Annotated in this window: 53 protein-coding genes and 2 pseudogenes (2 of these 55 only partly in view); 30 read left to right on the top strand and 25 right to left on the bottom strand. The window is 57.6% G+C overall.

Translation table 11 applies throughout. The features are described 5' to 3' along the window. Positions 1-606, top strand: partial view of a haloalkane dehalogenase gene (locus CFB02_RS01730; RefSeq protein WP_088559131.1) — the 3' portion only. It extends 285 nt beyond the left edge of the window; only the last 606 of its 891 coding nucleotides appear in the window; the start codon falls outside the window, past its left edge; its stop codon occupies positions 604-606. A 26-nt stretch (positions 607-632) separates the two neighbouring features. Here CFB02_RS01730 and rarD read toward each other — a convergent pair whose 3' ends face one another. The 5 genes from rarD to CFB02_RS01705 all read right to left on the bottom strand — a co-directional run bounded on the left by rarD (position 633) and on the right by CFB02_RS01705 (position 5,766). After that, entirely contained in the window at positions 633-1,523 is an 891-nt protein-coding gene (gene rarD, locus CFB02_RS01725; protein WP_088556614.1) for an EamA family transporter RarD, read from the bottom strand. A 26-nt stretch (positions 1,524-1,549) separates the two neighbouring features. After that, positions 1,550-2,437, bottom strand: coding sequence for a DMT family transporter (locus tag CFB02_RS01720; protein ID WP_014577944.1), 888 nt, complete (start codon positions 2,435-2,437; stop codon positions 1,550-1,552). Positions 2,438-2,540: 103 nt separating this feature from the next. After that, on the bottom strand, positions 2,541-4,736 hold the full coding sequence (locus CFB02_RS01715; protein ID WP_088556613.1) for a hypothetical protein: 2,196 nt from the start codon (positions 4,734-4,736) through the stop codon (positions 2,541-2,543). Beyond that, positions 4,733-5,467: a TVP38/TMEM64 family protein gene (locus CFB02_RS01710; RefSeq protein ID WP_088556612.1), complete on the bottom strand. Its 735-nt coding sequence runs from the start codon at positions 5,465-5,467 to the stop codon at positions 4,733-4,735. The genes CFB02_RS01715 and CFB02_RS01710 overlap by 4 nt, the downstream gene beginning before the upstream one ends. A gap of 59 nt (positions 5,468-5,526) precedes the next feature. Continuing rightward, a complete protein-coding gene (locus CFB02_RS01705; protein ID WP_008173849.1) occupies positions 5,527-5,766 on the bottom strand; it encodes a TIGR02647 family protein in 240 nt (79 codons plus the stop codon). A gap of 55 nt (positions 5,767-5,821) precedes the next feature. Here CFB02_RS01705 and CFB02_RS01700 point away from each other — a divergent pair, with 55 nt between their 5' ends. Both CFB02_RS01700 and CFB02_RS01695 read left to right on the top strand, forming a co-directional pair. Next, positions 5,822-6,520 (top strand): pseudouridine synthase, encoded by a 699-nt coding sequence (locus CFB02_RS01700; protein WP_088556611.1) that lies wholly within the window; start codon positions 5,822-5,824, stop codon positions 6,518-6,520. Between the two features lie 77 nt (positions 6,521-6,597). Then, the gene (locus CFB02_RS01695; protein ID WP_062781568.1) at positions 6,598-7,947 is read left to right on the top strand and encodes a dicarboxylate/amino acid:cation symporter; all 1,350 of its coding nucleotides are present in this window, start codon (positions 6,598-6,600) and stop codon (positions 7,945-7,947) included. A 35-nt stretch (positions 7,948-7,982) separates the two neighbouring features. Here CFB02_RS01695 and CFB02_RS01690 read toward each other — a convergent pair whose 3' ends face one another. Beyond that, positions 7,983-8,459, bottom strand: coding sequence for a hypothetical protein (locus tag CFB02_RS01690; RefSeq protein ID WP_088556610.1), 477 nt, complete (start codon positions 8,457-8,459; stop codon positions 7,983-7,985). Positions 8,460-8,537: 78 nt separating this feature from the next. Beyond that, a complete protein-coding gene (locus tag CFB02_RS01685) occupies positions 8,538-9,062 on the bottom strand; it encodes a shikimate kinase (protein WP_088556609.1) in 525 nt (174 codons plus the stop codon). 179 nt (positions 9,063-9,241) lie between these two features. On the opposite strand from CFB02_RS01685, the gene CFB02_RS01680 reads away from it, so the two are divergent. The 9 genes from CFB02_RS01680 to CFB02_RS01640 all read left to right on the top strand — a co-directional run bounded on the left by CFB02_RS01680 (position 9,242) and on the right by CFB02_RS01640 (position 17,067). Beyond that, positions 9,242-9,943 carry a lytic transglycosylase domain-containing protein gene (locus CFB02_RS01680; protein ID WP_062781562.1) on the top strand — a complete coding sequence of 234 codons (702 nt, stop codon included), beginning with the start codon at positions 9,242-9,244 and terminating at the stop codon, positions 9,941-9,943. Positions 9,944-9,966: 23 nt separating this feature from the next. Continuing rightward, on the top strand, positions 9,967-10,899 hold the full coding sequence (locus CFB02_RS01675; RefSeq protein ID WP_062781561.1) for a LysR family transcriptional regulator: 933 nt from the start codon (positions 9,967-9,969) through the stop codon (positions 10,897-10,899). A 68-nt stretch (positions 10,900-10,967) separates the two neighbouring features. Continuing rightward, complete coding sequence (locus tag CFB02_RS01670; protein WP_053112788.1) at positions 10,968-11,783, top strand: putative hydro-lyase; 816 nt, start codon at positions 10,968-10,970, stop codon at positions 11,781-11,783. A 51-nt stretch (positions 11,784-11,834) separates the two neighbouring features. Next, the gene (locus tag CFB02_RS01665) at positions 11,835-12,800 is read left to right on the top strand and encodes a TRAP transporter substrate-binding protein (protein ID WP_014577954.1); all 966 of its coding nucleotides are present in this window, start codon (positions 11,835-11,837) and stop codon (positions 12,798-12,800) included. Positions 12,801-12,858: 58 nt separating this feature from the next. Further along, the gene (locus tag CFB02_RS01660; RefSeq protein WP_014577955.1) at positions 12,859-13,377 is read left to right on the top strand and encodes a TRAP transporter small permease; all 519 of its coding nucleotides are present in this window, start codon (positions 12,859-12,861) and stop codon (positions 13,375-13,377) included. Next, entirely contained in the window at positions 13,377-14,684 is a 1,308-nt protein-coding gene (locus tag CFB02_RS01655; RefSeq protein ID WP_014577956.1) for a TRAP transporter large permease, read from the top strand. The genes CFB02_RS01660 and CFB02_RS01655 overlap by 1 nt, the downstream gene beginning before the upstream one ends. A gap of 31 nt (positions 14,685-14,715) precedes the next feature. After that, on the top strand, positions 14,716-15,450 hold the full coding sequence (locus tag CFB02_RS01650; RefSeq protein ID WP_008173825.1) for a 5-oxoprolinase subunit PxpA: 735 nt from the start codon (positions 14,716-14,718) through the stop codon (positions 15,448-15,450). Further along, complete coding sequence (pxpB, locus tag CFB02_RS01645; RefSeq protein ID WP_088556608.1) at positions 15,447-16,139, top strand: 5-oxoprolinase subunit PxpB; 693 nt, start codon at positions 15,447-15,449, stop codon at positions 16,137-16,139. The genes CFB02_RS01650 and pxpB overlap by 4 nt, the downstream gene beginning before the upstream one ends. Further along, complete coding sequence (locus tag CFB02_RS01640) at positions 16,129-17,067, top strand: biotin-dependent carboxyltransferase family protein (protein ID WP_088556607.1); 939 nt, start codon at positions 16,129-16,131, stop codon at positions 17,065-17,067. The genes pxpB and CFB02_RS01640 overlap by 11 nt, the downstream gene beginning before the upstream one ends. Before the next feature lie 38 nt (positions 17,068-17,105). Here the strand turns inward: CFB02_RS01640 and putA are convergent, their stop codons facing one another. Continuing rightward, positions 17,106-20,735, bottom strand: coding sequence for a bifunctional proline dehydrogenase/L-glutamate gamma-semialdehyde dehydrogenase PutA (putA, locus tag CFB02_RS01635; RefSeq protein WP_088556606.1), 3,630 nt, complete (start codon positions 20,733-20,735; stop codon positions 17,106-17,108). Between the two features lie 170 nt (positions 20,736-20,905). After that, positions 20,906-24,400, bottom strand: a complete 3,495-nt coding sequence (locus tag CFB02_RS01630) for an NAD-glutamate dehydrogenase (protein WP_088556605.1) — start codon at positions 24,398-24,400, stop codon at positions 20,906-20,908. 159 nt (positions 24,401-24,559) lie between these two features. On the opposite strand from CFB02_RS01630, the gene CFB02_RS01625 reads away from it, so the two are divergent. After that, positions 24,560-25,012 (top strand): Lrp/AsnC ligand binding domain-containing protein, encoded by a 453-nt coding sequence (locus CFB02_RS01625; protein ID WP_008173814.1) that lies wholly within the window; start codon positions 24,560-24,562, stop codon positions 25,010-25,012. Between the two features lie 32 nt (positions 25,013-25,044). On the opposite strand, the gene paaY is transcribed toward CFB02_RS01625, so the two are convergent. After that, entirely contained in the window at positions 25,045-25,644 is a 600-nt protein-coding gene (gene paaY, locus CFB02_RS01620; protein ID WP_088559130.1) for a phenylacetic acid degradation protein PaaY, read from the bottom strand. A gap of 384 nt (positions 25,645-26,028) precedes the next feature. On the opposite strand from paaY, the gene paaG reads away from it, so the two are divergent. The 11 genes from paaG to paaZ all read left to right on the top strand — a co-directional run bounded on the left by paaG (position 26,029) and on the right by paaZ (position 37,576). Further along, entirely contained in the window at positions 26,029-26,820 is a 792-nt protein-coding gene (paaG, locus tag CFB02_RS01615) for a 2-(1,2-epoxy-1,2-dihydrophenyl)acetyl-CoA isomerase PaaG (protein ID WP_014577962.1), read from the top strand. Positions 26,821-26,823: 3 nt separating this feature from the next. Next, positions 26,824-28,344 (top strand): 3-hydroxyacyl-CoA dehydrogenase PaaH, encoded by a 1,521-nt coding sequence (gene paaH / locus CFB02_RS01610; protein WP_088556604.1) that lies wholly within the window; start codon positions 26,824-26,826, stop codon positions 28,342-28,344. Continuing rightward, the gene (paaI, locus tag CFB02_RS01605; protein WP_088556603.1) at positions 28,341-28,787 is read left to right on the top strand and encodes a hydroxyphenylacetyl-CoA thioesterase PaaI; all 447 of its coding nucleotides are present in this window, start codon (positions 28,341-28,343) and stop codon (positions 28,785-28,787) included. The genes paaH and paaI overlap by 4 nt, the downstream gene beginning before the upstream one ends. Further along, positions 28,784-30,031, top strand: coding sequence for a 3-oxoadipyl-CoA thiolase (gene pcaF / locus CFB02_RS01600; RefSeq protein WP_172835790.1), 1,248 nt, complete (start codon positions 28,784-28,786; stop codon positions 30,029-30,031). Before paaI ends, pcaF begins: the two co-directional genes overlap by 4 nt. A 59-nt stretch (positions 30,032-30,090) precedes the next feature. Next, positions 30,091-31,401 carry a phenylacetate--CoA ligase PaaK gene (gene paaK / locus CFB02_RS01595; RefSeq protein ID WP_088556602.1) on the top strand — a complete coding sequence of 437 codons (1,311 nt, stop codon included), beginning with the start codon at positions 30,091-30,093 and terminating at the stop codon, positions 31,399-31,401. A gap of 327 nt (positions 31,402-31,728) precedes the next feature. Further along, complete coding sequence (paaA, locus tag CFB02_RS01590) at positions 31,729-32,721, top strand: 1,2-phenylacetyl-CoA epoxidase subunit PaaA (protein ID WP_088556601.1); 993 nt, start codon at positions 31,729-31,731, stop codon at positions 32,719-32,721. Between the two features lie 17 nt (positions 32,722-32,738). Then, positions 32,739-33,020 carry a 1,2-phenylacetyl-CoA epoxidase subunit PaaB gene (gene paaB / locus CFB02_RS01585; protein ID WP_088556600.1) on the top strand — a complete coding sequence of 94 codons (282 nt, stop codon included), beginning with the start codon at positions 32,739-32,741 and terminating at the stop codon, positions 33,018-33,020. A 12-nt stretch (positions 33,021-33,032) separates the two neighbouring features. Next, positions 33,033-33,797 carry a 1,2-phenylacetyl-CoA epoxidase subunit PaaC gene (paaC, locus tag CFB02_RS01580; protein ID WP_088556599.1) on the top strand — a complete coding sequence of 255 codons (765 nt, stop codon included), beginning with the start codon at positions 33,033-33,035 and terminating at the stop codon, positions 33,795-33,797. Further along, on the top strand, positions 33,781-34,350 hold the full coding sequence (paaD, locus tag CFB02_RS01575) for a 1,2-phenylacetyl-CoA epoxidase subunit PaaD (RefSeq protein WP_008173796.1): 570 nt from the start codon (positions 33,781-33,783) through the stop codon (positions 34,348-34,350). The genes paaC and paaD overlap by 17 nt, the downstream gene beginning before the upstream one ends. A gap of 13 nt (positions 34,351-34,363) precedes the next feature. Next, positions 34,364-35,443: a 1,2-phenylacetyl-CoA epoxidase subunit PaaE gene (gene paaE / locus CFB02_RS01570; protein ID WP_088556598.1), complete on the top strand. Its 1,080-nt coding sequence runs from the start codon at positions 34,364-34,366 to the stop codon at positions 35,441-35,443. An 87-nt stretch (positions 35,444-35,530) separates the two neighbouring features. After that, positions 35,531-37,576, top strand: a complete 2,046-nt coding sequence (paaZ, locus tag CFB02_RS01565; RefSeq protein WP_088556597.1) for a phenylacetic acid degradation bifunctional protein PaaZ — start codon at positions 35,531-35,533, stop codon at positions 37,574-37,576. Positions 37,577-37,696: 120 nt separating this feature from the next. On the opposite strand, the gene CFB02_RS18245 is transcribed toward paaZ, so the two are convergent. The 6 genes and pseudogenes from CFB02_RS18245 to CFB02_RS01540 all read right to left on the bottom strand — a co-directional run bounded on the left by CFB02_RS18245 (position 37,697) and on the right by CFB02_RS01540 (position 42,956). Then, positions 37,697-38,401 carry an ABC transporter ATP-binding protein gene (locus CFB02_RS18245; protein WP_227519413.1) on the bottom strand — a complete coding sequence of 235 codons (705 nt, stop codon included), beginning with the start codon at positions 38,399-38,401 and terminating at the stop codon, positions 37,697-37,699. Positions 38,402-38,611: 210 nt separating this feature from the next. Further along, a pseudogene (locus tag CFB02_RS18240) lies at positions 38,612-39,040 on the bottom strand (hemerythrin domain-containing protein); the annotation flags it as partial. Positions 39,041-39,078: 38 nt separating this feature from the next. Beyond that, entirely contained in the window at positions 39,079-39,837 is a 759-nt protein-coding gene (locus CFB02_RS01555) for an ABC transporter ATP-binding protein (RefSeq protein WP_088556595.1), read from the bottom strand. Continuing rightward, positions 39,834-40,841 carry a branched-chain amino acid ABC transporter permease gene (locus CFB02_RS01550; RefSeq protein WP_014577971.1) on the bottom strand — a complete coding sequence of 336 codons (1,008 nt, stop codon included), beginning with the start codon at positions 40,839-40,841 and terminating at the stop codon, positions 39,834-39,836. Before CFB02_RS01550 ends, CFB02_RS01555 begins: the two co-directional genes overlap by 4 nt. Then, positions 40,841-41,716 carry a branched-chain amino acid ABC transporter permease gene (locus CFB02_RS01545; protein ID WP_088556594.1) on the bottom strand — a complete coding sequence of 292 codons (876 nt, stop codon included), beginning with the start codon at positions 41,714-41,716 and terminating at the stop codon, positions 40,841-40,843. The genes CFB02_RS01550 and CFB02_RS01545 overlap by 1 nt, the downstream gene beginning before the upstream one ends. A gap of 82 nt (positions 41,717-41,798) precedes the next feature. Beyond that, positions 41,799-42,956: an ABC transporter substrate-binding protein gene (locus CFB02_RS01540; RefSeq protein ID WP_014577973.1), complete on the bottom strand. Its 1,158-nt coding sequence runs from the start codon at positions 42,954-42,956 to the stop codon at positions 41,799-41,801. 273 nt (positions 42,957-43,229) lie between these two features. Between CFB02_RS01540 and paaX the strand changes: the two genes are divergently transcribed. Then, positions 43,230-44,198, top strand: a complete 969-nt coding sequence (paaX, locus tag CFB02_RS01535; RefSeq protein WP_088556593.1) for a phenylacetic acid degradation operon negative regulatory protein PaaX — start codon at positions 43,230-43,232, stop codon at positions 44,196-44,198. A gap of 7 nt (positions 44,199-44,205) precedes the next feature. Here paaX and CFB02_RS01530 read toward each other — a convergent pair whose 3' ends face one another. From CFB02_RS01530 to CFB02_RS18230, 5 genes and pseudogenes are all read right to left on the bottom strand, one after another. Beyond that, positions 44,206-44,715: an acyl-CoA thioesterase gene (locus tag CFB02_RS01530; protein ID WP_088556592.1), complete on the bottom strand. Its 510-nt coding sequence runs from the start codon at positions 44,713-44,715 to the stop codon at positions 44,206-44,208. Next, positions 44,715-45,638: a malate dehydrogenase gene (locus tag CFB02_RS01525; protein ID WP_088556591.1), complete on the bottom strand. Its 924-nt coding sequence runs from the start codon at positions 45,636-45,638 to the stop codon at positions 44,715-44,717. The genes CFB02_RS01530 and CFB02_RS01525 overlap by 1 nt, the downstream gene beginning before the upstream one ends. Continuing rightward, positions 45,635-46,825, bottom strand: coding sequence for a YbfB/YjiJ family MFS transporter (locus CFB02_RS01520; RefSeq protein WP_088556590.1), 1,191 nt, complete (start codon positions 46,823-46,825; stop codon positions 45,635-45,637). Before CFB02_RS01520 ends, CFB02_RS01525 begins: the two co-directional genes overlap by 4 nt. Before the next feature lie 30 nt (positions 46,826-46,855). After that, the gene (gene yeiP / locus CFB02_RS01515; protein ID WP_062781535.1) at positions 46,856-47,422 is read right to left on the bottom strand and encodes an elongation factor P-like protein YeiP; all 567 of its coding nucleotides are present in this window, start codon (positions 47,420-47,422) and stop codon (positions 46,856-46,858) included. Positions 47,423-47,612: 190 nt separating this feature from the next. Continuing rightward, positions 47,613-47,717: pseudogene (locus tag CFB02_RS18230) on the bottom strand (threonine aldolase); the annotation flags it as partial. A 161-nt stretch (positions 47,718-47,878) separates the two neighbouring features. On the opposite strand from CFB02_RS18230, the gene CFB02_RS01505 reads away from it, so the two are divergent. Further along, positions 47,879-50,080, top strand: a complete 2,202-nt coding sequence (locus CFB02_RS01505; protein ID WP_088556588.1) for a LemA family protein — start codon at positions 47,879-47,881, stop codon at positions 50,078-50,080. A gap of 1 nt (position 50,081) precedes the next feature. On the opposite strand, the gene CFB02_RS01500 is transcribed toward CFB02_RS01505, so the two are convergent. After that, entirely contained in the window at positions 50,082-50,780 is a 699-nt protein-coding gene (locus CFB02_RS01500) for a crotonase/enoyl-CoA hydratase family protein (RefSeq protein ID WP_088556587.1), read from the bottom strand. A gap of 416 nt (positions 50,781-51,196) precedes the next feature. Between CFB02_RS01500 and CFB02_RS01495 the strand changes: the two genes are divergently transcribed. From CFB02_RS01495 to CFB02_RS01485, 3 genes are all read left to right on the top strand, one after another. Continuing rightward, positions 51,197-52,105 (top strand): MBL fold metallo-hydrolase, encoded by a 909-nt coding sequence (locus tag CFB02_RS01495; protein WP_088556586.1) that lies wholly within the window; start codon positions 51,197-51,199, stop codon positions 52,103-52,105. 167 nt (positions 52,106-52,272) lie between these two features. Continuing rightward, on the top strand, positions 52,273-52,716 hold the full coding sequence (locus CFB02_RS01490) for a hypothetical protein (RefSeq protein WP_088556585.1): 444 nt from the start codon (positions 52,273-52,275) through the stop codon (positions 52,714-52,716). 71 nt (positions 52,717-52,787) lie between these two features. Then, positions 52,788-53,750 carry an SLAC1 anion channel family protein gene (locus CFB02_RS01485; RefSeq protein ID WP_088556584.1) on the top strand — a complete coding sequence of 321 codons (963 nt, stop codon included), beginning with the start codon at positions 52,788-52,790 and terminating at the stop codon, positions 53,748-53,750. 361 nt (positions 53,751-54,111) lie between these two features. On the opposite strand, the gene CFB02_RS01475 is transcribed toward CFB02_RS01485, so the two are convergent. From CFB02_RS01475 to CFB02_RS01465, 3 genes are all read right to left on the bottom strand, one after another. Next, complete coding sequence (locus tag CFB02_RS01475; protein WP_172835789.1) at positions 54,112-54,657, bottom strand: rhodanese-like domain-containing protein; 546 nt, start codon at positions 54,655-54,657, stop codon at positions 54,112-54,114. 168 nt (positions 54,658-54,825) lie between these two features. Beyond that, the gene (locus CFB02_RS01470) at positions 54,826-55,452 is read right to left on the bottom strand and encodes a peroxiredoxin (protein WP_088556582.1); all 627 of its coding nucleotides are present in this window, start codon (positions 55,450-55,452) and stop codon (positions 54,826-54,828) included. A gap of 152 nt (positions 55,453-55,604) precedes the next feature. Next, positions 55,605-55,916: a NifB/NifX family molybdenum-iron cluster-binding protein gene (locus CFB02_RS01465; RefSeq protein ID WP_088556581.1), complete on the bottom strand. Its 312-nt coding sequence runs from the start codon at positions 55,914-55,916 to the stop codon at positions 55,605-55,607. A 278-nt stretch (positions 55,917-56,194) separates the two neighbouring features. Between CFB02_RS01465 and CFB02_RS01460 the strand changes: the two genes are divergently transcribed. Then, positions 56,195-56,858, top strand: partial view of an MBL fold metallo-hydrolase gene (locus CFB02_RS01460; RefSeq protein WP_088559127.1) — the 5' portion only. Its footprint extends 203 nt past the window's final position; 664 of the gene's 867 nt are visible here — the first part of the coding sequence; its start codon is at positions 56,195-56,197; the stop codon falls past the right edge of the window.

Raw genomic sequence — 56,858 nt, 5'->3', positions numbered from 1 at the left:
CACATGGACTGGATGCAGTCATTCCTCGATCAGCTCGGACTCACCAACATCACTCTGGTATGCCAGGATTGGGGCTCATTGCTGGGGCTGCGGCTGGCGGCGGAGAATCCGGAGCGGTTCCGGGCCATTGTGGTGGGCAACGGCATGTTACCAACCGGCGATCAGAAAGCCCCGCCGGCGTTCAAGATCTGGAAGAATTTTGCCCTGCACAGTCCCTGGTTTCCCATTGCACGGATCATCAACACCGGCTCTTTCCGCAAGCTGGGCCCCGATGAAATGAGGGCCTACGACGCCCCCTTCCCTGGCAAAAAGTACAAAGCCGGCGCCCGGGCCTTCCCCAGACTGGTACCGATGCACCCGGACGATCCCGCTAGTGAGGCTAACCGGAACGCCTGGAAAGTGCTCGAACGTTGGGAAAAGCCATTTCTGACCACCTTCAGCAATGGCGATCCGATCACCCGGGGCGGCGACGCCTATATGCAGAAGCGGATTCCAGGCGCAAAAGACCAGCCCCACGTAACCCTCAAGGGCGGTCATTTTCTTCAGGAAGATTCACCCGTGCCCTTCGCCCGGGCCATCAATGATCTGCTCGCGACACTCTCCTGAGTGGTCTAGTCCCGAGCGTGGCAAACTCAATCCTGGCCTACCGGCACCCGCGGCCGGTAGTGCCAGGAAGACCAGCTGTACAGGCCCAGTGCAATCCAGATCACCACAAAGCTCGTCAGTTGGGCGTCACTCAAAGGCTCGCCGAACACGAGCAGGGCAATAAAGAACTGCAGGGTGGGATTGATGTACATCAGGAAGCCGACGGTCGCCAACCGCAGGCGCCGGGCGGCACCGGCAAAAAGTAGCAGCGGAATGGCTGTCACGATGCCGCTGGCCATCAGCAGGCTGCCAATGTAGGCACTGTCGCCGAAGTGCGACATTCCCTCGCTCGCCAGCCATCCAAAGGTCAGCAGGCCGACCGGCAACAGCAGCATGGTTTCAACGAACAGGCCGGAAAGCCCATCGAGCACCACCTGTTTTCGAACGAGGCCATAAGTACCGAAACTCATGGCAAGGGCGAGTGAAATCCACGGCAGTTCACCAAGCATCGCAAGCTGGATCAGAATACCAACGCCTGCGAGCACCACCGCAGCCATCTGCCACGGCCCCATGCGTTCGCGAAGCACGAGCATGCCCAAGGCGACATTCACCAGTGGCGTCAGGAAATAGCCCAGGCTGGCCTGGAGAACATGGCGGGTTTCCACGGAATAAATGTAGATGCCCCAGTTGGCGGCAATGAGCAGCGCACAGGCAAGAACGCGCCAGAGCTGCTTCGGATTCGCCAATGCCGCTCTCACAGCAGGCCAGCGACGGAGGCCACTTATGACCACAGCGAGAAAAACACAGGACCAGATGATCCGGTGAATCAAGATTTCAAAAGCCGGCACACCCTCAAACAGGGCAAAGAACAGAGGAAAACAGCCCCAGATCGTGTAGGCACTCAGGCCATACCAGACCCCTTTGGTCGCATCCGTCATGTATTCGCCACTCCCGGACACCCTTCCTAGGCTGGTTTTTTCTGGGTGGCAACCAGAGCCACACCAACGATAGCGATGAGCCCGCCTGTCATTGCCAGTCCTCCAAGGCGCTCATCGAACAGCAGATACGCTTCCAGCGCGGTAACCGGAGGCACCAGGTAGAACAGGCTGGCCACCTGGGAAGCAGCACCCTGGCGTATCAGCCACATCAGAAGAAGGACGGCGCCGGTGGATAACCCAATCACAAGCCAGGCCATGGACAACTGCAACTGCAGGCTCCACTCAACCTCTCGGGTTTCGAGGGCGAAGGCTCCAATGGCAAACAGGGCGGCCGCTGCCGCAAATTGGATCAGTGTGCCGGCCACCAGATCCGCGCTGGCGCCGAAGCGTTTCTGGTAGACCGTGCCCATGGAAATTCCAGCGAGGGCAAAACCCGCCCAAAGCAGGCTCCAGGGAGAAAAGCCGGAGGCCTGACCACTCATACCGAACTTCTCGAGGAGGACAAGTGCCACACCGACCAGCCCCAGAATAAGTCCAATCCACTGACGTCCGCTGACTGTTTCCTTGAGGATTGCCACCGCCGCCGCAGCCGTCACCAGGGGTTGCAGCCCCACAATCAGGGAAACAATTCCGGATGCCATTCCGTCCTGAATCGCGTAGTAGACGCCGCCCAGATAGCAGCCATGCACCAACATCCCGGTGACCGCAAGGTGCCCAGCACCTCGCCAGCCCGGCCAGCGGGTTTTCATGACCCAGGCCAGGGCTCCAAGCACCACCAGTGTCAGCAGCATGCGGATCAGCAGCAGCGTGAACGGCTCCGCAAAGGGCAGACCGTACTTGGCGCCGATAAAACCAGTACTCCACAGCCAGACGAACAGCGCGGGCACGAAAAACGAGTAAAACAGTGAGCGCATGAAACTCAACCGGATTCGATGTATTTGTCAGTCAGCTTACTTTATAAGTTAGCAGGCAAACAAAACAGATACAGAAATCCGGTTTCGTGACCGGTACAGTTTGTCAGGCACGGGTCTCCGGCAGCCTTACTTCGATCGCCGGCTCGGAATCGTGCCAGTTACCCTTCCAGGTGACTTCGGGTGCTGCGCCCGGCCGGGGCGTAATGGTGACGGACACGGATCCGAAACTGGTCGGTGCCGGCCCGAAGCGGATTGGTTTGTCCTGCTCCAGCCACCGGGGAGGGATACCGGCTCCGAGAATGAGACGATCTCCCTCCTCCCGGACAAAGCAGTTGCGCACCATCAACACCCACTCGGCCGACGCCCAGACATGGTGACCATCGCCCATACAGCCGCCCTCGGTCGCCGGATGTATGGCTTCCGGCCATTGCCCGGTGGGCGATGCCAGGCCGGCCACCGCATCCACCAGATCCAGGAATCGAGCATCGCCCGCACGCAGGAGAACCTGAGCCACATGGAGGGTGAGGTAGGCGTTAAGGCCCGAGTGAATCATGTCCTGATAGAACGCCCCTTTTACAAAGCATTTTTCGAGCAGGAATTCGGCACAGTCCAGCAACCTGGGATCATCCGGCTCACACAGCTGGGTCGGATAGCCCATCGCCAGTGAGCCTATGGCGCCCGCATCCAGGCGGCGATAGGGCGAGGCCGGCATTCCCGGTCGTTTGAGTCGCTGCTCGCAGGTTGCCAGGCTGCGATCCACCGTCTGGCTGAACTCCCGGGCACCGGCGCCAAAATGCTCGCCGGTTTCCCGGTCGATCGGGGCAAACAATGATTCGGCGGCCTTCAGGCCGGCGATGCCCCAGAAGTCGTCCCAATAATAATAGTCATTGGGCCCCAGGTGCTCGGCACTGAATCCGGCGGGCAAAAGGCCAGCGTGAGGCCCTTCGATATTTTCACTCAGGCGTTTATTCTCGATCCAGCGAGCGCCCTTGCGCACCGGCTCTTGCCACTCCGGGTGCAGAGGTCGACCCGTAAGCTCATGGAACCGCCTCAGAATCCAGAGCACTTCTCCATTGGCATCCCATTCCCCTTCCTGGGAGCGGAAATAGCCGTTTTTCAGTTGCCGCGCCGGGAACTGGTAGAGCGCCCGCTCAGCGCGATCTGTCAGACCTGCACAGAGCAAGGCATGGATAATGAACGCGGCATCGCGAAACCAGAAACGCTTGTAAGTATAGGGCCCGGGGTACACATCTTCCGGAGAGTGCAGCACCAGGGAATTCAGGGCGGCGTCATAGAGGAACTGCCAGTTTTCGTCGGGGCACTCCAGGCGGGCATAGCCATGAAGGGCGGCCGCCCAGCCGTCAGATCGAATGACTGGCGCCGACTCATCCTGCAGCGGCACTCTGAGCCTGAGCTCCGACTCCTCACCTGCTTCGACCCGGAACAGGGCCGCTGCGGTGACCATTCCGACGTCGCACTGCCCTTCGCTCTGGTCTTCCTTGTCCTGCAGATGAATCCGAACATCACCCTCGCGATAGTTCGACACATGATGACGCTCTGCCGGGCGACTGAAAAACACCGCCTGCTTGCCATCTATGGTCCAGGCGTCTCTCTGCTCGGACAGCCGGACCTTGTTGATAAAGCTGATTCCTTCAGGATTGGCGGGGCGCAAGGATATGACCAGAGAGCCGGAAGTCTCGGCCCGGGCCTTCACGACCATTTCGCAAACCGCCCGGCCGTTTTCGACTACCACCCGGGAACGACTGGTCAGGGCCAGCCCGTCCAGTTCGGACTCTGTGACCACGCAGGGACCACCCTCAAGTTCCTGGAGTTGCCGGGCCGTCTTGCAACGTGAGGGCAGAAGGCACCGGCCATCGTCCGCCAGCAGCCACGCATCCAGTGACCAGCCGTCATGGAACGGTGTCAGCAACCCCCGGGGATCCACCACGGGCAATTCATCCACATCCGGCTGTCCGATGGCCGTCCAGTTACGGTTACTGAGATTGATGTGGGTAATCGAGAATGCCCGGGGAATGAAGGCAATGTCTTCGGGGTCAAACTGGCGCTCCACCCAGTATGGCCAGACCCAATCAAGGTTGTGCTGGATGACCCGACTGTTGATCAGCCCCCGCGCATGGAAAACCACGCCGGCCCTGAGCAGTTCGATGGGCTCGCCGACTTCCGAAGGCTGGGCAAAACTGTGAAGTTTCCCGAGCAGCGCGATCGGATCGAGGAAACCATGGCGGTGGGCCACGCGTTTTACCAGGTAACGCCAGGGCAGCCACGTCATCCAGCTCATTCGTTTGCCTCCTGTTCTGTTGGCTCAGTCTCAACCTTGTAACGGGCGAGTGCCCGCCGGGCGAGACGATTGAGAAACACCACGGCCAGTACCGTGCCTACGAAACCGGCTCCGTAAATGGCCCACTCCAGGGGTGAACGGCCGGTTTCCCGCACACCCAGAGTTGACAGGTCGGCGGCAAGCGAGCCGAGATAAACGTTATGCAGGGAAAAGGGAATCACACCGAAAAAGGTGCCGACAACGAAACCGCCAAACGAGAAATTGGTGAGACCGAACAGAAAATTGGACAGCTTGCCGGGGAAGAAAGGGATCAGACGGGTCAGGAGTACGATTTTCCAGCCGTGAGGCGCCATTTCGTTGCTGACGACAGACAATCGCGCGCGGCTGCGAATGTACACTCGGGCGTGCTCACCCAGAAAATGCCTGGCAACCAGAAAGGCAATGGCCGAACCCACAGTAGTGCCCACCACCACGTAGGCTGTGCCTTCCAGCACGCCGAACACGAAACCCGCTCCGGTGGTCAACAACACCCCTGGCAGAAGCAGCACCATGGCCAGCACCATGATGCCGACAAACAAGAGAGCCGCCCAGGCCCCTTGGGTATCAAACCAGCGCAGAAGCTCGACGACCTGCTGATGCACACCGAAGGCGTAAAGCAGACCGACTATCAGCCCAACGGCGGCAATGCTCCCGCCCATCCAGAGGACGGGCGACTTCTTCCAGTTGCTCATGGCCTCACCCTAACGCGGGAGGGCACCGGGTCTCAAAGGCCGGACAGGTCATCCGCGCTTTATGAGCTACTGAGAATCGACTGGAGTTTCTGGGTCAGATCGACTGCCTCTGCCCCCAACGGCGTGAGATAGCCGCCATCTTTCTGGCTGATCAGCCCCTTGGCATGAAGGTTTTCGGCGGCCTTCACCGTTTCCGGAGCCGCCGAATGGGCATGAACCTTGAGCCCTTCCTGAGTCGAGGTGGAAGGAAATTGGCCCAGCAAATTGAGTTCGGCAAGGTGATCAACAGAGAATGGCATGGCATTTCCTCGTATTATTATCGGGGGTTTACATTCAGCATAGCCGATTCACACCATGAAGCTTTCACGAATTCTCAGCAACCGGAATGACATCAGTCGCCGTCAGGCCAATTTTCTGATTGCTTCCGGTCGGGTGGCCGTAAATGACGTCACCTGCCGCGATGCTGCTGCCGAGGTGGATCGGTTTTCATGCGTACGGATGGACGGCGATATCATTCAAGAGGCTGAAGCCTGCCATTACCTCATGCTCCACAAACCTGCAGGTTTTCTGAGTGCAACGCTCGACGACACCCATCGGACCGTGATGGAGCTGATCTCGCCAGAACTGCGCGAGGAGCTGCACATTGCCGGACGACTCGACCGTGCCAGCACGGGCCTGCTTATTCTCACCAATGATGGCCGCTGGTCACGCCAGCTCACCGAGCCCCGAATCAAGATCCCGAAAGTCTACCGGGTCAGCACCGCCTATCCGATTTCTCCAGAGACCCCTCATCGATTCGCGGAGGGCATCTGGTTTGAGTTCGAGCAACTCACCACCTCACCTGCTGACCTGGATCTTCTGAGCCCCTGTGAAGCCAGAGTGACCATTTACGAAGGCCGCTACCATCAGGTGAAACGCATGTTCCATGCCGTCGGTAATCGCGTAACGACCCTGCACCGGGAACGGATGGGGAATATCCGGTTGGACGAAGACCTGGCGGCCGGCGAATACCGCTCACTGACTGCTGAAGAAATCAACCTGATGCCGGATTGATCTGCCTCACAAACGCAGAGCCAGCATGGGCTATGCTTTCAGGGTAGCTCCAACAGAAACAGGGAAGATTCAAGGCAATGCCAAACCAGACGAGCGATTTTTACCCACGGCCACTGCGTCATCTCAGCAGCTACCTCTCGGGGCTGGTGCAGGGAAAGCTCTGGCTGAAGGTGCTCATTGGCATGTTCCTCGGGTTGATTACAGGCACGCTCCTGGGACCGTCGGTGGGACTCGTGGAACCGGAAACCGGGACGTTGATCGGTAACTGGCTGGCTTTCCCGGGGCAACTCTTCCTCGCCACCATCCAGATGATCGTAATCCCCCTGGTAATTGCCTCGGTGGTTCGCGGGCTCGCCGCCAGTGAAGACCTTGAACAGTTGCGAAAGCTCGGCCTGAGGGTAACCGGCTTTTTCGTAATCACGACGGCCATGGCAGCATCGATAGGTCTCTGGATCGGCGACCTGATCAACCCCGGCAGAATGATGGCAGGGCTCGGCACTCCCGTTGCAGCCGGGGAAAACAGTGTGCCTGTTGCCTCCATGCCGGGTGTGGATGAACTGCCCAAGACCCTGATCGGGCTGCTACCGGGCAACCCGCTCGATGCCATGGTTGAAGGCCAGATGCTCCAGGTGGTGATCTTCTCCATCATTGTCGGCATTGCCCTGGTGAGCATGGCCCCGGAAAAATCCAGGCCCATGCTGGACCTGCTCGATTCCCTCCAGCAAATCTGCATGACGGTCGTACGCTGGGCAATGCGCCTTGCCCCCATTGCCGTGTTCGGCCTGATGGCCCAACTCACAACCACCCTGGGATTCCGGGCAATGCTGGGCATGGCATCCTATGTCGCAACCGTCATTGCGGGCTTGCTGGTACTTCTGGGCGTTTACATGCTGATCCTGAAGCTGCTCGCCGGCCAATCCCCCGTCCGGTTCCTGAAAGACACCCGGGATGTGCTGTTGCTGGCCTTTTCCACATCCAGCTCGGCGGCCGTCATGCCGCTTTCCATAAGAACCGCCGAAGACAAGCTCGGTGTCCGGCCGTCGGTTTCCCAGTTCGTGATTCCCCTGGGCGCCACCATCAACATGAACGGCACGGCACTCTACCAGGCCGTTGCTACCATCTTTCTGGCACAGGTCTACGGCATTGATCTCAGCATGGGCAGTATGGCGCTCGTGGTCGCCATGGCTGTGGGCGCGTCCATCGGCTCGCCGGCCACACCTGGGGTAGGCATCGTGATCCTTGCCATGGTGCTGCAAACCGTGGGCATTCCTCCCAGCGGCATCGCACTGATCATGGGCGTGGATCGAATCCTGGATATGTGCCGGACGGCCATCAACGTGACGGGCGACCTGGTGACCTGCCGGCTGATGGAGAATCTGGCGGGAAAGAGACTGCCGCCCGAACCAGTACCTGAAGAAACGTCTTGATCGGGCGGAGGTGACTTGACCAGCGCTGGGCCAGCTCAGATGCTGTCGGAGCGTTTTTCCGAGTCCTGCAACTCCTCCTCGGTGTTGTTCCATTGCTCTGAAAGCGCTTCATAGGCATCGGAGAATCCCTTTCGAGCCTTCTCCCAGGCGGATGCCGAGCTGTCTTTCAGTTCCTGATACCAGTTTTGGACACGCGCCCTCTGTTCCCGCAACGACTCGAGGCTCTTCTGGGACCTCTCCCGGGCGGTATCGCTCATATCGTCCCAGTTTTTCGAGAGTTGTTGCTCAAGCTCCTGGATGCGTTTATCCAGGGCCGACAATGTTTTGTTGATCGAATCCTCGGCCTGCTCTTTCTGATCAGAACCATATTCCTGAAGCGCCTCACCCAACTCACGGGTTTCCTGCTTAAGCGACTCCACGGAAGAATCCTCGGGTGATGTTTCAGCCAAAGCCGTTCCTGAAAACAGTCCAGCAAAAACGATCGCAAGTGCGTAAGTCCAGTTCTTCATCATCAAGTCCTCCCAACACATCATGGGACTGTAGCAGCGAGGTCTGTCTGGATGCACCTTAACTTGAGCTAATACTGGAGTTCAGTATTGCGGCGAAATAAGGCTCTCGACCACCGCCTCACAGACCTGATCCTGATTGAGACCCTCCCCTTTCACCGTCACGTCCGCATACCGGAAATACAGTTCAAAACGCTCTTCGAACAGGGCGTCCAAAGATTGATCCGGCCTCCGGGAAATGCCCCGCATGCTGTGATCGCCGATTCGCTCGATAACCAGTTCAAGCGGGATGTCGAGAAACACGACGGTGCCGTTGCTTTTGAGATGTTCCATGGCACGTTCACTATAGACGGCGCTGCCTCCCGTGCTGATAACCTTGTGCCGGACATCCAGCTTGAGAAGCACCTGTTCTTCTATTCGACGCAGGGCTTCGTAGCCATCCTGGTCTACAATTGCCTGGAGAGTACGATCGGCTTCTTCCTGAATGAGCAAATCGGTATCGACAAACCCGAAACCCAGACGTTTGGCCAGCAGCACACCCACCGTGCTCTTGCCACTGCCGGGCATGCCGATGAGAACGAGGTTGCGTGTGTCGGTCGGGTTAACCATGATGCTCTGGAGGGACCTCTTCATAGAATGAGAACTGGCCGGCATTAAACGCAGAACGTAACATTTTTACGACACAGCGCGCGCTTTATTCCGACCCGCAAGCCCGTATAATTCAGCCAACGGCGGTATTCAAAGAATACCTGAAGCCGGCCACAGACGGCATCTTTCGCGAGTGAGTAATGAACATCGGCAGATCTCTTCTGATCCCATCCATCGCAGCTCTTGTGCTTGCCCTGTCCGCATCCGCCCTGGCGGACGGCATCAAGCGTATCGTGCACCCGGATGGCACCGTCGAATTCACCAACGTAAAAAGTGCCGGCCAGCCCAGAGCCTCCAGCGGTAACGACACCGTCTACCGCTATACGGATGACAACGGCGTGGTTGCCTACAGCAGTATTCAGCCGGCTGCTGCCGAGTTCGACGTTATCCGTTTCCACTGCTACGCCTGCGACCCGGAATCCAGCGTCGACTGGCGCAAAACGCCGCTGTTCACCAAACCCTTCAATTCAGAAATCCAGACCGCGGCACAGGAGTTCGGAGTTGATCCCGCGCTGGTCCGCGCTGTGATTCACGCCGAATCGGCCTTCAATGAAAAAGCCCTCTCCCCGGTGGGAGCCCAGGGGCTGATGCAACTCATGCCCGGCACGGCTGAAGAACTGGGTGTACGGAACGCGTTGGCGGCTGCCGAGAATATCCGTGGCGGGGTGCATTATCTGGCCAAGATGCTCGACCGGTTCAATGGTGACATCCGGCTGGCCACCGCCGCCTACAACGCGGGGCCTGGCGCCGTCAGTCGATACCAGGGGGTACCGCCCTACGCCGAAACAAAGGCCTATGTCGAAAGGGTTGGCATCCTTCACGAGCGCTACGCCGCTCTGTAGGCCCCTCAGAGGTCCGATAACCAATGAATTTCAAGCGTCTGGAGACCTTCATCTGGGTTGCAACGCTTGGCAGCTTCCGCAAGGCCGCCGAGCACCAGCACACCACCCAGCCAGCCATTTCAAACCGAATTGCCGCGCTTGAAGACGAGCTTGGCGTCAGGCTGTTCGAGCGGGAATCCGGGCACAGCAAGCTTACGAGCAAGGGGCAGGAGCTGCTGCCCTATGCCGAGAAAATTGTCTTCATGGCCCAGCAGCTGCGCAAGCGCGCAGACCGGGGGGCGTCGCTCTCCGGCATTCTCAGGCTCGGGGTCTCCGAAACAATTGTGCACTCCTGGCTGCCGCGTTTTTTCCGGGAACTGCACGAAACGGCCCCCAATCTGGATGTGGAAATTACCGTGGATGTCTCCGGCAACCTCCGATCCGGTTTGCTGGACCGGAGCCTCGATCTGGCCTTCCTGATGGGGCCCGTATCTGAGCCGAAAATTGAAAACCGCGCGCTTTGCAGTTTCCCACTGATCTGGGTCGCCAGTCCCGAGCTCAACCTCCCGGATCGGCTCCTGGCTCTCAAGGAGCTGGCCGAATGGCCCATCATTACTTATGCCAGGAACACCAAACCCTTTGCTGAAATCAGCCAGAAATTCAGCGAGATGGATGAACTCCCTGCCCGTTTCTATTCCTCAAGTTCGCTGGCAGCCTGCCGGCAATTGACCCTGGATGGCATTGGTATCTCTACGCTTCCGCTGAGCGTGATCAAGCATGAACTGGAAAGCGGTCGTCTGGTCCAGCTCAACACCTCGTGGTCGCCCTCCGAGCTCGCCTTCACCGCGTCTTATTCCGGTGCCCCTTTCAACCCGATTGCCGAACTCGCAGCAAACCTTGGTGTGATGGTTTCTGACGAATACGACCGGACAACACATCACGAAAACTTATCGCCAGACCTAAAAAACGATAATTAGACTTTTTCACCAGCCGGTATACCCTGAAATTTAGTTGTAAAAAACAATTTCAATCAGGGGTTACCGTCATGCACACCGGTGCGTATTCCGATTTCAAGAACAACCTGCTTGATCAGGCCTCAGAATTACGCGCTCGCATTCGTTCGGGCGCCCACACAGCGCCCACAAGTGGCCTGGCCAACAGCCTCTTGCAGGGGAACGTGGTCATCCTGCCGTCCGAATGGGCCGGGGATTTTCTCCTATACTGTCAGAATAACCCGGTTTCCTGTCCCCTGATCGGCATGTCTCAACCCGGGGACCCGACCCTTCCCGACCTTGGACACGATCTGGATATCCGGACCGATGTGCCTGAATACCAGGTTTTCCGGAATGGCGAGCGAGCAGAGACAGCCACAGACCTCAAGAGCCTCTGGCGGGACGACCTGGTGACCTTTGTCCTGGGCTGTTCATTCTCGTTTGAGGATGCCTTGATCAGGGCCGGGCTCTCGGTGCGGAACGTGGACGAGGGACGGAACGTTTCAATGTTCCGCTCGAATATCGCTACCCGGCCCGCCGGCCCGTTCAGTGGCAACATGGTGGTCTCCATGCGCCCGTTCAATGGTGCGGATGCAATCCGCGCGATACAGATTACGACCCGCCTGCCAAAGGCCCACGGTGCACCGGTTCATATCGGCGATCCGGCGCTCATTGGCATTGAGGACGTTAACCAGCCTGATTTTGGAGATCCGGTAACGATCAGGCCGGGCGAACTTCCGCTGTTCTGGGCCTGCGGGGTTACCCCGCAACTGGCCCTCGAGAACGCTCGCCTGCCTTTCGCAATAACCCATGTACCGGGAAAAATGCTGCTTACCGAGCGGCTGAATGAAGAACTGGCGGTACTCTGAAGCCGCCGTTCAACTGAAACGATAAAAAAACAGAAACACGGGAGATTCGTTATGTTCAAAAAACTCGCCACAGCCACCCTGGTTACCGGGGCGCTGCTGACTTCATCCGTCCAGGCTCAGCAATGGCACATGCCAACGCCTTACGGCGATGCCAACCTGCCTACCCAGATTGCCTACGGGTTTGCCGAGGACATTAAAAACGGCACCGATGGTGACCTCACCATCACCGTTCATTCCGGTGCCTCCCTGGTCAAGCACCCGGAAATTCCCCGGGCAGTAAGAACCGGTCAGGTGCAGCTGGGTGAAATCTTCATCGGCATCATGGGCAACACCCATCCGGTGTTCAAACACGACAACATTCCGTTCCTGGCAACCAGCTTCGAAGATGCCAAAAGACTCTGGGAAGCCGCCAAGCCCCAGATCGAAAAGCAGCTGGACAAGGAAGGCATGACCCTGCTTTACACCGTGCCATGGCCAGCCCAGAGCCTGTATACCAAAGCCCCGGTCAACACCCTGGAAGACCTGCAAGGCCTGAAGATGCGGGCTTACAGCCCTTCCACTTCGCGTCTCGCTGACCTGATGAACACAACCCCGACAACGGTTCAGGTGCCCGAGATCCCGCAGGCGTTCAGCACCGGCATTATCGATGCCATGATCACCTCACCGTCGACAGGCGCCAACGGGCAGGCCTGGGATTACCTTTCCCACTACACCGATATCAAGGCCTGGATTCCCAAGAACGTTGTGGTCGTCAACAAGCGTGCTTTCCGTCGCCTGAGCGATGAACAGCGCCAGGTGATCCTGGATGCGGCCGCTGCTGCCGAGGCCAAAGGCTGGGAAGGCGTTCGCAAGACCGCCGCGGAAGACACCGCCACTCTGGCGGAAAATGGCATCACGGTCTCCGAACCGTCTGATGAACTGATGGCCGAACTCCAGAAGATCGGCGACATCATGGTGGAAGAGTGGAAACAGGAAGCACCGGAAGAAGTCGGCGCTATCCTCTCCAACTACCGCTAAAAGTTCACTCAACGGAAGCCTCCCGAGTATCGGGAGGCTGTTCCGGGAGGCATCCGTTATGAACTCTCTTCGAGAGAAATTTTATCTGGCATCCGGCTACGCTGCTGGTTTCTGCATCGCCCTGATCATGGTCGTCATCCTGGCGCAGATCGTCGGCCGCCTGTTCGGCTTTATCATTCCATCAGCGGAAGACGTGTCCGGCTGGGCGCTTGCAGCCTCCACCTTCTTCGGTCTTGCCTACACCTTTCATAACGGCGGCCATATCCGGGTCACCCTGGTTATCCAGAAGTGGTCGGCACGGCCGAGATTCTGGCAGGAGCTGGTCGTACTTATTTTCGGGTTCGCACTCGCCTGCTATATGACATTCTATTGCTGGCACATGGTCTGGGAATCCTACATTTTCGAGGAGGTCTCCCACGGCTATATTCCCGTTCCCATCTGGATCCCGCAGGTTCCGGTTGCACTGGGGATGACCGCACTCAACATTGCCATCCTGGACGATCTGGTTGCTGTGATTCGCAAGCGCACACCGTCCTATCAGCAGCATGAAGACGAGCTGAACCTGGAGGACGTGTAATGGATATCGCGTTTCTCTCCATTGTACTGGCCGTGGCGATGATCCTGATGCTCGCGGTGGGCGTGTGGGTGTCTCTGACGCTGGTTGGCATTGGCGTTCTGGGCCTGCTGCTCTCCGGCAATGATCAGATCGGCCTGTTGTTCGCCACATCGAGCTGGGGCGCAAGCACCAGTTGGTCCCTGACGGCCCTGCCCATGTTCATCTGGATGGGCGAGGTTCTGTTTCGTACCCGACTTTCCGAGGATCTGTTCAAGGGGCTGGCGCCCTGGATGGGCGGACTGCCCGGCAAGCTCCTCCATGTGAATATTCTGAGCTGTGGCATTTTTGCGGCAGTTTCCGGCTCCTCGGCTGCCACGGCCGCAACCATTGGGCGAATGACTCTGCCGGAACTGAAGGCCCAGGGTTACAGCGACAAGATGGCGGTGGGCACCCTGGCCGGCTCCGGCACGCTGGGGCTGTTGATTCCGCCCTCCATTATTCTGATTGTTTATGGCGTGGCCGCGGAAGTTTCCATTGGCCGCCTGTTTATTGCCGGTGCTCTGCCCGGACTGATGCTGGTTGCCATGTTCATGGGTTACACCATGATCTGGGCCAAGCTCAACAAAGATCAACTCCCAACCACCAAAAAGGAAAACCTGGCGTTCTCGGTCAAGATCAAGGCCCTGAAGATGCTGCTTCCGATCGTTGGCCTGATCATTTTCGTACTCGGTTCTATCTACACCGGATTTGCCACGCCAACCGAAGCCGCTGCACTGGGCGTGTTCGGCGCGCTGATCATCGCGGCCGCAACCGGTTCACTCAGCATCCAGAGTTTCAAGGACAGCCTGTTGGGCGCTGTGAAAAGCTCCTGCATGATCGGCCTGATTCTCGTCGGTGCCCACTTTCTGACCCTGGCCATGGGCTTCCTGGGTATTCCGCGGGAACTGGCCGCCTGGATCGGCAGCATGTCCCTGTCACCGTTCGAACTTCTGGTTGGCCTGACAGTGCTGTTCGTCCTCCTCGGCTGTTTCCTGGACGGGATTTCGGTTGTGGTTCTGACCGTAGCGGTTGTCATGCCGATGGTTCAGCAGGCCGGCATCGACTTGCTCTGGTTCGGGATCTTTATTGTGCTGGTGGTAGAGATGGCACAGATTACGCCCCCGGTGGGCTTCAACCTGTTTGTCATCCAGGCTCTGACAGGTAAAGACATACTGTACGTGGCTCGGGCAGCCCTGCCGTTCTTCCTGCTGATCATGGCAGCACTTTTCCTGATCGGCTGGTTCCCGGAGATTGTCACCTACCTGCCCCAGACCATGAGCCAGGGGTAATGCAGGACACAACGTTTTTCGGAGGTACACAATGAAACTCAACTGCGACATGGGCGAGAGCTTTGGCACCTGGACCAAGGGCATGGATGCCGAAGTCATGCCCTACATTGATATGGCCAGTATTGCCTGCGGGTTTCATGCATCCGACCCGCTGACCATGGACCACACGGTCAAGCTGGCTCTGGCCCAGAACGTGACCATCGGCGCCCACCCGGGCTACCCGGACCTGCTGGGGTTTGGCCGTCGGGACATGGACTGCCGCCCGGACGAGCTTAAGGCTATCCTGGTTTACCAGATGGCGGCGCTCAATGGCATCTGCCAGGTACATGGCACTTCCATCTCCTACGTGAAGCCCCACGGCGCCCTGTATAACCGGATGATGGTCGATAACACCACCTTGTCCGTGGTTATGTCCGCCGTTCGCTCCTACGCACCAAAGTGCCCCCTGGTGGTCATGGCGACGCCGGACTGGCAACAGGTCAAGGATCGCGCAGACGAATACGGCATCGAGGTCTGGTTCGAGGCGTTCTCTGATCGCGCCTACAGCGACGAGGGCAGACTGGTAAAACGGTCGGTTCGTGGTGCCGTGCACGAGACAACCGAAGCCATTGAGGCGCAGGTCACCCAGATTATCCGCGAAGGAACGGTCACCTCGATCTCGGGCAAGCCTATTCCGATCAAGGCCGATACCATCTGTATTCACGGCGACAGCTATCATGCCGTCGACGCTGCACGGCATATGCGACAGGTCGTGGAAGCGCTATGAGGATCGAGTCGGTCAACGAAAACACCTGCATGGTGTATTTTGGCGACCAGATCGGTGCGGAATCCGCGGGCCTGGTCAAGCGGGCCACGGACCGGCTGCGGCGCGACATGTCCGACCTCATCGTTGACCTGGTCCCCTCATACACCTCAATTCTGGTGACCTGGGATCTGGAACAGGCTGACCGGTTTGCCATCGTCCGCAGAGTGCGCGCAGCGATCGACTCCGAGGATGATGGTTCCACCGGGGGCGACTCTGCCCGCATCGTCGAGCTGCCCGTCTATTATGATCCCGAAGTGGGTCTGGACCTGGAGGATGTCTGCGAGCATGCCGGCCTGTCCCGGGACGAGGTCGTTCGGATTCATAGTGAACAGCTTTATCAGGTGTATGCCATCGGCTTCGCTCCGGGGTTTGCCTACCTGGGAAGTACCGACGAGCGGATTGCCATTCCGCGGAAATCCACGCCCCGACTGAAAGTCCCTACCGGCAGCGTCGGTATCGCAGGCACCCAAACCGCAATCTACCCAAGCTGCACACCGGGTGGCTGGCAAATCATTGGCCGCACGCCGCAGAAAATGGTGGATTGGGACAGCGACTCTCTGGCCCTGGTGCAGGTAGGCGATCAGGTGCGCTTTCGCGCCGTAAGCCGGGACGAATTCCTCGAGCTGGGAGGCAACCTCGATGAGCTTTGAAGTTCTCGAACCCGGGATGCTCGCCCTTGTTCAGGATGCCGGCCGACACGGCTATCAGCATATGGGCGTGACCACCGGCGGCCCCATGGACGAGTTTGCATTTTTCTGGGCAAACCGCCTGCTAGGCAATGATCTCAATGCCCCACAGATCGAAATCACCTTTGGCAGGTTCAGCCTGAAGGCGAACCATGAGGCCTGCATTGCGATTACCGGCGGCGATCTGGGGGCCCGTATCAATGATCAGGCCATTGCGCCCTGGCGCACCCATCACATCAGCAAGGGTGACAGACTGGACTTCAGCGCGCCCGTGAGCGGCTTGCGGGCCTATCTGGCGATCAGCGGCGGATTCAAGCCAGCCATGAAGCTGGGCAGTTGCGCCACCGTGGCACGCGAGGGCCTGGGCGGCCTGGATGGCAAAGGCGCGAAACTGGCCAAGGGCGATACGCTGGAGTTTGAGAAAAACGCATCATTTGTTGACGCTTTTCTTCCCGAGCCGGAAGTCCCCGATTATCAACAACACCTGCGCCTGGGGGTTATTCCCGGCTATCAGTATCGGAGCTTCCCCATAGTTCAGCGGGAGAAGTTTTTCTCGTGCGATTACGAAATCAGCCAGAATATCGATCGCATGGGCTATCGCCTGAAGGGCGATGCGATTCATTCGGATCTGGATGGGATTATTTCGGAAGGGATCGCTTACGGTGCTATTCAGGTGCCCAAAGATGGCCAGCCAATCGTTTTGATGAAAGACCGGCAAACCATCGGAGGCTACCCGAAAATAGGCTGCCTGAGCGCCCTGGATGCAGGTCTTCTGGCCCAGCGTGGGCCGGGATCATCGGTGAGCTTCTTCCTCTCGGACGTTGCCGAGGCCGAAGGCCGCCGAATGCTGTTTAACCAGAGACTGAAAACAGGCGCGCCCGGCGTCAGGTAGACCTGACGCCGGGCGCGTTTGGCACCGATTGTCGCCGCTTATTCCGAGGCGGCAATCAGGCTGGCGTTACCGCCCGCTGCCGTTGTGTCGACACACAGGTGGCGTTCGATCACAAATCGCTGATCCAGCGTGTGCTCAGTGATTAGCGGTAGCAACGCACCATCACGCTTGGCCAGTGCCTCGCGATAGGCTTTCAGCAGGGGCTGATCGCCACAGCTGACTATCGCCTCGAAGCCATCGATGGTTGCCAGTGCTTCCGGCTCCAACAGACCCTCGGCGCCAACGATCGGCAACCCGGCCTTGTTCGCTTGATCGACCACATCCTGGGTGCCCGGTGCAATCACCACCACCTTGTTGCCCTGTGACAACGCGGTACCGGCCTGCTCCAGGGCGGTTTGCTTGTCTGGTCCCAGACACAGCACCACGCCACGGGCATGGTTGGACAGGCGGTTGGTCTCACCCGTTGGCCCCGGCAGCTCCTCCGCGTGAGCGTCCAGCGGCGCTGGAGCATCACCGAAGATGGGCTTGATGGCCTCCATACGGGCCTCGGGCTTGGACGCCTTCAGTTTGTCCAGTTGGCCGATCAGCTTCTGAAGCTGCTTCGCATCCACCTTCCTGGCACTGGAATCCGCCTCGCGCTCGACCGTTTCACCTTTCAGGAAACGACGGACGTACTGCGGACCACCGGCCTTGGGACCGGTGCCGGAGAGGCCCTCACCACCGAAGGGCTGGGAGCCCACGATGGCACCGATCTGGTTACGGTTCACATAGGTGTTACCCACCTTGATCCGGCTGGTAATACGCTCGACACGGCGATCAACACGGCTGTGGATGCCAAACGTCAGGCCGTAGCCCTTGGCGTTGATGTCGTCCACCACCTTGTCGATGTTCTTCGCCTCGAACGTGGCCACGTGCAGGACAGGCCCGAAGATTTCTTCTTCGAGCTCCTCAATACCACTGACGCTGAGAACTGCCGGCGAAACGAACAGGCCTTTCTCGGGGACTTTCATTTTCTTAAGCAACTTGCCGTTGCGCTCGAACTTCTCGCAGTGGTCCACGATCTTCTTGCGAGCGTTCTCGTCGATCACCGGGCCCACATCCGTGGACAGCAACCAGGGATCGCCGATGCCGAGCTCTTCCATTGCACCGTAGAGCATTTCCAGAAGGCCATCGGCAATATCTCTCTGCACATAGAGCATACGCAGGGCGGAACACCGCTGACCGGCACTCTGGAACGAAGACGCCAGCACGTCACGGACAACCTGCTCCGGCAATGCCGTGGAGTCCACGATCATCGCGTTCAGGCCACCGGTCTCTGCCACCAGCGGCGCATCCGGCGCCATGTTCTCGGTCATGACCTTGTTAATGCGCTGGGCAGTAGCGGTAGAACCGGTAAAGCACACGCCGCTCACCCGCGAATCGGAGGTCAGGGCTGCACCCACGGTTGCGCCGGTACCCGGCACCAACTGGATGGCATCCTTCGGGATACCCGCCTGATGCATCAGTTCCACGGCGCGAATAGCCAGCAGGGATGTCTGCTCAGCCGGCTTCGCCACCACGGTGTTACCTGCCGCGAGGTTGGCCAGAATCTGCCCGGTGAAGATCGCCAGCGGGAAGTTCCAGGGCGAAATACAACACATCACGCCGCGGGCATCGCCGCTGTCTTTATAGCGGATGGCCTCGTTGGCGTAGTACTGTGAGAAATCGACCGCTTCACGGATCTCAGCAACCGCATCCAGCAGGGATTTGCCTGCTTCACGGGTAGTGAGCGCGAACAACTCGGCGTAGTTCTCCTCGTACAGGTCGCCCACCTTCCGAACGCAGGCAGCACGCTCTTCAGCCGATTTGGCGGACCAACTCTCGAACGCGGCCCCCGCTGAGGTAATCGCGGTGTCTACATCAGCATCGGAGGCCTGGGTGACGTGGCCAACCAGATCATCCGGATCGGCCGGGTTACGTACCACCTGGATTTCGGTACCGGCCACCTCGCCCGCAATCAGCGGACCACCTTTCCAGCGATAGTCTTTGTAGGCTCCGCGACCTTTCTCGATCTCGTTAACCGTGACCGGATCGGTAATATCCCAGCCTTTGGAGTTGCGACGCTGATCGCCAAACAGCTTGAACGGGTGCACGATCGCCTTGCTGGAAATGTTATTGCCCATCTCCTCAACACTGACAATCGGGTCCTTGGCGATCTCTTCCGGTGTGATGCGCTTGTCCACAATCTGGTTCACGAAGGAGCTGTTGGCACCGTTCTCCAACAAACGACGCACCAGGTACGCCAGAAGATCCTTGTGCGGGCCAACCGGCGCATAAATGCGACAGGGCACACCACTGACCTTCAGAACCTCATTGTGCAGGGATTCGCCCATGCCGTGGAGGCGCTGGAATTCGTAGTTGTCCACACCCTTGGTCTTGGCCATTTCGAGAATGGCAGATACTGAATGCGCGTTGTGGGTGGCGAACTGTGGGTAAATCCGGTTCGTCATGTTCAACAGCTTGGTGGCGCAGGACAGGAAAGAGACGTCACTGCAGGCCTTGCGGGTAAACACGGGGAACCCGTTCAGACCCATAACTTGGGCACGCTTGATTTCAGCATCCCAGTAGGCGCCTTTTACCAGACGCACCATGAACTTGCGGTCGTACTTCTCGGCCAACCCGTAGAGCCAGTCGAGTACGAAAGAGGAGCGCTTGCCATAGGCCTGAACAACCACGCCAAAGCCATCCCAGCCTGCAAGCTCGGGATCCGCCACCAGCTCCTCAATCACATCCAGAGACAGATCCAGACGATCCTGCTCCTCGGCATCGATATTGAAGCCCATATTCGCAGCCGCGGCCTTTTTGACCAGTTCGCGGGCCCGCGGCAGCAACTCGTTCATGACGCGCTCTTTGTTGCCGTACTCGTAACGGGCCAGCAGGGCGGATAACTTGACCGAGATGCCCGGGTTCTTGCGGACATCGCCCTTGCTCGCCTTGGCAATGCTGTCAATGGCGTTGGAATAGGAGTCGTAATAACGCTTGGCGTCATCATCGGTGCGGGCAGCTTCGCCCAGCATGTCGTATGAATAGGTGTAACCTTTGGCCATGTATTCCTTGGCCTCATCCTGGGCTTCATCGATATCGCGACCCAGAACGAACTGTCGCCCCATCTCTTTCATCGCCTGACCGGCCACCGTACGGATAACCGGCTCGCCGAAGCGCTTGAGCAGCTTGCGCAGGGTTTCACCCACGGTGTTGCGCTCGGAATCCTTGAGCAGGTTGCTGGTCATCAGCAGGGCAACGGTGGCGGTGTTGATCAGCCCAGAGGACGCCTTGCCCACGTGCGTGCCCCAGGCACCGGAGGTGATCTTGTCTTCGATCAGCTCGTGAATGGTGGTGTTGTCAGGCACGCGCAACAGCGCCTCGGCCAGACACATCAGGGCAACGCCTTCCTTGGTCGTCAGGCCATACTCCGCCAGGAATTTTTCCATGATGGTGGACTTGGCATTCTTGCGAACGCTGCGTACCAGTTCAGCCGCACGAGCGGAAATGGCGTCGCGCTCGGCCTGGGACAACTGGGCACCGGCAATCATCTCGTGGATAACCTTGTGCTCGTCAGCGAGATAATAATCACGAATCGCCTGCCGGCTATCGACAAGCTCGGGCGTCTGTGATTGCTGCGGTCTCATAGTTGTACCCTCTTAGTTGTTTGTCTCTCCGGCATTCTACCGAGATCGACAAAGACTATTTCGCTATAAATTCAAGGCAAGCGTGCCATTACGTCTTTAATACATCACAAAAAATTAATATTTTTCTCCAAAAAACGTGATTTTCGGTCACTTTGCCTGTCGTAGTCCTGCTATGCGGCTTTCAATGCCAGCTCTCTGAGCACTCCATGAGCCACCGAGAAAACGGCACAATCCACATCATTGGCGGCTTGCATGTCGTTCAGCATCCGCTCCCAGCGGGCGAGTAACATCCGCTTGTTCCCCCGCCACGCCTCAATCCGCTGCTCAGGCGTTCCGTCGCCATCAACGGGCTCGGAAAACACGCTGAGCGTGAGATTCCGTAACTGATGATCCAGCTCGTCCCTGAAATGAATGGTCGCCAACACTTGCCAGTGGCCATTTGCCCGGAAGGCCCGCATTTGCCGGTCCAACCAGGTCAGGTTCAGGCTTTCACCGAGCGTGAAATACACCCAGGCCACCGACTCCAGCTTTTCGTCCAGCTGACGGGCGATCTCGACCATGTCCATCAGCCAGTAACGGCTTTCCGCGGAAGCGCACCAGGCGGAAAGATCTTCCGGGACCATCCGCTCACAGTATTCAGCATAGCGTTCATACCAGCGACTTGCAGGAATCACCGATTCAAGTCGGCTTTTTGAAGCCAGCACATCCGCCATGGGAGCCCGGTAATGGTCGATACAGGAAACCGGGTCCAGCGCCTGCCGGCGGTTCTGCAAGAGCCAGCTGGTGCTTCGGGTCACCAACCGGATGGCATCGGCGAACAGGTCTGCCTGAACGCCGGCGTCAATTTTTCCATCCAGTGATTCCATACTCTCCCAATGGGCGTCTACGTCATGTATTCGCAGGGAGATCAGGTAGGCCGAGGCAATCCGTCCAGCATCAGCCCCGGTAGCGCTGCGTATCCGGTCAAACCAGGTGATCCCCATGCGATTTACCATGTCGTTGGCAATCTGGGTGGCCGAGATTTCTGCACGCAGGGGATGGGCCCCCACCGCTTCCGGGAAGGCGGCCAGCAGAGAGGCCGGGAAAGCCGAGTGCAGCGCAGAATTGAATCGCGGGTCATGGACGATCGGTGATGCGACCAGGGCCTGCTTGAGTTCAATTTTTGCGTAGGAAACCAGTACCGCCAGTTCAGGGCGTGTCAGGCCGCCGCCGTGCTCACGGCGAGCCTGCAATTCTTCATCCGACGGAAGAAATTCGAGACTGCGGTCCAGTTTGCCTTCTGTCTCCAGCCTGCGCATCAGCCGTTCGTACTGGTCTGCGGTGGCAACTGCGGGGTTCTGGGCAAGACTCAGCGCCATCGCCTGTCGGTAATTGTTGCGCAGCACCAGTTCGGCCACCTCAGACGTCATGGCCCTGAGCATCCGGTTGCGCTCCGGAAGCGACATCAGCTGTCGGTGTACCAGGTCATTCAGCAGAATCTTGATGTTCACCTCATGGTCCGAGCAGTCGACGCCACCGGCGTTATCGATAAAATCACTGTTCACGGAGCCGCCACGACGGGCGAAGTCGATCCGGGCCTTCTGGGTAACACCCAGGTTCCCGCCTTCTCCCAATGCCTTGCATCGCAGTTCGTTACTGTCGATTCGAAGCGCATCGCTGGTCTTGTCGCCCACATCCTCATGGGACTCCGAAGGCGCCTTCACATAGGTCCCGATACCACCGTTCCAGAGCATGTCTACCGGCGCTTTCAACAAAGCGCTGATCAGATCCGCAGGCGACAGGCTGCGTGCCTTGATGCCCAACACCTTGCGCATCTGCGACGACACAGGAATAGACTTCATGGACCGGGAGAAAACACCGCCCCCGTCGCTGATCAGCTGGGTATCGTAATCGGCCCAGGATGAGCCGGACAGTTTGAAAAGCCGCTCTCGCTCGCGAAACGAGGCCGCAGCATCCGGATCCGGGTCGACAAAAATATGCTGGTGATTGAATGCACCGATAAGTCGAATTCGGTCGGATAGGAGCATGCCGTTGCCGAATACATCGCCACCCATATCGCCAATACCGACCACGGTGAACTCATCGCTCTGGGTATCGGTGCCTTTTTCCAGGAAGTGCCGTTTCACCGACTCCCAGGCGCCCCGGGCGGTGATACCCATTTTCTTGTGGTCGTAGCCCTCACTGCCCCCGGAGGCAAAGGCATCGCCCAGCCAGAAGTTGTACTCTGCCGCCAATGCGTTGGCGATATCGGAAAACGTGGCTGTGCCCTTGTCGGCGGCGACCACCAGATAGGTGTCATCGCTGTCATAGCGAACGACATTGGCAGGAGGGACCACCTGGCCGTCATCCAGGTTATCAGTGATATCCAGCAGCCCCCTTATAAAGGTCTGATAGCAGGCAACCCCTTCTTCACGAACGGCCTCCCGAGAGCCATCCCTGGGCGGCTGCTTCACCACGAAGCCACCCTTGGCGCCTGCAGGCACGATCACCGAGTTCTTGACCTGCTGGGCCTTCACCAGGCCAAGGATCTCCGTACGGTAATCCTCAATCCGGTCGGACCAGCGAAGGCCACCCCGCGCGACTGGCCCGGCACGCAGATGCACGCCTTCGATTCGGGGCGAATACACAAAAATCTCGAACTTTGGCCTTGGGCGCGGTATGTCAGGAATCGACGACGGATCCAGCTTGAGCGACAGATAGGACGGAAACCCGCCATCCTCCCGGACCTGGAAATAGTTGGTTCTCAGCGTTGCCCGAATGAGCATGAAGAAACGCCGCAGAATGCGGTCGTCATCGAGGCTCGCCACCGCTTCCAGCGAATCCCGCAGCTCTGCCTCAAGCTTTTCTGTCCTGGACTTACGTCCTTTTACCCCGGGCTCGAACCGATTGAAAAAGAACGCCACAAGCCGCGACGTGATATCCGGATGCCGGGCCAGGGTTTCTGCAATGAACGGCTGGCTGAACCCGAATCGCAGTTGTTTCACGTAACGGGCATAGGCTCGGATCAGCGCCACTTCCCGCCAGCTCAGGCCGCAGAGCATGATCAGCTGGTTGAAATCGTCGTTTTCTGCAAAGCCGTTCCAGATCTCCCGGAACGCCGACTGGATCAGCGGCCTTGCAGTACTCAGGTCGGCTTGCCGGCACCGGTCGTGGAGTTCGACGGTAAAATCACTGACGCCGAAATTTTCGCCATCCCGTCGACGAACCCGGTAGGGGTGCTCGCCCAGAACCCGCATCCCCAGGTTCTCCAGAATCGGAATCACATCTGACAGGATAACCGGCTGGCCTTCGCTGTAGAGCTTGAAGTGGAATCCGGTTTCGGAAGGATCTCTGGGTTGGTAGAACCGCATGGGCACATCGGTGCTGACGGCAATGGACTGAATCTGCTCAATATCGGCAAGTGCCTCTGACACCGGAAACCTCGCCCGGTAGGCCGAAGGAAACCCGCCACTGAACACCTGGGCATAGCGCCCGCCAATCGACTCGCCGAAACTCCGGACCAGTTCGCCGTGGAGGTCGTCATCCCAGGATCGGGACTCCTCCACCATCCGGGCCACGATCTCCCGGAGTTCAAGGGAGTCGTCGTTATCGGACGCCTGGTTCTGGAGGACATCGGCAAGCTGTTCCAGCAGGGTTTGTTTTTGTAATGCGCGGGAATCGGTCATCGAAACTCTCCGGACTTGGTATACGTTCTTACTGGGCTGATTAACCTACCAGTATACGCAAGGCCGGAAAGTCACTTAGACCATATAGTTTCGGATTAGAGGAGTTTCGATTATATTTGCCATATGATTTAGCCGTTAATTTAACCTGGAACAGACAACATGGCCGAATTGGATCGAATAGACCAATCCATTATTCGCGAGCTACAGAAGAACTCCCGAATCACGGTAACCGAGCTTGCGTCCCGGGTGGGCCTTTCCAAAACGCCGTGCCAGGTGCGGATGCGCCGGCTTGAGGAGCACGGTTATATTACCGGCTACACGGCCCTGGTTAACCAGACCAAACTTGGTCTCAGCCACATTGCCTTCGCACAGGTCACCCTGAACGACACCAGCAGCGGCGCCCTTACTGCCTTTAATAAAGCTGTTCAGAGCGTCTCGGCGGTGGAGCAGTGCCACATGATTGCCGGCAACTTCGACTACCTATTAAAAGTCCGAACCCGCAACATGCAGGAATACCGGCAGGTTCTTGGGGAGGAAATCTCAGCTCTGCCCCACGTGCTGCAAACCAGCACGTTTGTGGTTATGGAGAACGTCAAGGACGCCGGACTCTAAGAGCGATCTCCCCGAATCCGGCGCCAAACCATCTATTCGGACTGCTCGTACTTGGGCTTGTAACCGCTGGCGTCCACCCGGGGCCGATCCGTTTCGGCTTCTGCCAGCGGCTGGACTTCCTCGAGGCTGGCCAGAGAACGACGCGTGAGTCGCTGGTACTCTTCTGTACCCTTTCTCTTCCAGGCGATTTCCTTGTCGCTCAGCATGCGCATCACCTTGGCCGGCGAGCCAACGATCAGCGATCCCGGCTCACAGGTAAACTTCGCCTTCACGAACGCGCAAGCGCCAACAATGGAGCGGGGTGCAATGTGCGCCTCATCCATCACCACCGCATTCATGCCCACCATGGCATCTTCGCCGACAACGCAGCCGTGCAGGATTGCGCCATGGCCGACGTGTCCGTTTTTCTCGACAACCGTATCCATCCCGGGAAAGGCATGCATCACACACGTGTCCTGAACATTGGACCCCTGTTTCAGAATGATCCGCCCGAAATCTGCACGCAGCGAAGCCGCAGGCCCCACGTAGCAATCCGGTCCGATCCAGACATCCCCGATGAGAACGGCGGTTGGATGCACATAGGCGGACGGATGAACAACAGGAACAACGCCTTCTATACTGTAGCTGGGCATAACGGTCTCCTTCGCGGACGGGCCTGGCAGCGCTCCGCCAAACGACAGGCTGAACGTGGGACCCGAAAATTCATTGTGATTCATTTTCTGTATCACATTATCCTTTTCCGGGAGATTTTTCATACCTTAGCGCCTGTTTTGAGACGAGAATCCACCGCTGCAATGGCTCAAACCTGAGAGCGCTGATGAATTTTTACCGGATATTCAGCAATATAGACAAAGCAGGCGATTAGATCCGACCAAAGTGATACAGAACCAAGCCAGCACAATCCTTGACGAGTATCAATTCTAAGATATACTCATTTTCCACATTCGATAGCAGTGTGCCGATTTAACACACCTTTCGCGCTATCCCCCCTACAACAAACAACAGGACATACCGCCATGACTCAGCCGAGCATTCTTCTTGAGATCGATCAGGGCGTGGCTTTGCTTACCCTGAACCGTCCGGACAACCTGAACAGTTTCAACGTTGAAATGCATGAGCGTATGCGCGAGGCCATCAGCACCGTGCGCAAGGATGAGTCTGTCCGTGTACTGGTCATCACCGGCTCCGGCCGAGGTTTTTGTGCGGGGCAGGATCTTTCCGACCGCAGCGTCTCACCAGATCAGGAAATGCCGGACCTGGGCGCCTCTCTGGAGAACTATTACAACCCGCTCATGCGGAGCCTCCGGGATCTGCCGATGCCCGTGCTCTGCGCGGTAAACGGGGTGGCCGCTGGCGCCGGCGCCAACATTGCCCTGGCCTGCGACATTACCCTGGCAGCCCGTTCTGCGAATTTCGTTCAGGCCTTCTGCAAACTGGGGCTGGTACCCGATTCCGGCGGCACCTGGACTCTGCCCCGGGTAGCCGGTATGGCACGTGCCAAAGGCATGGCGCTTCTGGGCGACAAGATCAGCGCCGAGCAGGCCGAGAACTGGGGCATGATCTGGCGTTGCGTTGATAACGAGCAACTCATGGAAGAGACCATGAAACTTGCCCGCCATTTCGCGACCCAACCGACCAAGGGTCTTGCACTGATCAAGCGGGCACTGCACGCCAGCGCCAGCAACACCTTTGAAGAGCAGATCAATCTGGAGCGCGATCTGCAGCGCATGGCGGGACAGACCGAAGACTACCGTGAGGGCGTTGCCGCCTTCATGGAAAAACGCACGCCGAACTTCAAGGGGAAATAAGCCATGCCGGCACTGGATACTCAAACCAAAGTTGCCGTCGTCGGCGCCGGCGCCATGGGCTCCGGCATTGCTCAGGTGGCCGCCCAGGCAGGCCATCAGGTTTACCTGCACGACCAGAGAGAGGGTGCCGCCGAGGCGGGCCGTGACGGTATCGCCAAACAGCTTCAGCGTCGTGTCGACAAAGGCAAGATGCAGCAGCAGGAGCTGGACGATGTTATCGGCCGGATTCACCCGGTTGCAAAGCTTGATGACGTCGCAGACGCCGGGCTGGTGATCGAGGCCATCATCGAAGACCTCCAGATCAAACGTCAGCTGCTGGCGAGCCTTGAAGACCTGTGTACCGCCGATGCGATCCTCGCCACCAACACCTCCTCCATCTCTGTTACCGCCCTCGGTGCTGACATGAGCAAACCGGAGCGTCTGGTGGGCATGCACTTCTTCAACCCGGCACCGCTGATGGCGCTGGTCGAAGTGGTCATGGGGCTGGCGACCAGCAAGACCGTTGCCGATACCGTCCATGCCACGGCCACCGCCTGGGGCAAGAAGCCGGTGTATGCCACGTCGACTCCGGGCTTCATCGTGAACCGCGTGGCCCGTCCGTTTTACGCAGAAAGCCTGCGCCTGCTGCAGGAACAGGCCACCGACGCCGCCACGCTGGATGCCATCATCCGCGAAGCCGGCGAGTTCCGGATGGGTGCTTTCGAGCTTACCGACCTGATCGGCCACGACGTCAACTACGCCGTTACCAGCTCTGTCTTCAATTCCTATTACCAGGACCCCCGCTTTCTGCCGTCACTGATCCAGAAAGAACTGGTGGAAGCCGGTCGCCTGGGACGCAAGAGCGGCCAGGGGTTCTATCCCTATGGCGAGAGTGCGGAAAAGCCGCAGCCAAAGACCGAGCCGGCACATCAATCCGATGAGTCCGTGGTCATTGCCGAAGGCAATCCCGGCGTAGACGCACCGCTGCTAGAGCGACTGAAGGCAGCCGGCCTGACCATTATCGAGCGCGACGGCCCGGGCCAGATTCGCTTTGGCGATGCGGTACTGGCACTTACCGACGGCCGGATGGCTACCGAGCGTGCCGCCAGTGAGGGCGTCGCCAATCTGGTGCTGTTTGACCTTGCCTTTGACTACAGCAAAGCAAGCCGGCTTGCCCTGGCGCCGGCCGATCAGGCCTCCGACGCAGCGGTTTCCTGTGCCTGTGCTTTACTGCAAAAAGCGGGTATCGAAGTCAGCCTGATCGCGGACCGGCCGGGGCTGGTCATCATGCGTACCGTCGCCATGCTGGCGAATGAAGCAGCCGATGCGGCTCTTCACGGTGTTGCAACGGTCGCGGATATCGATCTGGCAATGAAAGCGGGCCTGAACTATCCCGACGGCCCCCTGAGCTGGAGCGACCGCCTGGGCGCGGGCCACCTGTTCAAGGTGCTCACCAACATCCAGACCAGCTACGCAGAGGACCGCTATCGCCCTGCCCTGCTGCTCCGGAAGAACGCATTTGCAAAGAAGGGGTTTTATTCATGAGCGAGATGGATCCGCAAGTACTCGCCGAAGAATGCGCCAAGGCCATGTTCGCGCGGGACCGCGCCAGCCAGAAACTGGGCATGAACATCGAGTCCGTTGCCCCGGGCAAAGCAGTGCTCACCATGACGGTCACCGGCGACATGATCCAGGGCCACGGCTCCTGCCACGGCGGTTACCTGTTCACCCTGGCCGATTCGGCGTTTGCGTTTGCCTGTAACAGCTATGACCGCGCCACCGTGGCCTCCGGTTGCAGCATTGATTACATGTACGGCGCCAAAGAGGGCGACCGGCTGACCGCCACCGCCGAAGAGCAGGCCCGCGGCGGCCGCACCGGCGTTTACGACATCACACTAACCAATCAGGACGGCCGCAAGGTTGCCCTGTTCCGGGGCCGCTCCTATGAGGTTCGTGGCACGGTACGCAATTCGGAGGAAACTGCATGAGCGCCGACAATATCCTGAAAGACGCCTACATCGTCGATGCCATCCGCACCCCCATCGGTCGATACGGCGGTGCTCTCTCCGCCGTGCGGGCAGATGACCTGGGCGCCATTCCTATCAAGGCCCTGACCGAACGCCATCCGGATCTGGACTGGTCGAAAATTGACGACGTTCTTTATGGCTGCGCCAACCAGGCCGGTGAAGACAATCGCGACGTTGCCCGCATGTCCCTGCTGCTGGCAGGTCTTCCGGTGGACGTACCGGGCAGCACCATCAACCGTCTGTGCGGTTCCGGTATGGATGCAGTCGGCAGCGCCGCCCGGGCCATCCGTACCGGCGAAACACAGCTGATGATTGCCGGCGGCGTCGAATCCATGTCCCGTGCTCCCTTCGTTATGGGCAAGGCCGACTCTGCATTCAGTCGCAAGGCGGAGATTTTTGACACCACCATCGGCTGGCGCTTTGTAAACCCGGTACTGAAAAAGCAGTACGGCATTGATTCCATGCCCGAGACGGCGGAAAACGTTGCGGCCGACTTCGGCATTTCCCGGGAAGATCAGGACGCGTTCGCCCTGCGCAGTCAGCAGCGCACCGCGGCTGCCCAGAAAGAAGGCCGACTGGCCGCCGAGATCACACCGGTGACGATTCCCCGCCGCAAGCAGGACCCGCTGGTGGTGGACACCGACGAGCATCCCCGGGAAACCAGCCTGGAAAAACTCGCCTCTCTGCCAACCCCGTTCCGTGAAAACGGCACGGTAACTGCGGGCAATGCGTCCGGCGTGAACGACGGAGCCTGCGCACTGCTTCTGGCGGGAGCCGATGCTCTCAAACAGTACAACCTGAAACCCCGCGCCCGGGTCGTTGCCATGGCAACGGCTGGCGTGGAGCCACGGATCATGGGCTTTGGCCCGGCACCGGCCACCCGCAAGGTTCTGGCCACCGCCGGTCTGGAACTGGCAGATATGGATGTTATCGAGCTGAACGAGGCATTTGCTGCGCAGGCCCTGGCGGTTACCCGGGATCTCGGCCTGCCGGATGATGCCGAGCACGTAAATCCGAACGGTGGCGCCATTGCCCTCGGCCATCCCCTGGGCATGAGCGGCGCCCGGCTGGTAACCACCGCCCTGAACGAACTGGAGCGTCGCCACGCCGCGGGCCAGAAAGCCCGGTATGCCCTCTGCACCATGTGCATCGGCGTTGGCCAGGGCATCGCACTGATCATTGAACGGATGGATGCGGTGGCCTGAAGCCACCCGCCAACAAGAACAAAGACCCTTATTCGACAAGAACAACGCAGGACAGAACCATGACCTTACCACTGCAAAAACTTGGCAAACTTGACCGCATGGAAACCGCCAGCATTGATGAGCTGCGCCACGAACAGCTGCAGCGTCTGCGCTGGAGCGTTGTCCATGCCTACACCAACGTGCCGTTCTACCGCAAAGCGTTTGGTGACCAGGGTCTGAAGCCCATGGACATCAACTCGCTGGAAGACCTGGCCAAGGTGCCATTCACCACCAAGGCGGATCTGCGGGACAACTACCCGTTTGGCATGTTTGCCACCCCCATGTCCGACGTGGTGCGGGTGCACGCCTCCAGTGGTACCACCGGCAAGCCAACCGTAGTCGGTTACACCCAGAGTGATATCAACACCTGGGCCGACATTGTGGCACGGTCTATCCGGGCCGGCGGCGGCTCCCGTGGCGACAAGGTTCATGTAGCCTATGGCTATGGCCTGTTCACCGGCGGTCTGGGCGCCCACTACGGCGCCGAACGCCTTGGTTGCACGGTTATTCCGATGTCCGGCGGCCAGACCGAGAAGCAGGTCCAGCTGATCAAGGATTTCGAACCGGACATCATCATGGTGACGCCGTCCTACATGCTGAACATTGCCGATGAAATGGAGCGTCAGGGCATTGATCCCCATAAACTGCCCCTGCGGCTCGGCATTTTCGGCGCAGAACCATGGACCAACGCCATGCGATCAGAGATCGAGGAGCGCCTCGGCATCGAGGCTCTTGATATCTATGGTCTGTCGGAAGTCATGGGTCCGGGCGTGGGCATGGAATGTATTGAAACCAAAGACGGCCCGACCATCTGGGAAGATCACTTCTATCCGGAAATCATCAACCCGGAAACCGGTGAAGTGCTGCCAGACGGTGAATACGGTGAGCTGGTCTTCACGTCATTGACCAAGGTGGCCCTGCCGATTCTGCGCTACCGCACCCGCGACCTCACCCGCCTGCTTCCGGGTACAGCGCGCCCGATGCGCCGGATTGACAAGATTACCGGCCGCAGCGACGACATGCTGATCATTCGCGGCGTCAACGTGTTCCCGAGCCAGATCGAGGAGCAGGTGCTCAAGTGCGAGGCCCTGGCACCGCACTACGAGATCGAGGTTTACAAGGAAGGTAACCTGGACTGCGTGGATATCCGGACCGAACTGAAACCCGGCGTAACCGACACCCCCGAGAGTCGCGCTGCGGCGGCCAAGGAACTGGCGCACCACATCAAGTCCTACATCGGCATCAGCACCCGTGTCGAGGTGGTGGAAACCAACCGTCTGGCACGCTCGGAAGGCAAGGCCAAGCGCGTATTTGATCGCCGTAACCAGTAAATCCGACCGACCAGCAGAGAGTCAGCACGCAGCGGATGCCGCTGACTCTCGCTGCTTTTCCCACCACCAGGCCCCGCAATCACCGATTTAAAATTGCTTTCCGTTTGATGATCTCAATAGCATTTGCTCACGTATCACTTTTTTTATTATGCAAATCAGCACTATAAGATCTCATAAGGAAGCTTTTAGATATAACATGACACACAAAGACTGTTCTTGATATTTATTCAGTATCATATAATATGGAGTCATTGACCCTTAGTTGTTATTGAGGGTTCTCTGTTCACGGACAACAGAACAACAAGCCCGATCCGGAGGTATTTGTTTATGTACGCCCAGCTCGTTGAAACCGGCGCCAAGCGCCTCAAGACCAAAGAAGAGATGTCGCCCGAAGAGCGCGACTTTCAGGAAAAGGTCGACGCCGAAACCAAAATCGAACCCAAAAACTGGATGCCGGAAGGCTACCGGAAGACCCTGATTCGCCAGATTTCCCAGCACGCCCACTCCGAAGTGGTCGGCATGCTGCCGGAAGGCAACTGGGTTACCCGCGCGCCTACGCTCAAGCGCAAGCTCCAGCTGATGGCCAAGATTCAGGACGAAGCGGGCCACGGCCTGTACCTGTACAGCGCCATGGAAACCCTGGGTGCTGACCGTGACGAAGAGATCGAAAAGCTGCACCAGGGCAAAGCCAAGTACTCCAGCATCTTCAACTACCCGACCCTGAACTGGGCGGACATGGGTGCCGTTGGCTGGCTGGTGGATGGCGCCGCCATCGTTAACCAGGTGGTGCTGCAGCGTACCTCCTATGGCCCCTATTCCCGCGCCATGATCCGCATCTGCAAGGAAGAGAGCTTCCATCAGCGTCAGGGTTACCAGATCCTGCTGGACATGATGCGCGGAGGCACCGACGAACAGAAAGCCATGGTGCAGGACGCCATTAACCGTCTGTGGTGGCCGGCACTGATGATGTTCGGACCGCATGACGACGAGTCGCCGAACTCCCAGCAGTCCATGGCCTGGAAGATCAAGCGCAAGAGCAACGACGAACTGCGCCAGATGTTTATTGACCAGACCGTGCCGCAGCTCGAATTCCTTGGCTGCACTGCACCGGATCCGGACCTGAAGTGGAACGAAGAAACCGGCCATTACGATTTCGGCGAAATCAACTGGCAGGAGTTCTACGACGTCCTCAAGGGCAACGGTCCCTGCAACCGCGAGCGCATCAAGACTCGCAAGAACGCTATTGACGAAGGTGCCTGGGTCCGTGAAGCGGCCGTCGCCTATGCCGAAAAACAAAAACAGCGCGCACAAGCCGCCTGATACCGGAGGAACACAACATGTCTGAATGGCGCCTTTACGAAGTCTTTGTACGGTCCAAGCACGGCCTGAACCACAAACACGTGGGCAGCGTGCATGCCGCAGACGCCGAGATGGCCATGGAAAACGCCCGTGACCTTTACACACGCCGTAACGAAGGCGTAAGTCTCTGGGTGGTTCCCTCCGACGCGATCACGGCGTCCGCGTCCGACGAGAAGGAAGTGCTTTTCGATCCGTCGGAAGACAAGGTTTACCGGCACGCTTCCTTCTACAAGCTGCCCGATGAAGTCGGACACATGTAAGGAGCGGTACCCATGACACAAACAGAAGCATTAAAGGAATACCTGCTGCGCCTTGCAGATTCCGACATGATCCTTGGCCAGCGCCTTTGCGAGCTGTGTGGCAAGGCCCCGGCGCTTGAGGAAGAGATGGCACTGATGAACGTTGCCCTCGACCTCGTCGGCCAGGCCCGCAACTGGTACGAGTATGCAGCCGAGCTGATCGACGATGGCCGCGATGCTGACAAGCTGGCCTTCCGCCGGGACGCCCACGAGTATCGCAACCTGCTGATGACCGAGCAGCCCAACGAGGACTACGCCGTCACCATGGGCCGCCAGTTCTTCTTCGACGTGTATCACTACTTCACGCTCAAGAGCCTGACGGAATCCAGCGACGAGCGCATTGCCGGCATCGCTGCCAAGGCGCTGAAAGAGGTGACCTACCACCTGCGCCGCTCCTCAGAGTGGGTGAAGCGTTTTGGTGATGGCACTGAAGAAAGCCACCGCCGCATGCAGGACGCCGTCGACATCCTCTGGCGTTTTACCGGCGAGCTTATTACGCCGGACGACACCGATCGTGTGATGGCCGAGACGGGCATTGGCCCGGATACGGACCAGCTGGCCAAAGACTGGCGCGGCATGGTCAACGAGGTGCTCACCCAGGCAACCCTGACTCCTGGCGCGGAAGACGCCTGGATGTACATGGGTGGCAAGCACGGCGAGCACACCGAACACCTTGGTTTCATCCTGGCAGAAATGCAGTTCCTGCAGAGGGCCTATCCCGATGCCACAACATGGTGATTCAGACAGCCGGTCAGCTGTCGACATTCTGATTGCCAGTGATCGGGTGCCGGCCAACGCCCGCCCCGATCTGCTGACAGAGGACGACATCTGGGCACTTCTTGAAGAGGTCAAAGACCCCGAAGTGCCGGCCGTCAGTGTCGTGGAGCTCGGCATTGTCCGGGCGGTTCACTGGGACGGCAAAGAACTGTCCATTGACGTGACCCCGACCTACTCCGGGTGCCCGGCAACCGAGCTGATTGAGGAGCTGATCGCCGAGGCGCTACGCGCCGCCGGCTTCCGCGATCCGAAAATCAAACAGGTGCTGACCCCTGCCTGGACCACCGACTGGATCACAGACGAAGGCAAAGAAAAGCTTCGGGCGTTCGGTATCGCGCCACCCGAGGGCAGCTCCAGCAAAATGAGCCTGCTCGGAGAACCGGAAGTCATTGCCTGCCCTCATTGCGGCAGCAAAGACACCGAACGGGTCAGCGAGTTCGGATCCACCGCCTGCAAAGCCCTTTATCGTTGCAAGGAATGCCTCGAGCCCTTCGACTATTTCAAATGCATCTAGAGCCGATACGATCATGAACAAATTTTACTCACTGACCCTCAAAGAGGTCAGACCTGAAACAAGAAACGCCGTATCACTTGCTTTTGACGTGCCGGAAGATCTGGCAGACAAGTTTCATTACCAGCAGGGCCAGCACCTGATCGTGCGCACCAAGCTGGATGGCGAGGAAGTTCGCCGCTCCTACTCGATCTGCCGTAGTGTCAACGACCAGGAGCTTCGCATCGCCGTCAAGCAGGTTCCGGGCGGTCGTTTCTCCACCTTTGCCAACGAGCAGCTCAAGCCCGGCCAGACTCTGGAAGTCATGCCACCGCAGGGCCATTTCTCGGTTGATCTGGACCCCGAGCGTGAAGGCAACTACCTGGCGGTAGCTGCCGGCAGTGGTATTACTCCGATCCTCTCGATCGTGAAGACCACCCTGGAAACCGAGCCCAAGAGCGAGGTCACCCTGTTCTACGGCAACAAGGCCACCAGCAGCACCATGTTCCGTGACGAGCTGCAGGACCTGAAAAACGAGTACATGTCCCGCCTGAACCTGGTGTACATCTTCACGCGTGAAGAACAGGACATCGACCTTTACAACGGTCGCATCGACCACGAGAAGTGCGACAAGCTGTTCGATCACTGGATCAATGCCAAGGAGCTCACGGCGGCCTTTATCTGCGGCCCGCAGATGATGACCGAGACCGTGCGCGACTCGCTGCTCAACCACGGCATGGAAAAGAGCAGGATCCACTTCGAACTGTTTACCCCGGCCGGTGGCAAACCCCAGGCCCGCAAGGACAGGGATCCCGCACACGTCGATCCCCAGTCAATCAGTGAAGTAACGGTGATCGCTGATGGCCGCTCGCTGACTTTCCCGCTGGTGCGCGACACCAAGAGCATTCTTGATGCCGGTAATGAAGAAGGCGCTGATCTGCCTTACTCGTGCAAGGCCGGTGTCTGCTCCACCTGCCGCGCCAAGGTGGTAGAAGGCGAAGTGGAGATGGACCAGAACTTTGCTCTGGAAGACTACGAGGTGGAAGCCGGTTACGTGCTTTCCTGCCAGTGCTACCCGATCAGCGACAAGGTGGTTCTGGACTACGACGAGATGTAGTTTCCACCCCCAAAACAAGACAAGAGCAAGGCAAGTCCCGCAACAACGGGGCTTGCCTTCGCGTTTCAGAAACGAATGGAGTTCCCCATGTCAGTCCTGAAAAGTTTTATTGCCGGCCAGTGGGTCGGCGAAAAGCCTGCCAAGGCTCTGCCAAGCGCCGTTAACGGCGAGATCGTTGCTCACACCCACGACGACACCCTCGATTTCAAAAACGCTGTTGAGTATGGCCGTAAGGTTGGCGGTAAAAACCTCATGGCGATGGATTTCCAGGAACGCGCCCTGGCCCTGAAAGCCATGGCCCTGTACCTCCAGGAACACAAGAAAGAACTCTACGCGCTGTCGATGCACACCGGCTCCACCAAGGGCGATAACGGCATCGATATCGACGGTGGTTTCGGCACGCTGTTTTCCTACGCCAGCATGGGCCGCCGCGAACTTCCCTCGGGCAACGTGGTTCACGAAGGCCCGGTGACTCCGCTGGGCAAGAACAACCACTTTGCAGGCACCCATATCCTGGTGCCCCGCAGTGGCGTTGCGGTTCACATTGACGCCTACAACTTCCCGGTGTGGGGCATGCTCGAAAAGTTTGCACCCACCTTCCTGGCGGGCATGCCGTCCATCGTGAAGCCGGCCACCTCAACCTGCTACGTGACCGAACTCGCCGTCCGCCTGATGCAGGAATCCGGCGCGCTTCCGGAAGGCAGTCTGCAGTTGATCATTGGCAGCACCGGCGACCTTTTTGACCATCTGGAAGAGCAGGATGTGGTGACCTTCACAGGCTCGGCCGCAACGGCACGAAAGCTCAGGAACCATCCGAACATCATCAATCGTTCGATCCCGTTCAACGCCGAGGCCGATTCACTGAACAGTGCCATTCTGGCGCCGGATGTCACTCCGGAGCACGAAGAATTCGACATCTTCGTGAAGGAAATCCGCCGCGAGATGACTGCCAAGGCCGGTCAGAAATGTACCGCCATTCGTCGTATCTTCGTACCGAAAGATAAGGTGAACGCGGTCTGCGAAAAACTGGAAGAGCAACTCTCCAAGATCACCGTAGGTGATCCGTCTGTCGAAGGCGTTCGCATGGGTGCACTGGCCTCCATCGACCAGCTGGAAGATGTGAAAGCCAACATCCAGGAGTTGCTCAAGACCAGTGAGCTGGTTGTGGGTGGCGAAGACAACTTCAAGGCTACCGGCGATGGCACCGAGAAGGGCGCGTTCATCGAGCCGCACCTGCTGCTCTGCCGGAACCCGGAAAACGGCTGTGGTGCCCACGATATCGAGGCCTTTGGCCCGGTTGCTACCGTCATTCCTTACGACACCATCGAGGACGCGGTTGAGCTTTGCTCCAGGGGCCGCGGTTCCCTGGTTACCACTCTGACCACCCGTGATCCCGCCATTGCTGGCAGGGTCGCCCCGCTGCTGGCCGCGTTCCATGGCCGCCTGCACCTGCTGGATGCCGAAGCCGCAAAAGAATCTACAGGCCACGGTTCGCCCCTGCCCATGCTGAAGCATGGCGGCCCCGGTCGCGCCGGTGGTGGCGAGGAACTGGGCGGTATCCGTGCGGTTCACCACTACCTGCAGCGCACCGCGATCCAGGGCTCACCCAGCATGCTGGCTGCGGTTACCCGCGAGTATGTACGCGGTGCTGATCTGATCGAAACCGACGTGCACCCGTTCCGTCGCCACTTCGAAGACCTGCAGATCAACGAATCACTGCTGACTCACCGACGCACCGTTACCGAAGCTGACATCGTCAACTTCGGCTGCCTGTCCGGTGATCACTTCTACATGCACTTTGATGAAATCGCAGCGCGGGACTCCCAGTTCGGCAAGCGTATTGCCCACGGTTATTTCGTGCTTTCCGCTGCTGCCGGCCTGTTTGTCTATCCCGGCGAGGGCCCCGTGCTGGCTAACTATGGTCTGGACACACTGCGCTTCATTGAACCGGTTGCCCCGGGGGACACCATCCGGGCACGACTGACCTGCAAGCGCAAGATCGATCAGGGTCGGACATCTCCGGACGGGCATCCTCAGGGTGTGGTGGTCTGGGACGTCCAGGTTCACAACCAGAACGACGAAATGGTTGCGAGCTACGACATCCTGACACTGGTTGCCAAGAAGCCCGAGTAACACCGGGCTTTCCTGTTTTCTCCCTGTCCTGGACCCCAGGGAGAAAGCGTCAGGCAAATAAAAGGGGGACGGGTCGCAAGACCTGTCCCCCTTTTATTGGTGCAAGGAAAACGCGGGCGCTTACATGCCCAGATAGGCCTCCCGCACCTTCTCATTGCTGAGCAGCTCACGACCGGTCCCTTCGATCACCACCTTGCCGGTTTCCAGCACGTAGCCGCGATCCGCCAGAGCCAGCGCCTGGGAGGCATTCTGCTCTACCAGGAAGATGGTAATACCCTCTTCCTTGAGTTCCTTGACGATGTTGAAGATCTCCTCGATGATCAAGGGCGCCAGACCCATGCTGGGCTCATCCATAAGCAGCAGTCTCGGCTTCGCCATCAGGGCGCGGCCCATCGCCAGCATCTGTTGCTGGCCACCGGAGAGCTCGCCTGCCAGGTTATGGCGTTTCTGTCGCAGAATTGGAAACTTGGTGTACATCCGTTCCAGATCGTCCATTACCTCGGGCGTTTTGCCACGGGTGTAGGCGCCCAGCAGCAGGTTGTCATGAACGCTCAAGTCCTTGAACACCTGCCGGCCTTCAGGCACCTGGACGATGCCATCAGCTACCCTCTGATCGGCACTGATCTTTGAGAGATCCTTGCCTTCAAAGGTGATGGCACCCCGGTCTGTGGGCTGAAGTCCCGAGATAGTCATCAACAGTGTGGATTTGCCAGCACCATTGGCGCCTACCAGTGACACGATCTCACCACTGTTGATGTGGATGTCCACATCATGCAGCACTTCAATCTGGCCGTAGGACGTTACCAGTCCCTTGATGGACAGCATCTCTTCTTTGGCATGAGGCGCCGTCACCCGGTCTGCGTGCTTCAGGCCAAGACCACCGAATTTCTCGGGTGTATAGCTGACAATCTGGTGCCGCAATTCCCGGAATTCCTCCCGGACGCGCTCACCGAACAGCGGATCGTTTTCCACGTCCCGCGCTTCAATGATCTGCTGCCAGTCTTCCTCGGTCAGGAGTTTACGGGCCCGTGGAATAACCACGCCCTCTTCCTTGCGAATGTGTTTGCGCAAGGCTTCGGTGAAACGGGCCAGAGCATGACTGAACTCTTCGCGACCTTCCGGCCAGCCTTTTTCGCACTCCGCCAACAACTGGCGCAACTCCACCAGCTTTTCGTGACCGATGACGTAGCCCTTGGCCAGCTTTTCCAGCAAAGGTGCTGTCTCGGGGGATTTCTCACTGAGCCGTTTGTAGAGCTCAATGTCAGTGGGCGTGCTATGCACCCGCTGGGAGAAGTGCTGGATGTAATCAAAAATGGTCTTCAGCAGCCGCTCATCCGGGCGCTGATCGTTAAGGTTCATATCACTCAGCAACTGGTCCAGCAGATCCAGAATCCGCCACAGCGCCTGGTGCTCATGAACAATAATCCGTACGGCCTGCTCACTGCGTGACTGGGCAGGCGCCATTTCAGTATTTTGCTCGCTCATTTGAAATGTCTCCTTGCTCAGCCACCCAGATAGGCGGCGATAACATCCGGGTTCTGGCGAATTTCCTCGGGGGTCCCTTCCGCCAGAACACGGCCATAGTTAAGCACCAGCAACCGGTCGGAAATACCCATCACCAGTTTCATATCGTGCTCAACCAGCATTACCGTGGTGCCCTGATCCGCAATTTTCCGGATCAGTTCCTCCAGGGCAGCGGTTTCAACCGCGTTCAAACCGGCGGCCGGCTCATCCAGAAGGATAACCTTGGGCTCAGCGGCCAATGCCCGGGCAATCTCCAGGCGCTTGAGCGCGCCATAGGACATCGCCGATGCTTCGGTATCCAGGTAGTCACCGCAACCCACGTATTCCATCAGTTCCGCCGCACGCTTGCGGGCTGCGTCTTCATTGCGACGCAGGGAAGGCAAGCGGAACAGGGTCGTAAACAGGCTGCTTTTGAGCTGCAAGTGCCGACCCAGCATCACGTTTTCGATAGCGGTCATGTTCATGCAGATCTGCATCTGCTGGAACGTGCGGCACATGCCTCGCTCTGCCAGTTCATTGGGCTCCAGCTTGGCGGTGCTCTCACCGTTCAGCAGGATCTCGCCTTTGGTCGGCGTATAAAGCCCTGTGATCAGATTAAACAGCGTCGTCTTGCCGGCACCATTGGGGCCGATAACCGAATAGACCTGTCCGGCTTCAACCGAAAAGCTGACGCCTTCGACCGCATGGACACCACCAAAGGCTTTATCCAGCCCCTTTACTTCGACCAGTGCTGTCATGCTTCACCTCCCGCTTTCTTGCGCATTTTCTTGGAAACAAACGCGGTCAGTGTGGGCAACAGTCCTTTTGGCATAAAGATCATGGTGAGCATCAGGATCAGGCCGAACATGACATGTTCCAGCTCCTGGAAATCTGCCAGAACCTGAGGCAAAAGCTTCAGCACCACGGCGCCAAGAATGACACCGAAGGTCGAGCCCATGCCACCCAGAACAACCATGGTGATGAACAGGATGGAAAATTCGAAGCTTGCTACCGCGGGCGTAATGAAGCCCTGGAAGTGGGCATAAAGACTGCCCATCAGGCTGGCGTAAATCGCCGAGATCACGAACACAAGGCTTTTGTATTTCGCGGTGTTCACACCGACAACGCTGGCAGCCACTTCCGAGCCGTGCACCGAACGCAGCGCCCGGCCAATCGGCGATTCAATGAGGTTCAGCGCAAACCAAACCGCTACCAGAAGCACCACGCTGGCGAAGATATACCAGGCCTGGAAACCTTCGATCGTGATACCGAACAGCGAATAGCGACCAAACGCGCTCAGCTCCCAGCCAAAGATTTCGAAGGCCGGCACCGGCATACCGTCTGGCCCGCCGGTCAGCGCACGCTCGTTGTTCAGGATGATGGCAATAATAAAACCAACGGCAAGAGTTGCCATGGAAAGGTAGTGGCCTTTCAGACGCAGAATCGGACGGCCGACAATCCAGGCAATCGCGCCCACAACGATGGCTCCAACCACCAGAGCAGGTACCGATGACCAGCCATAAGTACCGGTTGCGATGCCGGTAAAGTAAGCGCCGAGGCCAAAGAAGCCGGCATGCCCCAGGCTGATCTGGCCGGCAAAACCTACCAGAAGGTTCAGGCCAACAACCGTAGCGGCAATGATCGCCATCTGGGTAACCAGTTCGTAGTGGAACGGGTTGCCCAGAAACGCGGGCAGAATGACAAGAATAAGGGCGAGGATCACCAGTCCCCGCAGGCGCGACTGCATAAACGTATTCAACATCAGACGCGCTCCACTACCTTGGCACCGAACAATCCGCGGGGCATGAAAAACAGCACCAGCAGGATCATGGAGAATGCCACGGCATCCTTGTAGTCCGATGAGATGTAGCCGGCCGCCATGGCTTCAACGATACCCAGCGAGAGACCACCGACCACCGCACCAACGCCGCTCCCCAGGCCACCAATGGCAGCCGCCACAAAGCCCTTCAGCCCGAGAATGATGCCGATGTCGTAGGACGTGAACGTGATCGGGGCAACAACAATACCGGCTACAGAGCCCAGTAGTGCCGAGACCATGAATGCCAGCATCAGAACCATCTGAGTCCGGATACCGACAAGGCGTGCAGCCTCCTTGTTCATGGATGTCGCCAGGATAGCCTTGCCAATCAGTGTCTTGGTAAAGAACAGAACCAGGCCGACCACCAGGATCGCGCCAACACCGAGAACCCAGAGGCTCTGGCTATTCAATACTGCTCCGAACACTTCAATAGGCTCGTCTGTACTGAAATTCTGCATCACGTGGTATTCCTTGCCCCAGACAACCTGGGCAATACCACGGATAAAGATCGACGCCCCGATGGTGATAATGATCAGGGTAACAACATCGGCCTGCTTGGCAGGTGCAATCGCAAACCTCTGCAGGGCGACGCCAAGAATACCGGCCAGAATGACCGCCAACACGACCGCCAGGATCATGGGCACGCCCATGGCCGTAAGCGAAACCGTAGCCATGCCTCCAATCATCAGAAACTCGCCCTGGGCGAAGTTGATGACGTGACTGGCGTTGTAGATGAGGGTAAAGCCGAGGGCTATCAGGGCGTAAGTCGCACCGATAGTAATCCCGGTGAACAGGTACTGTAAGAATTCTGCGAGCATAGCGGTGGTTCCGGTCGAACATCGGCTGGCGACTTATCCGGAAAAGGGATCGTCGCCAGCCGCGAGACAGGTTAAAGGGCTATCAGTCGATCAGTTTCCATTCGCCATTCTGGACTTCCAGAATGCGGAAGGAGTCTGGATCAAGGCCGTTGTGGTCTTCCGGTGACATGTTGAATACACCGGTTACGCCGACATAGCCCTGGATATTCTCCAGTGCGTTACGAACGGCTTCCGGATCGGTAGAGCCGGCTTCTTCCATAGCGCGGACCGCCAGCATCAGGCCATCGTAGGCGTAGGCACCGAAGGTGGACACCTTGGAATCCCAACGGGCTTCGTATTCAGCCTTGTAGTTCTGAACCACTTCTTTCTGGGGATCGTCGTTCGGCAGGGAATCCGGCACCAGCAGCGGGGACGCTGGCAGGCGAAGGCCTTCTGCAGACGAACCGGCGAGTTCGAGGAAGCTGTCGGATGCAACACCGTGGGACTGATAGAACGGGAGTTCCATGCCCAACTGGGCATAGTTGCGGGTTACGATGGCCGGGCCCTGACCGAAACCGAAGTTCAGCACCGCTTCCACACCACTTGTGTTACGGATATTGGTCAGCTGGGCGGTCATGTCTGTATCAGATCCGCTGTAGGTAACATCGGCCACAACTTCCATGCCCATCTGTTCGGCGACTTCCAGAGTCTGTGTGCGACCGGAGCTTCCGAAACCACCCGTGCCTGAGATCAGGCCGAACTTGGTGATACCGCGGTCTTTCATATCGCTCAGGATACGTTCCGCCGCCATGCGATCAGTCTGGGGGGTCTTGAACACCCACTTCTTGACCGGGTTGGTAATAACGACCGCACCGGCCAGGGAGATGAACGGCACCTGGGCCTGCTCAATCAGGGGAACCGCCGCCATGGTGGCGCCGGTGGTACTGCCGCCAACGATGATATCAACCCGGTCCGAACGGATCAGGCGACTGGCAAAGTTGCGTGCAGAGGAGGCGTTGCCAACGTCGTCGTAGTGAATCAGCTCCAGCTGACGACCAAGTACACCACCTTCTTCGTTGATTTTTTCGACGTACATCTCAAGCGTTTTCAGCTCGGGATCGCCTAGAAAGGATGCCGGACCTGTCACAGACAGGAAGGAACCGATCTTGATGGGTTCAGCTGCCTGTGCGCTCATCATCATGAGGCCGGCGGCTGCGACGGCTGCGCATTTGCCTGCGCGACGAATCACTGTTTTAAACATTGTTTTTGTTCTCCCGTTTTTTGCAGGGGCTTGAGTTTTTGTTTCTTCGCTCCCGGTATGATTCGATACCATTGACGAATATCAAATGAAGTTATTGTATCATAACGCTCGTGTCAACTGATTTCCGGGAGTGCCAACGCGGCTCTTTCAGTAAAGCCGACACTGGCAGAACACGCCAGCACCGCTGATCGAAAGACAAACCTTTACCTGACACGTAAGAACCGCATAATACGTGGAACATGTTTCATTGATTCTTATTTGCGAACTCAGGCCATGACTGCAAAAAGCCAGCTAGAACTGCTCGTCAAAAACTTCCAGAAGAAGCGACCCCTCCGGGCCGGCTCTCTCATCATCACCATTTACGGTGATGCCATCGTTCCCCGCGGCGGCAATGTATGGCTGGGCAGCCTGATGAAGCTGGTCGAACCCATGGGTATCAGCCAGCGACTGGTCCGCACCTCGGTGTATCGACTGGTTCAGGAATCCTGGCTGCAGACCGAGAAGGTGGGCCGTTGCAGTTATTACAGCCTGACCGGCCCCGGACTGCGTCGGTTCGAGCAGGCGTTTCAGCACGTTTACAATCTGGATACCGAAGAATGGAGCGGCAGCTGGTGCCTGGTTTACCTGAACCAACTGTCACCGGAGCTCAGACAGAAAGTCCGTGAAGAGTTGAAATGGCTCAGTTTTGGCAGCATGGCGCCCGGGTTGATGGAGCACCCGCGGTTTACGCGTAGCGAACTGATCCCGATGCTCCAGGAATGGGGTGCCCTGGACGACACCATCGTCATGCAGACCATGCCTATGGAACAGAAAAGCCCCAAAGCTCTGAGGCTGCAGGTTAGGGAGAGCTGGAACCTTGAGGAACTGGGTGGTCGATACAGGCGGTTTCTGAGCCAGTTCCGCCCGCTGTGGCGCGAACTGCAATCTGAAGACACCCTTAGCGCTGAAGAGTGCCTGATCCTCAGGATCCTGCTGATCCACGAATACCGCAAGATCCTTTTGAGGGATCCGCTGCTGCCGGATGAACTGTTACCCGGTGACTGGGAGGGTCGCAGCGCCAAACAGCTTTGCCGCAACCTTTACCGGCAGATCTATGCGCGTGCCGAGCAGTGGCTGGACGCGAACCTCGAGAACGCCTCTGGGCCGCTTCCGGGGCCCGGTGAGAAGTTTTACAAGCGCTTTGGCGGCCTGAGAGATACCGCTACCCAGACTGACCGGACGACTGAACCGGAGGTGCTGTAACCGAGGGTCAGTCAAGTGATCGACCGTCAGCGGAAGAGAGCTGCTTTCTGGTTGCCAGGCGCCCCTCCCGACGGATCTGTGCGTTTTTGAATCGGCGCCGCTGCTCCTCCGTCTCCGGAATCACATCCGGTACCCCCACAGGGCTGTCATGTTCGTCCAGCGCAACAAAGGTGAAAAAGGCCGAGAGAATATGCCGGGTATCGCCGGTGTAACTGTTCTCGGCCTCAACCCTCGCGCCAATCTCCATAGACGAACCCCAACTCCGGTTCAGCGACAGGCTGAACAACAGCGTGTCATTTCCCTTCGCCGGCGCCCTGAAATGGATCGAGTCCACGGCAGCGGTCACACAGACATGGGCTGAATGTCGTTCTGCAACAACCAGCGCCAACCGGTCGCATTTCGCCATAATCATCCCGCCGAACACCGTGTCGTGGGAGTTCATGTCGTTCGGAAACACCTTGTAAACGTGCTTCTCAATTGCAGATGCTGAGACGGGCTTTGAAGGCTTGTCCGTCATTAATGGTCCTCTTTTTCCGGTGCCGATGAAGCAATTACCTCTCTGACGACATTCGCACTGTGCAAAAATGCCGCCTGCTCCTTTTCATCCAATCGCGGATGCAGAACTCGCTCAATGCCATTACGGCCAACAACCGCAGGCAGGCTCAGGCAAACATCATCCACACCGAGAAAACCGTCAACGCGAAGACTGACCGGTAGCGTGTGCTTCGAATCATTTGCAATGCATTCAATGATCTCTGCCGCCGCCAGGGCAACCGCATAATTGGTACAGCCCTTATGCTTCAGAACCTCAAAACCCGCACGGGACGCTCTCTCGAACAAAGCATACCGGCCGGGCGTAGCATCGAGTGTTTCGCCACCAACATCCGCGCAACTCATGGCGGGAAACTGGCTGTCTCCGTGCTCACCCAGAATGTAAGCGCGAATATCCTCACTGTGGATGCGAAGCTCTTCTGCCAGTAATTGGCGAAACCTGCTCGAATCCACCAACGTGCCGGTTCCGATAACCTGATTTGGACGAAAACCGCCAAACTCCAGCGCATAATGCACCAGAACGTCCACCGGATTCGACACCATCACGATCTTGCAGTCCGGCGACAGCCTCGCCAACTCTGGCATCAGCTCCTTCATCAACTGGACATTCCCCTGCGCCAGTTCCAGACGACTGCTCATGTTTTTCGGTGTGGGAACGGATGCGCAGACGGCAATCACATCCGAGCCGGCAGTATCGGAAATCGTACCCGCAGTAACCTGCGCAGGTGTATTTACAAACAACTGACCGTGCCGAAGATCAAGCACATCACCCAGCACGGATTCTTTGCTTCGGCCAACCAGAACCAGTTCATCGATGATGTTTTTCAACGTCAGCACGAAAGCCAGCGTCGACCCGACATTCCCCAATCCAATGACTGAAACTTTCATGTGACCTCCGCAGGTTTTCTTTCACTTCCCCTCGCCTGGGCTCTACGAGCCAAGTGAAGAACAAGAACCCCCAATGCCATCACCACCAGGGTCAGCCAGAGACCGTTGGTGTAGTTGCCTTCCACATCAGCGAGATAGCCGACCACGGCGGGTGCCACCATCTGTGCAATACCATAGCTGAAAGTAAGCCTGCTCATGGGCCGCGAGGGATTCTCCGGGAAAGCCCGCCCCACCATCGCCAGCATCATGCTGACGATACCGATGAAGCTGACGCCATAGATCACCGAGCTGACCATCACACTGGCCAGGCTGGTATTTACAATCAGCATCAGGATACTGACGGAGTTCAGAGTGTAGGCCAGGTATAGCGCCAACCACTGCCCCCATCGACGGGAAAAGACATCCCACAGCCAGCAGGCGGGCGTGGCGGCAAGACCTGCAATCAGCCAGACCAGCCAGCCCTGCCCCTGAAGCTCGGGCATGGATTCAGCAATAGCCACCAGAAAAGTAGCCGTGACCACATAGCCAACGCCGGCGCAGAAATACGCCAGTTGCAGGATACGTATGAACCGGCTGCGCTCGTCGCCACCATCGGTTGTCCCCGTTTTTGGCAAGGCACAGGCCCGGTAATCGGGCATCCAGCGCCAGGCGGGGACCAGCAACGCCAGGGCCACCAGACCATAGATCACCCATTGCTGATCCCAGGTAAACGGATCCTTGATCAGCTCCGCGGTAACAGCGGTCAGAACAATCCCGAGCCCGATGCCGGAAAAGAAAACGCCAAGCTCGGACTTCTGGTTGTTCTTGATCAACCAGCTCATCAGCAGACCCGCGCCAAGCAACATGCCCGCGGAGGTGCTCAGCCCTGAGATGAAACGCAGGATGAACCAAAGCCACACGTTGGTGGTGTACCCCATGAGAACCGTCGAAACCACAGCGACCACCAGCCCGAGCTGGTAAAGCCTGACCTTGAGACCGAGATCGCTGATGCGGGTAATCAGCACGGCACCAGTCAGATAGCCGGCGTAGTTAACCGTCGCCAGCATGCCGACAACGGATTTGCTCAGCCCCAGTGCAGCCACCATCTCCGGGATCATGGGCGTGTAGGAAAACCGGGCAATTCCAACCATGACCACAACAGCAATCACGCTGGCGACCAGCACCTTTATCGTTTCTATTGGCTTCACAGGGTTTCCTTACTTAGGAACGACTTCAGATCAGGCGCGACCCAGGAACTTGCGCTCCTCCACGTTGATGCGAATGCGATCGCCGGTGGAGATGTGCTCGGGAACCTGAACGACCAATCCCGTGGCAAAACGGGCGGGTTTGGTTCTGGCCGTCGCAGAGCCGCCCTTCACAGACGGGTCCGTCTCCTCGATTACCAGTTCAACCGTGGGCGGAAGAGCCAGCGAAACCGGCGAATCCTTCAACAGGATGACCATGACGCCCTGAGTATCTTCGGAAATGAACAGCAGCTCGTCGGCAATGGCCTCGCGGTTCAGGCTGTACTGGGTGAAATCCTCGGTATCCATGAACACGTATTCATCGCCATCGGCGTAAGAAAAGGTGGCTTCCCGGCGAGTGAGATCGGCCAGGTTGAGCATGTCCGAATCCTTGAAGGTCTCGTCCAGCTTCTGGTTGGTCACGACATCGTACATGCGCATGCGGTAGAGACTGCCGCCGGCCCGGCCCTGGGGTACTGAACGCTCGATGTCCTTAACAAAATACACCCGACCATCGTATTCAACGGCGGAGTTCTTTTTGATTTCACTGGCTCTGGGCATGTCTTCTGTTTCCGTAAAATAATTGGGGTTTTGGGGCTGCTGATATATCACGACTTCGCCCCGGAATCGATAGCTCTTAGCCTACTAGAGCTCTCACATCAGATAGAAAGCGGGCACCGTCCATATGAACATTGAGCTTGTGGCGATCGGCGACCGACCGGATAACCCTCAGCTCCTCCGGTGTCAGCTTGCCGTAGGCCGGTTCATCCATCCGATTGGCCGCTTCCATGGCTTTCCAGGCCTGCGGGCAAACACCGCTGTAGTTGTCGCTGGCAAACTGCTCGGACTGGGACACAACCGCTCCTGAAAACTGAAAGGAAAGCCTTTAACGTTATAGGAACCGCCAGCCGTTGCCAACTTGCCAATCACCCGGTTGCCACCGGATCGGCGGAATGGCGAAGCCCGATACTTTATACTCGTGCCCCTGAAAGCCATCATCATAAGGACCCTCTTGCCATGAGGCGTTTCAATATCGCCAGCATTCCCGGCCGGATTATTACCGCCATTATTGCGGTCGCCTGCCTGGCCGGCAGCTATTACGCAATGACAACAGGTCTCGGCAAGCTCACTGAGGCCCGGCAACTGGAACGACTCCCGGAGACGCCCGTCGGGGCTCTGACCACCGGGCCTTATGTGATCGCGGGAGAAATCACGGATCAGCTGGGAACTCTGGAAACGCCCTATTCCAAAACCGAAGCGGTCTACTACCGGTACAAACTGGAAGAGGAATATCGCGACTCCGACGGTGATCTGCGTATCCGCACCCTGGATTCCGGAGCTCGGGGTCGCAATTTCCTGCTCAGGGACCAGACCGGCTCCGTCACTGTGGCAGCGGGCGGCAATCCTGACGCAGCGGAATGGATACTGGACCGAACCTATCGCCAACAGTCCGGCCGGCGAATCTATTCTGAGTGGGCGCTGGTTCCCGGCCACACAGCTCGGGTGATCGGCCAATACAGCAGCGAAAGCACATCGCTTGACTTTGCTGGCCTCGAGGACTTCAGCCTGCCAGCCATGGTATCCAGGAACACCCTGGCCGCGGACAGTGGCGACCGGTTCTTCGACGCTGCCATCCGCATTTCCATAGCAACGGGTCTGCTGGCTCTGGGCATCGCACTGATACTTCCGCTTATCAGGATTCACCGGTTCTGGGTGTACGTGTTGGTGATGACTTTTGCGGTCTCTGGAACACTTTCGGTACTGGGTATCAACAAACTCCGGCAGGAATGGTCTGCCATCGCCAACTTGTATGAAGCCCGCTATCAAAAAATCGACGAAACAAGCGCGCGCTCAATCGTGCTTGCCGACGTCGCTGCTTTACAGCAACTGATCCGCCAGAGCACCAGTGGCTGGCTGGACCGCTGGATGTTCCGGAGCGTGGTTCAGAATCGCCTGCCAGTCCCTGAGCTTGACGAGCAGACCGCCAGCATTGCCCGATCCATTGTCGCCAGCCAGCCTGCTGGCCGGTACCAGCATGCCTGGACGAGCCGAGGGCTTGCAGTGGCCAGCATTATCGCCGCCCTGCTGCTGTTGTGGCTGTCCATCCGCACCGTCAAATTCAAGCGCCTGATCGAAGCGGTGCCCACCAGCAGCACCCGGGGACTCAGTTTTGGTCTCTCGGAGCTCAAGGCGATGGTGGATGTCGATGATGAGCACCCTCCTCTCCGGGATCCACTGAAAAACGAGAAATGCGTGGCCTTCGACTACAAGGTGGAGGAAAAGCGTGGCTCCGGAAAAAACGAGAAATGGCGAGTCATCGAGCATCGGGAAGAACGAGCACCTTTCTGGCTGGAAGACAGCGAGGGAAAGGTTCTGGTCCAGCCAGACGGTGCGAAGATCGAATATCCGCAGTACCATTCAGAGCGCCAGGGCGACAGGCGTTACACCGTGCGCTTCCTCGATACCTTCGTGAACGTTTACTGCCTGGGCTTTGCCGGCCTGGATCGCGATCAGCCAGACCGTCTCACCATCCAGAAGGACGAAGCCTCACCCTTCCTGATCAGCGGTAATGAAGAGGAAGACATTGTGCTGGACCGAGGGGCACGGGGTTTCGCGGGCATCGCCCTGACACTCGGGTTGTTCCTGTTCTCCACCACCGCACTGTTTGCTGCAGACGGCGGTTTCAGCCCGGACAATCTGATTCTGTCGGCTCTTACGGTACCGATCATCTTGCTCATCTACACCGGAATACTGCACTACAACGACATTGTGTTCCTGAAAAACCGGGTGGACCGGGCAGCCGCCAATATCGACACCATTCTCCAGCAACGCCATGAGCTCTGGCCCAACCTCGAGAAAGTCGTCAAGGCGTCTCTGGCCCATGAAAAGCAACTACTGAAAGCCATTGCCCAGTTACGCAGCGCAGACCCTGTCGAAATGAGCTCGAAAGGGCAGGCAGACAAGTTGATGCAGTTTGAAAAGAAGGTAACAACTGCACTTCAGGCCCGGATCGAGGGATATCCGGACCTGAAAAACAATGAGGTGATTCAGAAATTCATGTCGATCATGGCAGAGACGGAAAACTACCTTTCACTGCTGCGAAACAGCTTTACCGAGAGTGCCATGATCTACAACACGCGGATCCAGTCGTTCCCGGACGTGATCCTGGCAAAGCTGTTCCGTTTTCGTGAAGCGCCGCAGTTCAGTTCGGAAACCTGAACTAGCCGTTCAGGCCAAGGTGCTCTGCGTCCTGCTCGATGCAACGATCCAGCAGCGCCAGATAGTCCGCCTTGGCCTTCACCTTGGTTTCACGATGGGCGCGCATGTTCAGGGTTTTGAAATGGAGCGCCAGTTCGGTAGCCCGCTCCACCAGCTTGTCCTGGGCAACAACCTCATCCAGGAAGCCCGCCTCTACGGCGCCTTCCGGATTGTATATTTCGGCATTCACAACGGAACGGTAGAAGTGAGCCGGCGCCAGCCGATGGCGGGCAATTTCAATCCCGGCATGGTGCATGGTCATGCCGATGGCCACTTCATTCAGGCCCAGCTTAAAGGGCCCCTCAATACCAATTCGGTGATCCACTGACAGCAGAATAAACGCGCCCTTGGCAATGGCATGACCGCTACAGGCACCGATAATCGGCAACGGGAACGCCGCCAGACGGCGGGTAAAGGTGGAGCCGGTCTTGACCAGCGCAGCTGCCTCTTTCGGCCCCTTCTGCATTTCTTTCAGGTCATATCCGGCAGAGAACACGCCTGGCTGGCCGGTCAGGATCACCACGGCCTTATCCTGCTCTGCCCGATCCAGCGCGGCATTGAGCCCCTCGAACACTTCCTGGCTCAGGGCATTGGCCTTGCCATTGCTGATGGCAATCGTCGCAACACCGTCTTTCAAATCATAACTTACCAGATCAGTCACCTGTTCTACCTCTCTACCGAAATTAAAGTGAGCGTTTGTTTACTTCAGTGAGCCTGATTGTGTGTTACGCCGGGCCGAGTTTCAATATCAGATGGTCATGTCGCTATGACAGTACCGGGAATGGACTCAATAAATTGGCCGGTACGGCCTCATAGCGAGCATTCGAATTAATCAGTCAATGTCCAAAAACCAAACTCCGTTTGGGGATGGGGTCCGTCACGCGCATCTGGATAAGTCCATATGTTTTCCAACTGAATTCATCGACTCCACGCAGCATCGCCCACTCAAATTCGGCAACGTTAGGTTTTGCTCATTAGCTCAATGCCTCATCTCAATTAGCCTTCTAAAGCATTCAGATATAACCTTATAACCAAATTAACCGAAGGCGCGTTTTTAGCGTTGAGGGGGACTCACTTATGAGGACTTTCCAGCAATCACCTGCAAAACACGCCGGCACACCGAATGTGGCCGGGTTTTTTGATCCAAGAACGTTCAGTGTCCAGTACGTAGTAAGCGATCCGGAAACGAAACAATGTGCCATTATCGATCCAGTGCTGGATTACGATGAAAAGTCAGGCGCAACGGCAACACACCATGCCGACGAACTTCTGGATTACGTGCGCGATCAGGGCTTTGAGGTGCAGTGGGTCCTGGATACCCACCCTCACGCCGACCACTTCTCGGCAGCCCAGTATCTTAAAGAAAAGACCGACGCTCCGACCGCGATCGGTGGCTATGTGACTGGCGTTCAGGAACTGTGGAAGGGCATCTATAACTGGCCCGATTTTCCGGCCGACGGTTCACAGTGGGACCATCTGTTCCGTGCCGGGGACGAGTTCCGGGTTGGCAATCTGCAGGGCCGGGTGATGTTTTCACCCGGTCATACACTGGCTTCTGTTACCTATGTGATCGGTGACGCGGCGTTCGTGCACGACACCATTTTCCAACCGGATTTCGGCACTGCCCGCGCGGACTTCCCCGGGGGAGACGCCCATCAGCTATGGGATTCCATCCAGGCCATTCTGGCCCTGCCGGACGAGACCCGCCTGTTCACCGGTCATGATTACATGCCCGGTGGTCGTGAACCTGAATGGGAAAGCACCGTTGGCGAGCAGAAGCAGGCGAACAAGCACCTGGCTGAAACCTCCGAAGCCGAGTATGTGGAGCTCCGGAACACCCGTGACAGCGAGTTGCCGATGCCGAAATTGATTCTGCATGCGCTGCAGGTCAACACCCGGGGTGGACGCCTTCCCGAGCCGGAAGCCAACGGCAGACGGTATCTGAAGATTCCATTGGACGCACTTGAGGGTGCTGCCTGGGAATAACCCTGGAGAGCGAGCACACAACCCCTTTGCCGGGCCGATAAAGCCCGGCTTTTTTTGTGGGTGAAGAACTGCTGGCCAGAGTTGAGTGACTTTGTCACTGAAGGCCACTCCCTGGCCGGATACATTAGCTTCGAAGTTATTCGATCCACCAAAAAGGAGCTTTTCCCATGATCAAGTCAATCAAAGCCATCGCCGCGGCAGCGGTGATTGCAGCCGTACCTTTCAGCGTTCATGCCGACAGTCATAAAGGGGGTGTTGAAGAAGTGCTGGTGATCCTGTCCAGCGATTCGCTGCAGACACAGGGCATGGCGATGGTGCTTTCGAACACCATGGCCCAGCAGGGAGCCAAGGTAAACGTGCTGCTGTGCGACAAAGCCGGTGACCTGGCACTTAAGTCCTACGAAGCGCCCGCGCTCAAACCCAAAGATGTGACTCCGGGGCAGATGCTGCGCGGTCTGTTGAAAAATGGTGGTGAGGCGAAGGTCTGTGCGCTGTATCTTCCGAACAGCGACTACGGCAAGGACGATCTGATTGAGGGCGTGGGCGTTGCCATGCCGCCGGAAATGGCCGGCCAGATGCTGAACTCAAAGATGCGTACGTTCACGTTCTGAGCATTGAGGATCGGGTTGCCCCGGGTGTACGGGGCAACCTTTGCTGAGTCTTACGAAAAGGAGGTAGACGGATGACGGAAGTGCGGACTTCCCGATTGCAGAACTTTCCGATTTCATGGTTCGCCGTTGTGATGGGAATGACCGGGTTTACCATCGCCTGGCACCGTGTGGAGGGCTTACTTGGAATTCCCTGGAAACCTAGCCCCGTATTGCTCGGGCTGACCATCATCGGATTTGTTGCTCTGCTGATGCTTTATCTGGCCAAGATCATGAAATATCCGGGCGAAGTAAAAGCGGAGTTTGCTCATCCGGTCAAACTAAATTTCTTCCCCACCATATCGATTGGTCTGATTCTGTTAAGTATCGCGCTGTTACCCTATAGCACTGCGGTGTCACTCATCCTTTGGAGCCTGGGCACGGTCCTTCATCTTGGCTTCACTCTCTACGTTCTATCAGCCTGGCTACACCAGACCCACTTTGAAGTTGCCCACATCAACCCGGCCTGGTTTATTCCAATCGTGGGCAACATCCTTGTACCCATTGCAGGCGTGCAGCATGCCTCCCCGGAAATTTCCTGGTTCTTCTTCAGCATTGGTCTGGTTTTCTGGCTGGTTTTGTTGACCATCATTTTCTACCGGATGTTTTTTCATCAGCCGCTCCCGGCCAAACTCCTGCCCACTTTGTTTATCCTCATCGCGCCGCCTGCCGTGGGTTTTATTTCGTGGTTTCAGCTGGTTGGCGAGGTAAACGCCTTTGGACGGGTGCTTTACTACGTTGCGATCTTTCTTACCCTGATGCTGATAACTCAGGCCTCCAGGTTCTTTCGGCTGGAGTTCTTTCTTTCATGGTGGGCCTACTCGTTCCCGATGGCGGCCATGACGATCGCCACGTTCGTCATGTACGAGCAGCTGCAACTCGTGTTCTTCAAAGGTCTCGGTTTCCTCCTGCTAGGCCTGCTCACAGTGCTTATCGCGGTTCTGATTGGAAAGACCGCCCAAGCGGTTCACTGCCGGGCGATCTGCATTGAGGAATAGCCGCAGGCTCTCTACCGGTGTTCTTCGAGGTCCAATGGGTGGTTGGGCGGATTTGTTTGCCCGCTTCGGTATGGCAGCCCAGGCAGGCCTCAGTGACCTCCTGAGCATTCTCCAAAAGGCCTTGAAGGGCCTCGAATTTGCTGTGGCGGGTGGCCGCTCCACCCCGGAGACAGAAAAACCGGAGCAATCCAGTACCCCGGCCAGAGCTAATCGGGCAGAGAGCCTCCCAAACAGATAGGGGAAGCGGTCGAGAGCGAAAACCTGCACGCTCCTGACTCCCCGGCCCCGGTAAAGGGCCAAATCGGTTTCCAGAGACTCCCTGCTGACGCGACTTCAGAGTCGGTAAGATTGATGATCTGGATTAAGGACGATAGATTTTTTCGGGGTTTAGCGTCATGGACCATGGCAGCCCCTCGTTCTGCCAGCCGTTCACGATTCTCATGCCTTTCTTCTCGCCCTCTTTGGCACCACTGCCCTGGAACCCGTGGTCAATGTATTTCACATTGGTAAAGCCTCGCTCCAGCAGGTATTCCGCGCTCGGTTTGCCACGGCTGGAGCCGGAACGGCACATGGTGATGACCAGATCATCCTTGGTCAGGCCTTTTTCTTTCAGGGCTTCCTCTACCTGTGAAGCGAACTCCGGATTGGTGTTCATGGCAAATCGACCCTTGTCATCAAGGAAAGTCGAGCGGTCGGCGAGTTTGAACGGGATATTCTTGTCGATCACGTCGGTAAAGCCGATAAACATGATTTCAACCGGATCCCGGACATCTACAAACAGGAGTTGGTCTCCCTGCTCCTGAACCATGTCATAGGTTTCCTGTGGGGTGAGGGAAAGTGCTTCTTCCGCCTGGGCGTTGAAGCCAATGGCGAAGGTGACAAGCAGGGCTGTCAGTATCTGTTTCATAATGAATTCCTCCTCTATTCGGGTGGCACCTGTTCTTTCTTCAACATACGCCCGTACGAGTACTGCTCTCAACAGGAGTTATAAGCATATAAGCGTTGGTTTGACCGAGATCAAAACGCGAAAGGGACCCGCCAAACGGCAAGCCCCTTTGTCTATCCGCGAACCAGATTAAAGCTTGGTGGTGCGGAGGTACGGACGGATTTCATTCCAGCCATTCGGGAACAGGCCCTTGGCTTCCTCGTTGGAAATGGAGGGCGGAATGATCACGTCGTCACCCTTGCGCCAGTCGGCCGGCAGGGCGCACTTGTTCTCATCACCACACTGCAGGGCGTCGATGACCCGGAGGATCTCGTCGAAGTTACGGCCTACCGCCATCGGGTAAGTCATGGTCAGACGAATCTTTTTGTTCGGGTCGATGATGAAGACGCTGCGCACGGCTGCGGTTTCGCTCTCGCCGGCGTGGATCATTTCATACAGCTCGGCCACTTTGTGATCAGCGTCGGCAACGATCGGGAACTGGAGGTCACAGTTCTGGGTGTCGTTGACGTCTTCAATCCACTTTACGTGCTCTTCCACGGTATCGGTGGAAAGACCCAGGGGCTTCACGTTGCGGGCTTCGAATTCTTTCGCCAGCTGAGCTGTGCGGCCCATCTCGGTGGTGCACACCGGGGTGAAGTCGGCCGGGTGGCTGAAGAAGAATACCCAGGAATCACCTGCCCAGTCGTGGAAGTTGATCTGGCCGGCGGTGCTGTCGATGGTGAAATCAGGGGCGGTATCGCCAAGAAGTAAGCTCATAATATATCTCCTATCGAGTTTTGCTGGTGGAGGCTGTCTGCCTCTTGATGTCGGACTTACAGTAACCCGTCCGCAGGCCGTTAGCCAATATAGTTATATCTATAGAACGAATAGACTTATCAAATCGAAAGGGCATCGCAACAAAAAGCTATCTATGACATGTTCAGATATCTTCGGATAGCCGCTTCAGGGTCATCATCTTCGGTAGTTATACTCTCAATGCCTTTTTCTTGAAGGCGCATTGCCAACCCAGAGCCCATGCCTCCAGTGATCAGAACATCAACATCATCCAATGGATGCGGTAACTGCGACGAACTCTCCCGGAATGACTGCTCTTTGGGAAGTTCGAGCAGCTCTTTTTTCACGACTAGCCCTTCGACAATGTGGAAGATTAAGAATTTTCTGCAGCGGCCGGCATGCTGGGTGACGGTTTTTCGATTCTGGCTTGTTACGGCTATTTTCATCAGATCCTCACCAGTCGGATGTCGATCAATCAATAGCGATCGACAGAATTTATAACCCTACCGCTCACAAACGACTTGTTCAGTGACAAAGTCACTTTCAAGCGCCTCTCTCTGACCACCCCCTGAAAAACAACGGTAAAATCAACGAATTAAGAATCAATCGCTTAACCCTATAGGATCAATTAATATTGATATACCTTTTAGCTCTATCGTTATAACCATTAAATTGTTAAAGTCTCTTCCAAGGTTCAACAAGCCCCTTAGTGGAGGTCATGACCATGAAGCATCCTTTAGTCACTCATTTCTTTGACGAACCAACCAACACATTCAGTTACATTGTTCAGGATCCAGACAGCTCGGCTTGCGCCATCATCGATTCTGTTCTGGATTTCGACTACGCCGCCGGGCGTACCGATGTTCGCTCCGCCGATGAGATTATCGAGTACGTCAGGAACAACCAGCTGACCGTTGAATGGATCCTCGAAACCCATGTGCACGCCGACCATCTCTCAGCGGCCCCCTACCTGCACGAACAGCTTGGCGGGAAAACAGGCATCGGCGAGAAAATCGTTGAGGTCCAGGAAGTTTTCGGTAAAGCGTTCAATGCCGGAACAGAGTTTGCCCGAGACGGCAGCCAGTTCGATCGCCTGTTCAAGGAAGGCGATACATTCAGGATTGGCGATCTTGATGCCCAAATATTGCACACACCTGGCCATACCCCGGCTTGTCTGACCTACGTGATCGGCGACGCTGCTTTTGTTGGCGACACCATCTTTGCACCGGATTCCGGAACAGCACGGTGTGATTTCCCGGGAGGCGATGCGCATACCTTGTATCAGTCTATCCAGAAGGTGCTGGCGCTGCCGGGAGAAACCCGCATTTTTCTTTGCCATGACTACAAAGCCGCGGGTCGTGATGAGTTTGTGCACGAAACGACCGTGG

The organism is Marinobacter sp. es.042 (assembly GCF_900188315.1).
Classification (GTDB): domain Bacteria; phylum Pseudomonadota; class Gammaproteobacteria; order Pseudomonadales; family Oleiphilaceae; genus Marinobacter.
This window is presented reverse-complemented; position numbering and strand designations above follow the sequence as displayed.

Bases quoted from the DNA above. Each gene is read 5' to 3' on its own strand.
- rarD (WP_088556614.1), bottom strand. From the start codon at position 1,523: ATGACGGATGCGACCAAAGGGGTCTGGTATGGCCTGAGTGCCTACACG.
- CFB02_RS01720 (WP_014577944.1), bottom strand. From the start codon at position 2,437: ATGCGCTCACTGTTTTACTCGTTTTTCGTGCCCGCGCTGTTCGTCTGG.
- CFB02_RS01715 (WP_088556613.1), bottom strand. From the start codon at position 4,736: ATGAGCTGGATGACGTGGCTGCCCTGGCGTTACCTGGTAAAACGCGTG.
- CFB02_RS01710 (WP_088556612.1), bottom strand. From the start codon at position 5,467: ATGAGCAACTGGAAGAAGTCGCCCGTCCTCTGGATGGGCGGGAGCATT.
- CFB02_RS01705 (WP_008173849.1), bottom strand. From the start codon at position 5,766: ATGCCATTCTCTGTTGATCACCTTGCCGAACTCAATTTGCTGGGCCAA.
- CFB02_RS01700 (WP_088556611.1), top strand. From the start codon at position 5,822: ATGAAGCTTTCACGAATTCTCAGCAACCGGAATGACATCAGTCGCCGT.
- CFB02_RS01695 (WP_062781568.1), top strand. From the start codon at position 6,598: ATGCCAAACCAGACGAGCGATTTTTACCCACGGCCACTGCGTCATCTC.
- CFB02_RS01690 (WP_088556610.1), bottom strand. From the start codon at position 8,459: ATGATGAAGAACTGGACTTACGCACTTGCGATCGTTTTTGCTGGACTG.
- CFB02_RS01685 (WP_088556609.1), bottom strand. From the start codon at position 9,062: ATGGTTAACCCGACCGACACACGCAACCTCGTTCTCATCGGCATGCCC.
- CFB02_RS01680 (WP_062781562.1), top strand. From the start codon at position 9,242: ATGAACATCGGCAGATCTCTTCTGATCCCATCCATCGCAGCTCTTGTG.
- CFB02_RS01675 (WP_062781561.1), top strand. From the start codon at position 9,967: ATGAATTTCAAGCGTCTGGAGACCTTCATCTGGGTTGCAACGCTTGGC.
- CFB02_RS01670 (WP_053112788.1), top strand. From the start codon at position 10,968: ATGCACACCGGTGCGTATTCCGATTTCAAGAACAACCTGCTTGATCAG.
- CFB02_RS01665 (WP_014577954.1), top strand. From the start codon at position 11,835: ATGTTCAAAAAACTCGCCACAGCCACCCTGGTTACCGGGGCGCTGCTG.
- CFB02_RS01660 (WP_014577955.1), top strand. From the start codon at position 12,859: ATGAACTCTCTTCGAGAGAAATTTTATCTGGCATCCGGCTACGCTGCT.
- CFB02_RS01655 (WP_014577956.1), top strand. From the start codon at position 13,377: ATGGATATCGCGTTTCTCTCCATTGTACTGGCCGTGGCGATGATCCTG.
- CFB02_RS01650 (WP_008173825.1), top strand. From the start codon at position 14,716: ATGAAACTCAACTGCGACATGGGCGAGAGCTTTGGCACCTGGACCAAG.
- pxpB (WP_088556608.1), top strand. From the start codon at position 15,447: ATGAGGATCGAGTCGGTCAACGAAAACACCTGCATGGTGTATTTTGGC.
- CFB02_RS01640 (WP_088556607.1), top strand. From the start codon at position 16,129: ATGAGCTTTGAAGTTCTCGAACCCGGGATGCTCGCCCTTGTTCAGGAT.
- putA (WP_088556606.1), bottom strand. From the start codon at position 20,735: ATGAGACCGCAGCAATCACAGACGCCCGAGCTTGTCGATAGCCGGCAG.
- CFB02_RS01630 (WP_088556605.1), bottom strand. From the start codon at position 24,400: ATGACCGATTCCCGCGCATTACAAAAACAAACCCTGCTGGAACAGCTT.
- CFB02_RS01625 (WP_008173814.1), top strand. From the start codon at position 24,560: ATGGCCGAATTGGATCGAATAGACCAATCCATTATTCGCGAGCTACAG.
- paaY (WP_088559130.1), bottom strand. From the start codon at position 25,644: ATGCCCAGCTACAGTATAGAAGGCGTTGTTCCTGTTGTTCATCCGTCC.
- paaG (WP_014577962.1), top strand. From the start codon at position 26,029: ATGACTCAGCCGAGCATTCTTCTTGAGATCGATCAGGGCGTGGCTTTG.
- paaH (WP_088556604.1), top strand. From the start codon at position 26,824: ATGCCGGCACTGGATACTCAAACCAAAGTTGCCGTCGTCGGCGCCGGC.
- paaI (WP_088556603.1), top strand. From the start codon at position 28,341: ATGAGCGAGATGGATCCGCAAGTACTCGCCGAAGAATGCGCCAAGGCC.
- pcaF (WP_172835790.1), top strand. From the start codon at position 28,784: ATGAGCGCCGACAATATCCTGAAAGACGCCTACATCGTCGATGCCATC.
- paaK (WP_088556602.1), top strand. From the start codon at position 30,091: ATGACCTTACCACTGCAAAAACTTGGCAAACTTGACCGCATGGAAACC.
- paaA (WP_088556601.1), top strand. From the start codon at position 31,729: ATGTACGCCCAGCTCGTTGAAACCGGCGCCAAGCGCCTCAAGACCAAA.
- paaB (WP_088556600.1), top strand. From the start codon at position 32,739: ATGTCTGAATGGCGCCTTTACGAAGTCTTTGTACGGTCCAAGCACGGC.
- paaC (WP_088556599.1), top strand. From the start codon at position 33,033: ATGACACAAACAGAAGCATTAAAGGAATACCTGCTGCGCCTTGCAGAT.
- paaD (WP_008173796.1), top strand. From the start codon at position 33,781: ATGCCACAACATGGTGATTCAGACAGCCGGTCAGCTGTCGACATTCTG.
- paaE (WP_088556598.1), top strand. From the start codon at position 34,364: ATGAACAAATTTTACTCACTGACCCTCAAAGAGGTCAGACCTGAAACA.
- paaZ (WP_088556597.1), top strand. From the start codon at position 35,531: ATGTCAGTCCTGAAAAGTTTTATTGCCGGCCAGTGGGTCGGCGAAAAG.
- CFB02_RS18245 (WP_227519413.1), bottom strand. From the start codon at position 38,401: ATGCTGTCCATCAAGGGACTGGTAACGTCCTACGGCCAGATTGAAGTG.
- CFB02_RS01555 (WP_088556595.1), bottom strand. From the start codon at position 39,837: ATGACAGCACTGGTCGAAGTAAAGGGGCTGGATAAAGCCTTTGGTGGT.
- CFB02_RS01550 (WP_014577971.1), bottom strand. From the start codon at position 40,841: ATGTTGAATACGTTTATGCAGTCGCGCCTGCGGGGACTGGTGATCCTC.
- CFB02_RS01545 (WP_088556594.1), bottom strand. From the start codon at position 41,716: ATGCTCGCAGAATTCTTACAGTACCTGTTCACCGGGATTACTATCGGT.
- CFB02_RS01540 (WP_014577973.1), bottom strand. From the start codon at position 42,956: ATGTTTAAAACAGTGATTCGTCGCGCAGGCAAATGCGCAGCCGTCGCA.
- paaX (WP_088556593.1), top strand. From the start codon at position 43,230: ATGACTGCAAAAAGCCAGCTAGAACTGCTCGTCAAAAACTTCCAGAAG.
- CFB02_RS01530 (WP_088556592.1), bottom strand. From the start codon at position 44,715: ATGACGGACAAGCCTTCAAAGCCCGTCTCAGCATCTGCAATTGAGAAG.
- CFB02_RS01525 (WP_088556591.1), bottom strand. From the start codon at position 45,638: ATGAAAGTTTCAGTCATTGGATTGGGGAATGTCGGGTCGACGCTGGCT.
- yeiP (WP_062781535.1), bottom strand. From the start codon at position 47,422: ATGCCCAGAGCCAGTGAAATCAAAAAGAACTCCGCCGTTGAATACGAT.
- CFB02_RS01505 (WP_088556588.1), top strand. From the start codon at position 47,879: ATGAGGCGTTTCAATATCGCCAGCATTCCCGGCCGGATTATTACCGCC.
- CFB02_RS01495 (WP_088556586.1), top strand. From the start codon at position 51,197: ATGAGGACTTTCCAGCAATCACCTGCAAAACACGCCGGCACACCGAAT.
- CFB02_RS01490 (WP_088556585.1), top strand. From the start codon at position 52,273: ATGATCAAGTCAATCAAAGCCATCGCCGCGGCAGCGGTGATTGCAGCC.
- CFB02_RS01485 (WP_088556584.1), top strand. From the start codon at position 52,788: ATGACGGAAGTGCGGACTTCCCGATTGCAGAACTTTCCGATTTCATGG.
- CFB02_RS01475 (WP_172835789.1), bottom strand. From the start codon at position 54,657: ATGAAACAGATACTGACAGCCCTGCTTGTCACCTTCGCCATTGGCTTC.
- CFB02_RS01470 (WP_088556582.1), bottom strand. From the start codon at position 55,452: ATGAGCTTACTTCTTGGCGATACCGCCCCTGATTTCACCATCGACAGC.
- CFB02_RS01465 (WP_088556581.1), bottom strand. From the start codon at position 55,916: ATGAAAATAGCCGTAACAAGCCAGAATCGAAAAACCGTCACCCAGCAT.